Annotated in this window: 59 protein-coding genes and 1 tRNA gene (1 of these 60 cut by a window edge); 36 read left to right on the top strand and 24 right to left on the bottom strand. The window is 63.0% G+C overall.

Translation table 11 applies throughout. The features are described from left to right. The 4 genes in view from IFT87_RS13595 to hisI are tightly spaced (at most 32 nt apart) and all read right to left on the bottom strand, a layout consistent with a single transcriptional unit that may run on beyond the window. Nucleotides 1-1,722, bottom strand: partial view of an acyl-CoA dehydrogenase C-terminal domain-containing protein gene (locus tag IFT87_RS13595; RefSeq protein WP_192008921.1) — the 5' portion only. It extends 81 nt beyond the left edge of the window; the window shows 1,722 of its 1,803 coding nt (coding positions 1-1,722); it begins with the start codon at nt 1,720-1,722; its stop codon lies beyond the left edge, outside the window. A 3-nt stretch (nt 1,723-1,725) separates the two neighbouring features. Beyond that, the gene (locus tag IFT87_RS13590) at nt 1,726-2,178 is read right to left on the bottom strand and encodes a MerR family transcriptional regulator (RefSeq protein WP_031396539.1); all 453 of its coding nucleotides are present in this window, start codon (nt 2,176-2,178) and stop codon (nt 1,726-1,728) included. 32 nt (nt 2,179-2,210) lie between these two features. Further along, nucleotides 2,211-2,714, bottom strand: coding sequence for a hypothetical protein (locus tag IFT87_RS13585; protein WP_236559005.1), 504 nt, complete (start codon nt 2,712-2,714; stop codon nt 2,211-2,213). Beyond that, entirely contained in the window at nt 2,711-3,073 is a 363-nt protein-coding gene (gene hisI / locus IFT87_RS13580) for a phosphoribosyl-AMP cyclohydrolase (protein ID WP_031396541.1), read from the bottom strand. Before hisI ends, IFT87_RS13585 begins: the two co-directional genes overlap by 4 nt. Before the next feature lie 133 nt (nt 3,074-3,206). Here hisI and purF point away from each other — a divergent pair, with 133 nt between their 5' ends. Continuing rightward, nucleotides 3,207-4,664: an amidophosphoribosyltransferase gene (gene purF, locus IFT87_RS13575; protein WP_037527979.1), complete on the top strand. Its 1,458-nt coding sequence runs from the start codon at nt 3,207-3,209 to the stop codon at nt 4,662-4,664. 16 nt (nt 4,665-4,680) lie between these two features. Further along, nucleotides 4,681-5,391, top strand: a complete 711-nt coding sequence (locus IFT87_RS13570; protein WP_192008919.1) for an SDR family NAD(P)-dependent oxidoreductase — start codon at nt 4,681-4,683, stop codon at nt 5,389-5,391. A gap of 25 nt (nt 5,392-5,416) precedes the next feature. Here IFT87_RS13570 and IFT87_RS13565 read toward each other — a convergent pair whose 3' ends face one another. Genes IFT87_RS13565 through IFT87_RS13555 form a run of 3 tightly spaced genes read right to left on the bottom strand, consistent with a single transcriptional unit; the run spans nt 5,417 to nt 9,025 of the window. Beyond that, complete coding sequence (locus IFT87_RS13565) at nt 5,417-6,664, bottom strand: SAM-dependent methyltransferase (RefSeq protein WP_081874338.1); 1,248 nt, start codon at nt 6,662-6,664, stop codon at nt 5,417-5,419. A gap of 57 nt (nt 6,665-6,721) precedes the next feature. Continuing rightward, nucleotides 6,722-8,086 carry a cryptochrome/photolyase family protein gene (locus IFT87_RS13560; protein ID WP_192008917.1) on the bottom strand — a complete coding sequence of 455 codons (1,365 nt, stop codon included), beginning with the start codon at nt 8,084-8,086 and terminating at the stop codon, nt 6,722-6,724. Nucleotides 8,087-8,095: 9 nt separating this feature from the next. Beyond that, nucleotides 8,096-9,025 (bottom strand): histone deacetylase family protein, encoded by a 930-nt coding sequence (locus IFT87_RS13555; RefSeq protein ID WP_192008915.1) that lies wholly within the window; start codon nt 9,023-9,025, stop codon nt 8,096-8,098. Nucleotides 9,026-9,240: 215 nt separating this feature from the next. Between IFT87_RS13555 and IFT87_RS13550 the strand changes: the two genes are divergently transcribed. The 5 genes from IFT87_RS13550 (at nt 9,241) to IFT87_RS13530 (ending at nt 14,293) form a co-directional block, all read left to right on the top strand. Beyond that, nucleotides 9,241-9,735: an RNA pyrophosphohydrolase gene (locus IFT87_RS13550; RefSeq protein ID WP_192008910.1), complete on the top strand. Its 495-nt coding sequence runs from the start codon at nt 9,241-9,243 to the stop codon at nt 9,733-9,735. Between the two features lie 164 nt (nt 9,736-9,899). Further along, nucleotides 9,900-10,733 carry a DUF481 domain-containing protein gene (locus IFT87_RS13545; protein ID WP_031396548.1) on the top strand — a complete coding sequence of 278 codons (834 nt, stop codon included), beginning with the start codon at nt 9,900-9,902 and terminating at the stop codon, nt 10,731-10,733. A 38-nt stretch (nt 10,734-10,771) separates the two neighbouring features. Further along, entirely contained in the window at nt 10,772-11,977 is a 1,206-nt protein-coding gene (locus IFT87_RS13540; protein ID WP_031441204.1) for a hydrolase, read from the top strand. Between the two features lie 10 nt (nt 11,978-11,987). Next, nucleotides 11,988-13,031 (top strand): arginine N-succinyltransferase, encoded by a 1,044-nt coding sequence (locus IFT87_RS13535; RefSeq protein WP_031441203.1) that lies wholly within the window; start codon nt 11,988-11,990, stop codon nt 13,029-13,031. Continuing rightward, nucleotides 13,031-14,293, top strand: a complete 1,263-nt coding sequence (locus IFT87_RS13530; RefSeq protein WP_192008908.1) for an N-succinylarginine dihydrolase — start codon at nt 13,031-13,033, stop codon at nt 14,291-14,293. The genes IFT87_RS13535 and IFT87_RS13530 overlap by 1 nt, the downstream gene beginning before the upstream one ends. Nucleotides 14,294-14,348: 55 nt before the next feature. On the opposite strand, the gene IFT87_RS13525 is transcribed toward IFT87_RS13530, so the two are convergent. Both IFT87_RS13525 and IFT87_RS13520 read right to left on the bottom strand, forming a co-directional pair. Then, complete coding sequence (locus tag IFT87_RS13525) at nt 14,349-15,353, bottom strand: tyrosine-type recombinase/integrase (protein ID WP_192008906.1); 1,005 nt, start codon at nt 15,351-15,353, stop codon at nt 14,349-14,351. Next, on the bottom strand, nt 15,343-15,573 hold the full coding sequence (locus IFT87_RS13520) for a hypothetical protein (protein WP_146163708.1): 231 nt from the start codon (nt 15,571-15,573) through the stop codon (nt 15,343-15,345). The genes IFT87_RS13525 and IFT87_RS13520 overlap by 11 nt, the downstream gene beginning before the upstream one ends. 251 nt (nt 15,574-15,824) lie before the next feature. On the opposite strand from IFT87_RS13520, the gene IFT87_RS13515 reads away from it, so the two are divergent. Continuing rightward, nucleotides 15,825-16,046 (top strand): hypothetical protein, encoded by a 222-nt coding sequence (locus IFT87_RS13515; protein ID WP_146163707.1) that lies wholly within the window; start codon nt 15,825-15,827, stop codon nt 16,044-16,046. Nucleotides 16,047-16,281: 235 nt separating this feature from the next. On the opposite strand, the gene IFT87_RS13510 is transcribed toward IFT87_RS13515, so the two are convergent. The 6 genes from IFT87_RS13510 to IFT87_RS20880 form a co-directional block, all read right to left on the bottom strand. Continuing rightward, nucleotides 16,282-16,539: a hypothetical protein gene (locus tag IFT87_RS13510; RefSeq protein WP_192008905.1), complete on the bottom strand. Its 258-nt coding sequence runs from the start codon at nt 16,537-16,539 to the stop codon at nt 16,282-16,284. Beyond that, nucleotides 16,536-16,670, bottom strand: coding sequence for a hypothetical protein (locus IFT87_RS20735; protein ID WP_274602543.1), 135 nt, complete (start codon nt 16,668-16,670; stop codon nt 16,536-16,538). The genes IFT87_RS13510 and IFT87_RS20735 overlap by 4 nt, the downstream gene beginning before the upstream one ends. Next, nucleotides 16,667-17,092 carry a hypothetical protein gene (locus IFT87_RS13505; RefSeq protein ID WP_192008903.1) on the bottom strand — a complete coding sequence of 142 codons (426 nt, stop codon included), beginning with the start codon at nt 17,090-17,092 and terminating at the stop codon, nt 16,667-16,669. Before IFT87_RS13505 ends, IFT87_RS20735 begins: the two co-directional genes overlap by 4 nt. Continuing rightward, nucleotides 17,089-17,550: a hypothetical protein gene (locus IFT87_RS13500; protein WP_192008901.1), complete on the bottom strand. Its 462-nt coding sequence runs from the start codon at nt 17,548-17,550 to the stop codon at nt 17,089-17,091. Before IFT87_RS13500 ends, IFT87_RS13505 begins: the two co-directional genes overlap by 4 nt. Continuing rightward, nucleotides 17,547-17,915 carry a DUF968 domain-containing protein gene (locus IFT87_RS13495; RefSeq protein WP_249403356.1) on the bottom strand — a complete coding sequence of 123 codons (369 nt, stop codon included), beginning with the start codon at nt 17,913-17,915 and terminating at the stop codon, nt 17,547-17,549. Before IFT87_RS13495 ends, IFT87_RS13500 begins: the two co-directional genes overlap by 4 nt. Nucleotides 17,916-18,499: 584 nt before the next feature. Next, the gene (locus IFT87_RS20880) at nt 18,500-19,303 is read right to left on the bottom strand and encodes a S24 family peptidase (protein ID WP_192008899.1); all 804 of its coding nucleotides are present in this window, start codon (nt 19,301-19,303) and stop codon (nt 18,500-18,502) included. Here IFT87_RS20880 and IFT87_RS21035 point away from each other — a divergent pair. The 6 genes from IFT87_RS21035 (at nt 19,232) to IFT87_RS13465 (ending at nt 21,049) form a co-directional block, all read left to right on the top strand. Next, nucleotides 19,232-19,414, top strand: a complete 183-nt coding sequence (locus IFT87_RS21035) for a hypothetical protein (RefSeq protein ID WP_446740632.1) — start codon at nt 19,232-19,234, stop codon at nt 19,412-19,414. The genes IFT87_RS20880 and IFT87_RS21035 overlap by 72 nt on opposite strands. Then, nucleotides 19,415-19,765 (top strand): hypothetical protein, encoded by a 351-nt coding sequence (locus IFT87_RS13485; RefSeq protein WP_192008898.1) that lies wholly within the window; start codon nt 19,415-19,417, stop codon nt 19,763-19,765. Then, nucleotides 19,762-20,040: a hypothetical protein gene (locus IFT87_RS13480; RefSeq protein WP_192008897.1), complete on the top strand. Its 279-nt coding sequence runs from the start codon at nt 19,762-19,764 to the stop codon at nt 20,038-20,040. Before IFT87_RS13485 ends, IFT87_RS13480 begins: the two co-directional genes overlap by 4 nt. Further along, nucleotides 20,040-20,252, top strand: a complete 213-nt coding sequence (locus IFT87_RS13475; protein WP_206757229.1) for a hypothetical protein — start codon at nt 20,040-20,042, stop codon at nt 20,250-20,252. Before IFT87_RS13480 ends, IFT87_RS13475 begins: the two co-directional genes overlap by 1 nt. 51 nt (nt 20,253-20,303) lie before the next feature. Beyond that, a complete protein-coding gene (locus IFT87_RS13470) occupies nt 20,304-20,876 on the top strand; it encodes a hypothetical protein (RefSeq protein ID WP_192008893.1) in 573 nt (190 codons plus the stop codon). Between the two features lie 100 nt (nt 20,877-20,976). Next, nucleotides 20,977-21,049: transfer RNA gene (locus IFT87_RS13465), tRNA-Gly, on the top strand. A gap of 416 nt (nt 21,050-21,465) precedes the next feature. Here the strand turns inward: IFT87_RS13465 and IFT87_RS13460 are convergent. After that, the gene (locus IFT87_RS13460) at nt 21,466-22,248 is read right to left on the bottom strand and encodes a hypothetical protein (RefSeq protein WP_192008891.1); all 783 of its coding nucleotides are present in this window, start codon (nt 22,246-22,248) and stop codon (nt 21,466-21,468) included. Nucleotides 22,249-23,248: 1,000 nt separating this feature from the next. Between IFT87_RS13460 and IFT87_RS13455 the strand changes: the two genes are divergently transcribed. The 21 genes from IFT87_RS13455 (at nt 23,249) to IFT87_RS13355 (ending at nt 47,732) form a co-directional block, all read left to right on the top strand. Next, nucleotides 23,249-23,569 (top strand): hypothetical protein, encoded by a 321-nt coding sequence (locus tag IFT87_RS13455; RefSeq protein ID WP_128082055.1) that lies wholly within the window; start codon nt 23,249-23,251, stop codon nt 23,567-23,569. Between the two features lie 742 nt (nt 23,570-24,311). Continuing rightward, entirely contained in the window at nt 24,312-24,488 is a 177-nt protein-coding gene (locus IFT87_RS13450) for a hypothetical protein (RefSeq protein WP_167396774.1), read from the top strand. Beyond that, entirely contained in the window at nt 24,488-24,811 is a 324-nt protein-coding gene (locus tag IFT87_RS13445) for an HNH endonuclease (RefSeq protein ID WP_183937567.1), read from the top strand. The genes IFT87_RS13450 and IFT87_RS13445 overlap by 1 nt, the downstream gene beginning before the upstream one ends. 124 nt (nt 24,812-24,935) lie before the next feature. Then, the gene (locus tag IFT87_RS13440) at nt 24,936-25,367 is read left to right on the top strand and encodes a P27 family phage terminase small subunit (RefSeq protein WP_192008890.1); all 432 of its coding nucleotides are present in this window, start codon (nt 24,936-24,938) and stop codon (nt 25,365-25,367) included. Next, nucleotides 25,360-27,186, top strand: a complete 1,827-nt coding sequence (locus tag IFT87_RS13435) for a terminase TerL endonuclease subunit (RefSeq protein WP_192008888.1) — start codon at nt 25,360-25,362, stop codon at nt 27,184-27,186. The genes IFT87_RS13440 and IFT87_RS13435 overlap by 8 nt, the downstream gene beginning before the upstream one ends. A gap of 128 nt (nt 27,187-27,314) precedes the next feature. Then, on the top strand, nt 27,315-28,502 hold the full coding sequence (locus IFT87_RS13430) for a phage portal protein (RefSeq protein ID WP_052149254.1): 1,188 nt from the start codon (nt 27,315-27,317) through the stop codon (nt 28,500-28,502). Nucleotides 28,503-28,510: 8 nt separating this feature from the next. Next, the gene (locus tag IFT87_RS13425) at nt 28,511-29,497 is read left to right on the top strand and encodes a head maturation protease, ClpP-related (RefSeq protein WP_197975281.1); all 987 of its coding nucleotides are present in this window, start codon (nt 28,511-28,513) and stop codon (nt 29,495-29,497) included. 37 nt (nt 29,498-29,534) lie between these two features. Further along, nucleotides 29,535-30,878, top strand: coding sequence for a phage major capsid protein (locus IFT87_RS13420; protein ID WP_342211164.1), 1,344 nt, complete (start codon nt 29,535-29,537; stop codon nt 30,876-30,878). 86 nt (nt 30,879-30,964) lie between these two features. Next, nucleotides 30,965-31,198: a hypothetical protein gene (locus IFT87_RS13415; RefSeq protein WP_056681174.1), complete on the top strand. Its 234-nt coding sequence runs from the start codon at nt 30,965-30,967 to the stop codon at nt 31,196-31,198. A 61-nt stretch (nt 31,199-31,259) separates the two neighbouring features. Further along, entirely contained in the window at nt 31,260-34,550 is a 3,291-nt protein-coding gene (locus IFT87_RS13410) for a hypothetical protein (RefSeq protein ID WP_192008887.1), read from the top strand. Then, nucleotides 34,550-38,767: a hypothetical protein gene (locus IFT87_RS13405; RefSeq protein ID WP_192008885.1), complete on the top strand. Its 4,218-nt coding sequence runs from the start codon at nt 34,550-34,552 to the stop codon at nt 38,765-38,767. The genes IFT87_RS13410 and IFT87_RS13405 overlap by 1 nt, the downstream gene beginning before the upstream one ends. A 15-nt stretch (nt 38,768-38,782) precedes the next feature. Then, complete coding sequence (locus IFT87_RS13400) at nt 38,783-39,295, top strand: hypothetical protein (protein WP_192008883.1); 513 nt, start codon at nt 38,783-38,785, stop codon at nt 39,293-39,295. Beyond that, the gene (locus IFT87_RS13395; protein WP_031441156.1) at nt 39,288-39,572 is read left to right on the top strand and encodes a hypothetical protein; all 285 of its coding nucleotides are present in this window, start codon (nt 39,288-39,290) and stop codon (nt 39,570-39,572) included. The genes IFT87_RS13400 and IFT87_RS13395 overlap by 8 nt, the downstream gene beginning before the upstream one ends. 62 nt (nt 39,573-39,634) lie before the next feature. Further along, on the top strand, nt 39,635-40,174 hold the full coding sequence (locus IFT87_RS13390) for a hypothetical protein (protein ID WP_192008881.1): 540 nt from the start codon (nt 39,635-39,637) through the stop codon (nt 40,172-40,174). A 59-nt stretch (nt 40,175-40,233) separates the two neighbouring features. Beyond that, a complete protein-coding gene (locus IFT87_RS13385) occupies nt 40,234-40,584 on the top strand; it encodes a hypothetical protein (protein WP_206757228.1) in 351 nt (116 codons plus the stop codon). Between the two features lie 393 nt (nt 40,585-40,977). Continuing rightward, nucleotides 40,978-41,490, top strand: coding sequence for a TIGR02594 family protein (locus tag IFT87_RS13380; RefSeq protein WP_192008879.1), 513 nt, complete (start codon nt 40,978-40,980; stop codon nt 41,488-41,490). 50 nt (nt 41,491-41,540) lie between these two features. Further along, entirely contained in the window at nt 41,541-41,936 is a 396-nt protein-coding gene (locus IFT87_RS13375) for a hypothetical protein (protein WP_192008878.1), read from the top strand. A gap of 159 nt (nt 41,937-42,095) precedes the next feature. Next, on the top strand, nt 42,096-44,543 hold the full coding sequence (locus tag IFT87_RS13370) for an SGNH/GDSL hydrolase family protein (protein ID WP_192008877.1): 2,448 nt from the start codon (nt 42,096-42,098) through the stop codon (nt 44,541-44,543). Continuing rightward, complete coding sequence (locus tag IFT87_RS13365; protein ID WP_192008876.1) at nt 44,540-45,862, top strand: cellulase family glycosylhydrolase; 1,323 nt, start codon at nt 44,540-44,542, stop codon at nt 45,860-45,862. The genes IFT87_RS13370 and IFT87_RS13365 overlap by 4 nt, the downstream gene beginning before the upstream one ends. Before the next feature lie 347 nt (nt 45,863-46,209). Beyond that, complete coding sequence (locus IFT87_RS13360) at nt 46,210-46,362, top strand: hypothetical protein (protein WP_156360493.1); 153 nt, start codon at nt 46,210-46,212, stop codon at nt 46,360-46,362. A 308-nt stretch (nt 46,363-46,670) separates the two neighbouring features. Next, the gene (locus IFT87_RS13355) at nt 46,671-47,732 is read left to right on the top strand and encodes an acyltransferase family protein (RefSeq protein WP_192008875.1); all 1,062 of its coding nucleotides are present in this window, start codon (nt 46,671-46,673) and stop codon (nt 47,730-47,732) included. A 497-nt stretch (nt 47,733-48,229) separates the two neighbouring features. On the opposite strand, the gene IFT87_RS13350 is transcribed toward IFT87_RS13355, so the two are convergent. The 5 genes from IFT87_RS13350 to IFT87_RS13330 form a co-directional block, all read right to left on the bottom strand. Further along, complete coding sequence (locus IFT87_RS13350) at nt 48,230-48,538, bottom strand: hypothetical protein (RefSeq protein ID WP_192008874.1); 309 nt, start codon at nt 48,536-48,538, stop codon at nt 48,230-48,232. Nucleotides 48,539-48,944: 406 nt separating this feature from the next. Then, on the bottom strand, nt 48,945-49,364 hold the full coding sequence (locus IFT87_RS13345) for a BLUF domain-containing protein (protein ID WP_274602547.1): 420 nt from the start codon (nt 49,362-49,364) through the stop codon (nt 48,945-48,947). Nucleotides 49,365-50,027: 663 nt separating this feature from the next. Continuing rightward, nucleotides 50,028-50,234 carry a hypothetical protein gene (locus IFT87_RS13340; protein ID WP_192008872.1) on the bottom strand — a complete coding sequence of 69 codons (207 nt, stop codon included), beginning with the start codon at nt 50,232-50,234 and terminating at the stop codon, nt 50,028-50,030. Next, nucleotides 50,234-50,434: a hypothetical protein gene (locus IFT87_RS13335; protein ID WP_192008870.1), complete on the bottom strand. Its 201-nt coding sequence runs from the start codon at nt 50,432-50,434 to the stop codon at nt 50,234-50,236. The genes IFT87_RS13340 and IFT87_RS13335 overlap by 1 nt, the downstream gene beginning before the upstream one ends. Then, the gene (locus IFT87_RS13330) at nt 50,431-50,727 is read right to left on the bottom strand and encodes a hypothetical protein (protein WP_192008869.1); all 297 of its coding nucleotides are present in this window, start codon (nt 50,725-50,727) and stop codon (nt 50,431-50,433) included. Before IFT87_RS13330 ends, IFT87_RS13335 begins: the two co-directional genes overlap by 4 nt. 574 nt (nt 50,728-51,301) lie before the next feature. Between IFT87_RS13330 and IFT87_RS13325 the strand changes: the two genes are divergently transcribed. Beyond that, complete coding sequence (locus IFT87_RS13325; protein ID WP_192008867.1) at nt 51,302-52,774, top strand: lipopolysaccharide biosynthesis protein; 1,473 nt, start codon at nt 51,302-51,304, stop codon at nt 52,772-52,774. Between the two features lie 18 nt (nt 52,775-52,792). On the opposite strand, the gene IFT87_RS13320 is transcribed toward IFT87_RS13325, so the two are convergent. The 3 genes from IFT87_RS13320 to IFT87_RS13310 all read right to left on the bottom strand — a co-directional run bounded on the left by IFT87_RS13320 (nt 52,793) and on the right by IFT87_RS13310 (nt 55,601). Then, a complete protein-coding gene (locus tag IFT87_RS13320) occupies nt 52,793-53,932 on the bottom strand; it encodes a glycosyltransferase family 2 protein (RefSeq protein ID WP_197975279.1) in 1,140 nt (379 codons plus the stop codon). 1,005 nt (nt 53,933-54,937) lie between these two features. Continuing rightward, complete coding sequence (locus IFT87_RS13315) at nt 54,938-55,300, bottom strand: hypothetical protein (RefSeq protein ID WP_192008864.1); 363 nt, start codon at nt 55,298-55,300, stop codon at nt 54,938-54,940. A 154-nt stretch (nt 55,301-55,454) separates the two neighbouring features. Beyond that, entirely contained in the window at nt 55,455-55,601 is a 147-nt protein-coding gene (locus IFT87_RS13310; protein ID WP_192008863.1) for a hypothetical protein, read from the bottom strand. Nucleotides 55,602-55,945 lie beyond the last annotated feature (344 nt).

The following is a 55,945-nucleotide window of genomic DNA, read 5'->3' as shown; positions in this document are numbered from 1 at the left end:
GTCGGGCAGGATCCGCTCGGCATAGAAACGCGCGGTGATCAGCTTGGCGTCGAGGAACGCCGCCTCGCCCTCACCGGCCGCCTTCAGCTTGGTGGCGGCAACCGCCATCCGCAGCCACATCGCGCCGACCGCGACGATCCCCATCAGATGCATGTAGCTGACCGCACCGGCGCCGACATTCTCAGGGTTCTTCATGCCGTTCGCCATGAACCACATTGTCGCCGCCTGAAGCTGGCCGTTCGCCTTTTCCAGCGCCTCGGCAAATGCCGCCGTCGCCGGATCGCTTTTGGCCGGCGCAACGTCGTCCGCGACCAGCTTGAAGAACGCCTGGATCCCGCGACCGCCGTTCTGCGCCAGCTTGCGACCGACCAGATCCATCGCCTGCACGCCGTTGGTGCCTTCGTAGATCATCGCGATCCGCGCATCGCGCACATATTGCTCCATGCCCCATTCTGCGATGTAGCCATGACCGCCATAGACCTGCTGCGCGTTGGTGGCGATCTCATAGCCCTTGTCGGTGCCATAGCCCTTGATGACCGGGGTCAGCAGGCTGATCATGTCGCCCGCCAGCTGACGCTCTTCCTCGGTCGCGGCGTTATGCTCGAGATCGCCCTGCAGCGCGGTCCACAGGATCAACGCGCGCAACCCCTCGGTCATCGCCTTGCCCTCCATCAGCATGCGGCGCACGTCGGGATGGACGAACAGCGAATCCGCCTTTTCCTGCGGCTCCTTCGGCCCGGTCAGCGCGCGTCCCTGGCGACGGTCCTGCGCATATTGCACCGCATTCTGATACGCGACCTCGGCCACGCCCAGCCCCTGAAGGCCGACGCCCAAACGCGCCGCGTTCATCATGATGAACATCGCGGCGAGGCCCTTCATCTCCTCGCCGACGAGCCAGCCGGTCGCCGAGTCATAGTTCATCACGCAGGTCGAGTTGGCGTGGATCCCCATCTTGTGCTCGATCGACCCGCAGGTGACGCCGTTGCGATCGCCGAGCGAACCGTCTTCGTTGACGAGGAACTTCGGCACGACAAACAGCGAGATACCCTTCGAACTGTCGGGCGCGCCCGGCGTCTTGGCGAGGACGAGGTGGATAATGTTCTCCGTCAGGTCATGCTCGCCGCTCGAGATGAAGATCTTCGTGCCGGTGATAGCATAGGAGCCGTCCGCCTGCGGCTCGGCCTTGGTGCGGATCAGGCCCAGATCGGTGCCGCACTGCGGCTCGGTCAGGTTCATCGTCCCGCCCCATTCGCCCGACACCATCTTCGGCACGTACATCGCCTTCTGCGCGTCCGATCCCTTGGCGACCAGCGCGGCGATCGCGCCATGCGTCAGGCCGGGGTACATCGCGAACGCCATGTTCGACGAGATCATGTATTCCTGGAACGCGGTCGAGACGACGTGCGGCATCCCCTGCCCGCCATATTCGGGCTGGTTGCCAAGCGTCGCCCAGCCGCTCTCGACATACTGCTTGTACGCCTCCTTGAAGCCGTCGGGCGTCGTGACCGATCCGTCCTCGTGGCGGGTGCAGCCCTGCTGATCACCCGACAGGTTGAGCGGGAACAGGACTTCTGCGACGAATTTTCCGCCCTCTTCCAGCACCGCGTCGACGACGTCGGGGGAAGCCGCGTCGAAGCCCGGCAGGTTGCTGTAGCGGTCGAGGCCGACGACCTGTTCGAGGACGAAGCGCGTGTCGCGGACGGGGGGCGTATATTGGGGCATGGTCTATCCTTGCTGGTCGTTGGCGCGGCCGACTTCGAGAAGGGCCACGAAATTGGTAAGTTCGTCGATGGCGGCGTCGATATCCCGCTTCTGCGCGGTCAGCAGCGCGATCCGCGACTGGCTGCGCTCGATCACGACCTGACGCTGCGCACGACGCCCGTCGCCGACGTCGTAAAGGTCGATCATCTCGCGGATCTCGCCGAGGCTGAAGCCGACACGCTTGCCGCGCAGGATCCATGCGAGCCGTGCGCGGTCGCGGTGCGAGTAGATACGCTGCGTGCCCCGTCGCTCGGGCGCGATCAGCCCTTCGTCTTCGTAGAAGCGAAGCGCGCGTGCGGTCACGTCGAACTCGCTCGACAGATCCGATATCGTGAAATGGTCGCGATCATGCCGCGGTTCGATCACCGCATAGGATTCGGGAGATGCCCGTTCTGCCGGGGATGCTCTGGTCGCCATGCCGGAACATTTAGCTCTCGTTTACGTCAACGTCAATCTCGGCATAGAAATTTGCCCGCCTTCGAGCGCAGCGTGGCCGCCTCGGACCGCGACTCGCTCAACCGATCGACCGTCACCGCGGCAAGCGAGGCTCGTCCCGCACACAGCGCTTCGCACGCTTCGGGCATGTCGGCGGGGAATGTGATGCGATCCCCGTCGAACCGCGCATCGAATGCGCATTTGCCGAACGTCATCTGCAGCCGCTCGCCGGAGCGCTCGACGGTCCCCGATGCCGCGCAGCTCTGAGCTTCGCCATAATCGACGCTGACGCCGATCCGGCTGACCCGCTCGGTCCCAATGATGCAGATCCGGTCGGTATCGCGCGCCCAGGAGCCCTGAAGCGCGGCACCGGGATCACCAACGATACCCGCGCTCCGCGCCGCCGACTCGAGCCGCGAACCGGGCGTGCTCTCGGTATTGGTGATGCTGGTCGACGCACCGTCGCATCCGGCCAGCAGCGACAGCAGGAGCATGAGCCCGCCACGCCAGTGGCTCATTCGGCGGTCACCAGGCCATCACCCTCTATACGCCGGAAAAAACAGGTACGTTCGCCGGTGTGACAGGCCGGGCCCGCGGCATCGGCGATCACCCATATCGCGTCCTGGTCGCAGTCGATCCGGAGTTCGGCGACGCGCAGCACATTGCCCGACGTCTCCCCCTTGCGCCACAAGGCTTGCCGGCTCCGCGACCAGAAATGCGCCTCTCCGGTCGCCTGGGTCTGCGCCAGCGCGTCGGCATTCATGTGCGCCACCATCAAGACATCGCCCGACACGCGATCGGTGACGACCGCCGTCAGCAGGCCGGAGGAGTCGAACTTCGGATCGAGCGTCAGGCCCGTGTCGCGGCTGTGTGTCATGCCCGGGGACATACCAGAAAGCGGGCGCGAAGCGACGCGAGAGATCAAACCCATTGCGCAATGTTATTACAAGGAGGCGACAAACGTGTGAACCGCGACTATAGGGCATGCTCCGCACGACGTGAGACCCGGCATGCTGACCACAAACCCTTATGATGACGACAAACTCCGTGAAGAATGCGGGGTGTTTGGCGTCTCGGCCACCGACGGCGCGGCGGCGCTTGTCGCCCTGGGCCTCCATGCGCTGCAGCATCGCGGCCAGGAAGCCGCCGGCATAACGACGTTCGACGGCGCCCATTTCCATACGCACCGCGCGATGGGGCATGTCGCCGGGAACTTCGATCGCGACGACGTGATTCGCGCGCTGCCGGGCACGGTGGCCTGCGGGCACGTCCGCTACTCGACGACCGGCGAGACCGCGCTCCGCAACGTGCAGCCGCTGTACGCCGAGCTGTCGACGGGCGGTTTCGCGATCGCGCATAACGGCAATATCTCTAACGCAATGCGGCTGCGTCGCGAGCTCGTGCGTCGTGGCTCGATCTTCCAGTCGACCAGCGATACCGAGACGATCATCCATCTCGTCGCGACGTCGAACTATCGCACGCTGCTCGATCGCTTCATCGATGCGCTAAAGCAGGTCGAGGGTGCCTATTCGCTCATCGTAATGACGCCCGAGGGCATGATCGCCTGCCGCGATCCGCTGGGCATCCGGCCGCTGGTCATGGGCAAGCTTGGCGACGCAGTGATCTTTGCGTCCGAAACCGTCGCGCTCGACGTCGTTGGCGCGACCTTCGTCCGCGCGGTCGAGCCGGGCGAACTCGTGATCGTCCAGGGGTCCGAGATCCGCTCGATCCGCCCGTTCGCGCCGATGGCGGCGCGGCCGTGCATCTTCGAATGGGTCTATTTCTCGCGCCCCGACTCGATCGTCGACGACCATTCGGTCTATTCGGTGCGGAAAGCGATCGGGGCGCAGCTCGCGATCGAATCGCCGGTCGATGCCGATCTCGTCATCCCGGTCCCAGATTCGGGCACCCCCGCGGCGATCGGCTATGCGCAGCAATCGGGGATTCCGTTCGAGCTCGGAATCATTCGCTCGCATTATGTCGGTCGCACCTTCATCTCGCCGGGCGACAAGGTCCGCCATCTCGGCGTGAAGCTGAAGCACAACGCCAACCGTGCGCTGATCAAGGGCAAGCGCGTCATCCTCGTCGACGATTCGATCGTCCGCGGCACGACCTCGCTCAAGATCGTGCAGATGATGCGCGAGGCGGGCGCGGCCGAAGTCCATATGCGCATCGCCAGCCCGCCGACCCGCCACTCCTGCTTCTACGGCGTCGACACGCCGGAGCGCGCCAAGCTGCTCGCGGCCAAGCTCGATCTGGGCGGCATGACCGGCTTCATCCACGCCGACAGCCTCAACTTCATCTCGATCGACGGGCTGTACAAGGCGCTCGGTGAGGCCAAGCGCGCGGATATCCGACCGAAATATTGCGATGCCTGCTTCACCGGCGATTACCCGACCACGCTGACCGATCATGACGAGGGCGCCGAGGTCGATCAGTTCGCGATGCTCGCCGAACGCGTCATCTGAGAGTCTTGGAGCTAGAATGACCGACAAGCCTCTCGAAGGCCGGCTTGCGCTGGTCACCGGTGCAAGCCGCGGCATCGGCGCCGCCACCGCGATCGCGCTCGCTGCAAAGGGCGCGCACGTGGTTTTGACCGCGCGCACGCCGGGCGGCCTCGAAGAGGTCGAGACAGCGATCCATGACGCCGGCGGCTCCGCGACGATCGCGCCGCTCGACCTCGCCGAGAGCGAGGCGATCGGCCGGCTCGCGAGTGCGGTCGGTGATCGCTGGGATGCGCTCGACATCCTCGTGTTGAATGCGGGCATGCTGGGATCGCTGTCGTCGGTCCCGGCGATCGATCCGAAGGAAATGGCGCAGGTCCTCACGCTCAACGTCAGCGCGCAGGCGGCGATGATCGCCGCGTTCGATCCGATGCTGAAGAGGGCGAAGTCGGCGCGCGTGATCGGCGTCACGTCGAGCGTCGGTCGCAAGCCGCGCGCTTATTGGGGGCTCTACGGTGCCTCGAAGGCGGCGTTCGAGACGCTGCTCGGCGCTTATGGGGACGAGATGGCCGAGATCAGCGGCATACGCACCGCGATCGTCGATCCCGGCGCTACCCGCACCAAGATGCGCGCGCGCGCCTATCCGGGCGAGGATCCGAATTCGGTCAAGGATCCGCAGGTCGTTGCGGACCGCATCGTCGCGCTGGCTGTCGAAGGGTTTGAACCCGGCCATTTCGAGCGCGTCGCCTAAATCCTTCCCCTTGCGGGGCGGACGATCAGCGTCGCTTCACCAGCGTTACCTGCGCGACGTCGATCCCGCCACCGCGAAACCCGCCCTCGCAATACATCAGGTAATAGCGCCACAGCGCAATGAACTTCGCGTCGAGCCGTGCCGGCAGGCGCCCCTGCGCAACAGCGGCGTCGAACGCGATCCGCCAACGCCGGCATGTCTCGGCATAGTGCAGCCCGAAGCTTCGTTGATCCTCCCACGTCAACCCGCGCGCCTCCGCCAGAGCGCGGAACCGCGGCTCGGACAGCAGCATGCCGCCGGGAAACACGTAGCGCTGGATGAAGTCGACGCTTGTCGAATAGGCGTCGAAGATCGCATCGTCGATCGTGATATATTGAAGCGCGGCACGGCCGCCGGGTTTCAGCGCCCGTGCGACCGCGTCGAGATAGGCCGGCCAATAGGCCTCACCCACCGCCTCGACCATTTCGATACTGGCCACCGCGTCATAGGTTCCGACGACGTCGCGGTAATCGGTCAGCGAGACGGTCACCCCCGTCAGCCCTGCCTCGGCCATCCGCGCGTCGACCTGTCGCTTCTGCTCGGTCGACAGGGTGAGGCCATGCACGTCGACACCGGACTGCGCGGCGAGGGCTGCGAAGGACCCCCAGCCGCAGCCGATCTCGAGGATGCGATCGCCGGGCTGCGTACCCGTCCTGTCCAGAATCGCCTGGAGCTTCGTCGTCTGGGCATGCTCGAGCGGTTCGGCCTCGCTAATCGGCTCCGCGAACAGCGCGCTCGAATAGGTCAGGCTGGGATCGAGCCACGTCTCGTAGAAGTCGTTGCCGAGATCATAGTGCGCGGCGATGTTGCGCCGTGATCCCGTGCGGTGGTTGCGTCGCATCCAGTGCCAAGCGCGGGCCGAGAGTCGCGCAACCCCGCCCGATCGCGCCGTCCTGCCGAGCGATATCCGGTTGCGCATGAACAGGTCGAACAGCGGGACCGGATCGGGACTGGACCAGTCGCCCGCGGTCCAGCCTTCATACCAGCCGACCGATCCGGCCGTTGCCAGCCTTACCAATGCCCGCCAGCGATGGACGGTGACGATCGGCATCGGCCCGGGTGCACGCCCTCCCAGCAAACGGCGGGTGCCGTCGGGCAAGCTTGCCTCAATACCGCCGCTCTCGAGTCCTGCATCGATCCGGTCGAGCAGGCGGTGGAATATCGGCGCGGTCAGGCGTGCTGCACTGGTTGCGCGCCCTGTAGCGGCATCGTCAAAGGCGTGGGCGGCGGTCATCGCGGCGCTCCATGCAACAGCGTCGCGACCTAGGAAAGAGGCGCGTGCCAAAAGGCGTCAGCGCGCGTGCCGCCCCGCCTCGAGCGCGCGCTCGCGTGCCTCGCGGTGACCGATGATCTTGGCCGGATAGTCGCGCGGCCGACACCCGGACTCGTCCGGGTCGTGGATCGCGTCGCCCGTAACCTTGGCGAGTTCCGGCACCCATTGTCGGATATAGTCGCCCGCATCGAATTTTTCCGATTGCGACAGCGGCGCCATGATCCGGCCGAACATGTTCGAATCGACCCCCGTGCCCGCGACCCATTGCCAGTTGACTGAATTATTGCCGTAGTCCGCATCGACCAGGCAATCCCAGAACCAGCGTTCGCCCTCGCGCCAGTCGAGCAGCAGATGTTTGACGAGGAAGCTCGCGGTGATCATCCGGACGCGATTGTGCATCCAGCCCGTCGCCCAGAGCTGTCGCATCCCTGCATCGACGATCGGATAGCCTGTCCGACCGGTCTGCCACGCTTTCAGATCGGACGCCGCCGCCTTGCCGGTGCGCCATGGCAACGCATCGAACGCCGGCCTTCCGTTGCGGCGGGCATAATCGGGGAGCGCCAGCACCACGCCCTGCGTGAAATCACGCCACGCCACTTCCTTGCGGAACGTCGTGACGCCGTCGCCGTGTCCCGAGACGGCATGCCAGACCTGGCGAGGACTGATCTCGCCGAAATGAAGATGCGGGGACAGCCGGGACGTCCCCTCGGTCGAGGGTATGTTGCGGTCGTGGTCGTAATCGTCGGCGACGTCCGCGAACCGCGCCACCGCCTTCCGCGCGGCGTCCTCACCGGGGCGCCAGTTGGAAAAGCCACCCGACCAGTCGGGCTTGGTCGGCAACAGCTTCCAGCTCTCCACCGCGTCCGATTCCGGCCACGTCTCCGGCGCATCGATCTTGCGCGGCATCGCCACCGGTTCCGGTGGCGGCATCATCTGCGACAATGCTTTCCAGAACGACGAATAGACACGGAACTGCCCGCCTGCTCCGGTCGTGACGCTCTCGACCCGAGCCAGCTGGTTGCCATCATGGAGGCAGATCGCGTCGCCGAGCGCATCCTCGGCCTTGCGCCACCATGGCTCATACTGGCGTGTCGCGAACACCCGCTCCGCGCCCGTCTCCGTCATCAGCGACTGCAGCGTCGCAACCGCATCGCCCCGCCGCAGGATGAGGCGGGAGCCCTTCTTGTCGAGCGACTTGGCGAACGCCTCGAGGCTGTGATGGAGCCACCAGCGCTGGGCACCGCCGATTGCCCAGTCGCCGGGCGCGTCGTCGTCGAGGATATAGACGGGGATCACCGGCCCTTCCTGCGTGGCGGCGACGAGCGCCGGGTGGTCATGCAGGCGAAGGTCCTGGCGAAGCCAGAGAAGTACGGGTGTTGTCATCGCCTGCTGCTACACTTTGGAGGCCATTGCGGTTCCCTTGGCATCCTCGAATGCCGCACCAAGTGTCATGATCGCAGTGACATGGCGCTCGGCAATGGCGAGCGCATCGTCGCCATAGCCGCCGCCGACGGTGCTCGCCAGCGGGATGCCACGCGCGATCGCCAGCCGCGCGATCAGGCGTTCGCGTCGTACCAGTCCGTCGAGCGTCAGCGACAGCCGGCCGAGCCGGTCTCCTGCAAAGGGATCCACCCCCGCCTGATACAGGATCAGGTCGGCGCCAAAGGAATCGAGCAGCGGGACCAGCGTCTCTTCCAGCGTCGCCAGATACTGGTCATCGTCGACGCCGTCAGGCAGCGGTACGTCGAGCGTCGACTGCGCTTTTCGCACCGGAAAGTTCTTGTCCGCATGGATCGAATAGGTGGCGGTTCCCGGCCGGCCCGCGAGCAGCGCGGCGGTGCCATCGCCCTGATGGACGTCGCAATCGACCACCAGGACCCGCTCGACGCTGCCCTCCTCGACCAGCCGGACCGCAGCGACGGCGAGATCGTTGAACACGCAGTAGCCCGCGCCCGTATCGGCGAGCGCATGATGACTGCCGCCCGCGGTATTGGCGGCAAAGCCGTGGCGCAGCGCGAGCACCGCGGCGACCCAGGTGCCGTCGGGAACGATCGCGGCGCGGCGGGCAACGGGGGCGCTGACCGGAAAGCCGATCCTGCGTTCCTTCAAGGGCGGCACGCGGGCTTCGAGAACCTCGGCGACATAGTCCGGCTCATGGACCGCCTCGAGCCATTCACGCGGCGTCGCGCGCGGCTCGTGCCAGGCCACCGCGCTGCCATGCGCGCGCAGCAGATCGCGGATGAGCCCGTTCTTGTTCCAGCGATAGGTCGACCGGGCGGGCGCCGGGGTCACATAATCGGGATGGTGGACAACATGGATCATCGCGACCGACCGCACGATTGATCCGCGCCGATCGTCGACGGCGCGGACAAACCCCGCCACTTCACCAAGGTCCGCCTCATCCCCCTGCTCCTATCATACGCGACCACCATGTCCTTCGCTCAACGCGGAGTCCTTTCGGAGGATGCATGATCGCGTGGCGCGGCTCGACCGCCTTCGGGCTTGCAGACGGTCAGGAAACACCCGAATGGGCAGGGATGACCGATCCGACCACCCTGCCCTATCGTCCCTGCGCGGGCATCATGCTGATCAACGGAGCGGGCCGGGTGTTCGTGGGCCGCCGCAGCGACTCGACGCTCGACGCGTGGCAGATGCCGCAGGGCGGGATCGACCCCCGCGAGGACCCTGAGGCCGCGGCCCTTCGCGAACTGGGCGAGGAAACCGGCGTTTCACCCGACAAGGTCACGCTGATCGCGCAGGCCCCGGGCGAGTTCGTCTACGATCTTCCCCCCGAACTTCTGGGCAAGGTCTGGAAGGGCCGTTGGCGCGGCCAGCGGCAGCGCTGGTTCCTCTACCGCTTCCACGGCGATGACGTGGATATCGCGATCGACACGGAACATGCGGAATTCGATGCCTGGCGCTGGATCGACCCCGCCGAACTCCCCGCAGTGATCGTTCCGTTCAAGAAACGCCTCTACGAGGAGGTGCTGGCCGCCTTCGCGCCACATCTCGGCGCAAGCGGACCGCGCTGAACCGTTCCCAACGCGGCGTGGTGACGCTACGGAACGCTGTGTGCCGATCCAGCCCCTCCTCCTGTCGCGATTTTGACCCGATTATGCGCTGTTTCCGTCTCCCGCTTTTCGCCGGCCTCCTGGTGACGGCATTGGCCCCCGCGGCCGCCATCGCCCAGACCGTGATGATCCCGGAAAATATCCGCGCGATGCTCGATGCTGCACTCGATGCGGGTAACGAGAGCGATGTCTCGACAATCGTCAAATATGCCCGCGCGGCCGACCCGCTCAGCGGCGACGCGGTTCTGGCAATCGCGGAAAAGTGGAAGGCCGATCGCGCCGCCCAACGCACACAGGTCATCCGTCAGGCCAGCTTCCTCGACCTCTGGAGCGGCCGCGCCGAAGTGGGCGGCTATCTCACGACCGGCAATTCGGACACGGCCGGCGGTACTGCGGTTGTCGACCTGACCCGCGAAGGCCTGCGCTGGCGGCAGAAATTCCACGCCCAGGCGGATTACCAGGAAAATCAGAATGTCGCCGTGCGAGAGCATTATCTCGCCTCCTACGAACCCAACTACAAGATCGATGACCGCGCCTATATCTATGGCGCGGCGCAGTATGAAGGGGATCGGTTCCTCGGCTATAATAACCGCTATTCGGTCTCGGTCGGCGGCGGGTACAGCGTGCTCAAATCGGCACGGACCAAGCTCGATCTCGAATTGGGGCCGGCATATCGGAACACCGAGTTCACCGACGACACGAACCAGAGCGCGATCGCCGGACGCGGGACGCTGAACTTCAGCTGGCGGATCACCAACGGCCTGTCGGTCACCCAAGTCGCATCCGCCTATGTCCAGCGGTTCAACAGCACGCTTGGTGGAACCACTTCGCTGACCGCGAAACTGATCGGTCCGCTATCGGCTTCGCTGTCCTATGCCGTTCAATATGAAAGCGAACCGCCGGCGGGATCGATGACGACCGACACGACCAGCCGCGCCGCGCTGGTTTACAGCTTCTGACGGTTCCCCCCCGCGCCGCGCGAGGCTAGGGTCGGGGGATGAGAGGACTTTCGCACGACGAAACAGGCGCGGTCGCCAGGCTTGATGCGGCCGCGATGCTGCAGCAGGTGGAAAGCTGGGCCGCGGTCAACAGCGGCACGCGCAACCTGGAGGGGCTGGCGACGATGGCGGGGCTGCTCGCCGACGCGTTTTCGTGTCTTCCCGGCGATATCACACTTGTCGAGCCCGAACCGGCCGATAGCGTCGCGACCGATGGCACCGTAAACCCGCTGGACCACGGTCGGCATCTCCATCTTCGCGTTCGCCCGGATGCCGCGATGCGGATGCTGTTCACCGGTCACATGGACACGGTCTATCCGCACGACCACATGTTCCAGACATTGCGGAATCTGCCGGATGGCACGATCAACGGACCCGGCGTCGCCGACATGAAGGGCGGGCTGGCCGTGATGCTGGCCGCGCTCAAGACGATCGAGGCCAGCCCGCTGGGTCGGCGGATCGGGTATGACGTGGTGATCAACTCGGACGAGGAGACCGGCTCCTTCTCGTCTGCCGCCCTGCTCGCTCGCGCGGCGCAAGGGAAGATTGCAGCGCTGACCTACGAGCCGGCGCTTGCTGACGGCACGCTGGCCGGCGCACGCGGTGGCACGGGTAATTTCTCGATCACCGTCCGCGGCCGGAGCGCGCACGCCGGCCGCAATCCTGAAGAGGGCCGCAACGCGCTGGTCGCGGCCGCCGATATCGCGGTCCAGCTGTCAAAGGTCCGCAGGCCCGGGCTGTCCGTCAATCCCGCAAGGATCGATGGCGGCGGACCCAACAACGTCGTTCCCGACGTCGCCGTTCTTCGCATCAACTTCCGCCCGGCGACGCGCGAGGACATCACCCAGGCCCGCGCGCATATCGACGCCGTCGTCGCGACGGTGGCGGCCGAGCATGACGTCCAGATTGCGGTCCATGGCGGCTTCAATCGTCCGCCCAAGCCGATCGATACGGGGGCCGCGCACTTGTTCGCGCTGGTCAAGGCGAGCGGCGCGGACCTGGGCCTGGACATCGCCTGGAAAGCGACCGGGGGCGTGTGCGACGGCAACAACATCGCGGCCGCGGGCGTGCCGGTCGTCGACACCATGGGGGTCCGCGGCGGCGCGATCCATTCGCCGGACGAATTCATGATCCCCGAGAGTCTGACCGAGCGGGCGGCGCTGTCCGCGGTCACCATCCTGCGAATCTGCGAGAACGGCTTATGAGGACGCATCTGTGAGTTTCCGGATCCGCGCGGCGGTCGATAGCGACCTCCAGCCCTTGTACGAGATGGCCAAGCTGACCGGTGGGGGCTTTACCAACCTGCCCCCCGATCGCCGCGCGCTGCGCGCCAAGCTCGAACGCAGCCACGCCGCTTTCGCCCGGACCGCGCCCGCCGAAGACGGCGTGGTCAGCGACGAACTGTTCGTCCTTGTCCTCGAGAATTGCGAGACGGGGGAAGTCCGCGGCACGTGTCAGCTGTTCACGCATGTCGGTCAGAGCTGGCCCTTCTACAGCTACCGGATCGGCACGCTGACGCAGCACAGCCGCGAGCTCTCGCGAACCTTCCGCGCCGACATGCTGAGCCTCGCCACCGATCTCGAGGGGTCGAGCGAGGTCGGCGGGCTGTTTCTGCATCCGGGCGAGCGGGCCGGCGGGCTGGGCCTGCTGCTCGCGCGCAGCCGCTATCTCTTCATCAAGGCGCATCGCGCCCGATTCGCCGACCGGATCCTGGCCGAGCTTCGCGGGATCATCGACGAGGCGGGTGGTTCGCCGTTCTGGGACGGTCTGGCGGGGCGGTTCTTCGGGATGAATTTCCAGGACGCCGATCAGTTCAATGCGATCAATGGGCATCAGTTCATCGCCGATCTGATGCCGAAGCATCCGATCTACACCGCGATGCTGTCCGAGACCGCGCGTGCCGCGATCGGCTTGCCACACCCCTCCGGCCGGGCGGCGATGCGGATGCTCGAGAATGAGGGGTTCGCATTCGAGAATTATGTCGACATCTTCGACGGCGGGCCGACGATGACCGCGCGCACCGACAAGGTCCGGTCGATCGCGGATGCGCGCACGGCCCAGGTCGTGACGATCGCGGACACCCTGCCCGCCAGCGACGTCACGACCGAAGCGCTGGTCGCGACGGGTACGCTGGCGGATTTCCGGTGTGCGTTCGGCGATATCCGCCCGGTGGCCGATGGCATCGCCCTCTCGCGAGGCTGCGCAGCGGCGCTGGACGTCAGCGAAGGCGCATCCGTCCTCCACGTGGCGCGCCTCTGATGCGCGGCGCCAACCTGGTCGAGATCAACTTCGACGGCCTGATCGGTCCCAGTCACAATTACGCAGGGCTGAGCCCAGGCAACCTGGCCGCGACCCGTAATGCGGGTGCTGTCGCACGGCCCCGCGCCGCCGCGCTGCAGGGGATCGCGAAGATGCGCGCGAACCTCGACCTCGGGCTGGTGCAGGGGATCCTCCTCCCCCACCCCCGCCCCGATCATCGCTGGCTCGATGCGCTCGCGACCCGGTATGCGGACGCACCCATGCATCTGCAGGCGCAGGCGATGTCGGCCTCGGCGATGTGGGCGGCCAATGCCGCGACCGTATCGCCCGCCCCTGATACCGCGGACGGGCGCTGCCACCTGAGCGTCGCGAACCTCGGCACGATGCCGCACCGCAGCCACGAATGGCCCGCGACGCTCGCACAGCTGCGTATCGCCTTCGCCAACCCGGCCTTCGCGGTACACCCGCCCGTCCCGCTACCGTTCGGCGACGAGGGCGCGGCCAACCACATGCGACTGTGCGAAGCCCACGGCGCACCGGGCGTCGAGATCTTCGTCTATGGCGAAGCCGGCGGCCCATTTCCCGCGCGCCAGCACCGCGAGGCCAGCGAGGCGATCGCGCGCCGGCACGGGCTCGACCCCGCGCGGACCCTTTTCGTGCGCCAGTCGGATGCGGCGATCGCGGCAGGCGCGTTCCACAACGACGTGGTCGCCGTCGCCAACGAAACCGTGCTGTTCACGCATGAGCAGGCCTTTGCCGACGCTGACCGCTTCTATGAGGATTTGCGACGGCTGATGCCCTCGGTCGAGATCGTCGAGGTGCCCAGCGCCCGCGTCAGCCTCGAAGATGCAGTCAGCTCCTATCTGTTCAACGCGCAGCTCGTCTCGCGCGCCGCGGGCATGACGCTGATCCTGCCCGAGGAAGCGCGGAGCAACGCACCGGTCTGGCGCTGGCTGGGCGAGCATGTCGCGGGCAACGGATCGATCCGCGCGCTTGAAATCGTCGACGTCCGCGAATCGATGGCCAATGGCGGCGGCCCCGCCTGCCTGCGCCTGCGCGTCGTCGCCGACCCCCGGACGGTTGATCCCCGCTTCCTCGTCGATCACGCCAGCCTCGACCGTATCGCCGGCCTCATCACCGAGCATTGGCCCGAGACGATCGACGCGAATGCGATCGGCGACGCGGCGCTCGTCGCTCGGATCGAGGCCGCGCATCGTGCCTTGCTCGAGGCCCTCGATCTTGTCGGGTTAATTGACAAATAACCCGAGTTGGCGGAATTGCGCGAGTCGCGAGCAGAGTTTTCCACTGTTTGTACGTTCACGGTTTGCTCTCCCACCGCGCAAGGGCGGCATCGGCGAGCGTCGATTGGTTGCGCTGTCGGGCGTAATGCTCGACCATCTGTAGCGATTGGCCGCTGACCGATGCGGTCTCCGCGGTTGAGCACCCGGCCTCGAGCAGCGCGATCACGGCGTTCTTCCGCAAGCCGTGCGGCACGCTGGGCGCGCCGGCGGCGGCCGAGAAAGCCTTCAGAATCTTGCGGGCATTGTCGTCCCGCAGCGGTGCGCCGCGCGGCGTCCGGCATATCGCGCCCTCAACCCGCTCGTGCTTCGCAAGCTCCGCGCTCAGCGCGCTATGGAGCGGGATGCTCAGCCGCTTCTTCGTCTTGTCTTGGCGGACCTCGACGCGGTCGGTGGCAACATCCGACCAGGTCATTCTGAGCACGTCGCCGAGGCGCTGCGCAGTGTAGTAGAGCAGATGCGCGAGCAGCCGGACGGTGGGATCTTCGGCCGCAAGCACGGCGCGCAGCACATGCTGCGGCCAAGGCTCGTGCTCGCCCCCCTCCATCATCACGATTCCATCGCACGGGTTCTTTGCTATGTGTTCGCGATCGACAGCCCAGGCGAACAGCGCGCCGCTCGTCCTCAGAAATGCGTTTGCCGCGCCCGGCGTTGCGGCCATCTTGTCCAGCACCGTCCGCATGTCGCCGCGGGTGATCCCGTTGACCGGGGCGGTCGGCAGCGCGCGTTCGAGGCGGCGAAGGTAGATGTCGTACAGCTTGCGCGACGACGGTGCCAACGCGCCGTAGGCGGCCCCGCGCTGGTACATGTCGACGAGAACCGGGACCGTGACGAGGATCGCCATCGTCTTCCGGTTGCGGTGGCCCATCAGCGCCGCGTAGCTGCCCCCGAACTCCATTGACCGCAGCGGCGGCAGGCGCGTCATCAGCCGCTTGCCATCGACCACTTTGCCGGTGTCGAAATACAGGTACTCGCGGCCCTTCGACCGAACCCGCTTCACATATTTGGGCAGGTCATGCGGCAAGGCCCGGCTGATCCTTCCGCCAGTCGTTAACCCCACCCGACATCTCGTCGAGGCTCGCGTCGAGTGCGGCGCGATCCCAACGCGGCCCGCCCGACATCGCGACCGACCCCGGTAGCCGGCCGGCGAACACCTCCGCGTCGAACTGCTGCGGCGTGAGCTCGCAGTATTTCGCGGCGTTCGCCCGCTTGAGCATTCGCGGCCAATATGGTGCTGCGCTCATCGGTTCTGTCCTTCCTGATCTGTGCGGTGGGCTTTCACGGCGAGACCAGCGGTTGCGGGACCCAGTTGCGAGGGTTTGAGGACGACATCGACGAGACCCGCCCTCCAAGGCGATAAGCGCGCCTTGTCAGCTGCGCGAGACGTGGCGGCGCTTCGCAAACGACCGCGGCCATAGCGTGACGCTCGACGGACACTGACGCGGCGGTTCAGCTGCGCTAGGGCCGCTCCTTGGACGACCAGAGAGGCACTACCATGGCAGCGACGATCATCACTCCCAGCGGCACTGGTGCGATGGAGGCCGGACTCGTACTTGACGAGGAAGGCAGCCGGTTTGTCGTCCTGACGTTCAAGGAGCCGCAGGGCGAACCGACGCTCGTCACGTTTACAGTTCCGGTTTTCCAAAATTACGTCGAGCATCTGGTTCGAACAGCTAAGGCCGCTAACGAGGACGCCAACTGGGGCATTCCGGGCTGAGTATCTCCGCCGCAGTATCATGCCGCGATTTTGTCGAAACGGCGTGACGGTACGGCGGCCTGCAACAGACTTCGCGGTACGTTCGTCGTGATTCGGGCCCCCGCTGCCAGTGTGTGCTGCCCGCTCGCCACATTCTTGGCTCCGACCGGCGACGCCGATCGGGATCGGGAAGCGCGCGGCGCGGATGCTGCGGTCGAACGCGGCTTGGGCCACGCCGTTCGCCATGTCGGCTTCATCAGCCATGGTGGGCGGCCAGATTGGTTGGCTGCGCGCCAGCCTCGACAGCGCGTAACAAGGGAACGGACGTCTGGAGGGGACGGACCGAGGCAGTCGGGGAGAGGGGCACGAAGCCGGGCCGATCGTTGCCGCGCAGGACGGTCATGATTTGGGGCCAGCGACGGTAGACGTCTTCGAAGAAGATGACGCCTGCGATGATGGCGATGGCCAAGAGGCTCATCCAGCCGGCACCGTGCATGATGTTGGTCCAGTTCACGGGCGATCTCCGAGGGTGAGGATGGCGATCATCAGGTCGATCAGGGTCGCCGCGGAGACGACGCCCATCAGATCGGGGATTGGGGGAAGAGGTGCGCGCGTGGCCGCGCCAGCCGGGTCGAGGTAGCTCACGACGTGATCCTGCGGCGCGAGCGGCGCGGACTGGTCCAGCCGTCGCCCTCGACGAGCTTCTCGGCACCGCTGGGGGCGATGACGCGGACCCGGCCATCGGCGCGGCGCGACAGCACCGGGCACTCGAACTGGTAGACCCCGGGGAGCCCGGTGCCGTTGCAGATCTCATGGTCGCCCGCGTTGCGCTGCACCGTCATAGCTTCCGCGGTAAGGATATCCATGCCGCGGCTGATCAGGGCCTCGTTCTGCTGTGCGGTGAACCGCGCGCCTCCGGTGATGCTGTGATCACCGAAGCCGGTCTTCACCGCGCCGCGGATCGCACCATACCAGGCGCTGGGCGTCTTCGACGGGGTGACGAGGATCCGCGCCGGCTGGCGGCCGAGGATCTCACCCATGGGGCGCGGGCGTGGGGCATAGGTCATGCTGCGCTCAATTCGATGTAGCGGGTGACGGCCTCGGCGGCCGAGACGCGGACAGCGAGAGTCCGCATTCGAAATTCCGTCTCGACCTTGTCGGCCTCGGCTTCGACGCGTTCGCGCTCTGCGAGCTCGCCCATGTCGCGCACCATCGCCTTGATCATCGCCGGGGTTGGCTTGCGGCGCGTGCGGGCATGAAGGATCCACACAACCTCGGTGACCAGCAGCAGCGCGCGGGCGCCAAGGTGGTGGTCCTCGGGCACAAGCTGCAGCTTCTCAGCCTTGCCCCGCAGGTTTGCCCACAGCTCGGCCCGCTCGTGCTTGATCGCGGCAAAGTGCTTGTAGCGGTCGACCGCGGCGGTCAGCATCTGCTGGTCGAGCGTGCGCAGGCGCTGCGCGACATAGCGAAACTCGGTGATCGCGGAATCGAGATCGGGATCGCAGGTCATGGTCGGGCCGGTCATGCTGCGACGCCCAGCGCACGCTCGGCCTGCGCGGTCAGGATCTCACGGCGCAGCGGGCTCGCCTGAACAAACTCGGCGATAAGGCGCTCGTAATCGATGCCAGCCCAGAACGACCGCTCGCCCATGGTGTGCTGCGCGTCAGCGCGCGGCCCCCTGTGACAGGCGAAGCAGAGGCTTACAGTGCGCCAGTCATCCGGCTTCTGACCACCGCCCGCGCCCGACCCGATGCGGACGTGGGCTGCTTCGACGGACTTCATCGAGCCGCACTTGCAGCACGCATACGAGGCCACGAATGTCCGATGGCGCAGCGAGACCCAGCGACTGGCGCGCTTAGCCTTCTTCGGGATCTTGCGGGGCAGCGCCATTACGCGACCACCCGGCAAGCCACGATGTCAGACTTGGCCCCCTGATGGATCCAGCAGTCACTGTAGACATGCGCCGGAACGCCGATGGCGGGGTTCGTTAGCTCCGCTGTGTGGCGGTCGCGATCGAACCGGAACTGCACGTGGACGCGCGCAAGATCCGAGACAGGGCACCCTGCCCCATCGCACTCGATCCAATCTGTGGAAGCCTGATCGGCCACGTCGATCTCCCATAGGCGGGCTCAATGCCTGCTGACGGAATAAACATGCGACTGTCGCAATTCTAAGTCAACGCATAAATTGCGATCATCGCAATTATGCACGAAGCGGGATTGCCCATGTTCCCGTTACGTTCCAGTATTTTCGGAAGGAGAAAGCGAATCGTGGGCGATCGGCGTATGATGCATTGGTACCGAGCGACGTCATTCAACAAGCCGTGTGGACCATGGCGGGAAACGCTCCGGCACGTCCGAGAGGATCTCGTTGAAATGGGCCTCGGGACATTCGAGGATGATCGGTGCTTCTATCTCGTGGTGCCGGGCGGGATCGATCGGCGAAGTGACTGGGCTGATTATGACGACGCATAATCACATACGGGCGGCACGCCAGATCACCCTGCCGACAATGAGAAACGTCTCGGAGCCGCCAAGCGTAATTTCCTTGTGCGCGGCATTGTCCGAGCATGGCACCAGGCGGGACGGGTTTTCACGATATTGCTTGAACGTCGTCTCGCCCATCGCATTGAGCACGACATAGAAACGGCCGGGAAAGAGCGCCTTGTCGTCAGGATTGACCAGGACGGTGGCACCCTCCTCGGCATATTGGTCCATCGAGTCTCCCACGACTTCGAGGCCGAACACGCGCATAGGCATGTTGGTTTCGGGGCTGGGCAGCGTGCCGATCGGCCGCTGGACTGCCTCGCTCCAGTTTCCTGCCTGGACTTGGCCTATGATCGGGATCGGCCGAAAGTCCGTTATGGTCGGCAGGTCACCATCCTGCTTCAGCAACTGGCGGATAATCACCATCTCGTCAGGCGTGAACGTCCGAACGCCGTTACGCGCTAGCGACTTTGACACCTTGTCGGGATCGAGGCCTAGCGCATTTGCGAGGTCGACCTGACGCATCTTGCGCACCTTCATGCGCGCTTTGATCTCTTCTCTATCCACCCTCTCGTCATGCGATAGCTTGCGACGAACGCAAATGCGGTCATCGCAATTTAGCACTTGCAGTTTTCTTGCGACTGTCGCATGTTTCTGGTCATGGATACTCCCGCTTCTAAGCTGATCGATGCTTTCGGTGGCACGAGCGCGACCGCTCGTATCGCTGGGCTTCCGATCTCGACCGTCCATAGCTGGCGTCGCAACGGCATCCCGCAATCGCGCCTGTCTCACTTAGGGCTCGTAGCGCGGAGTGAGAAGCTGGCGTTCGACTTTGACGCATTCTCAATCGGTGTGACGCCTGCGGAGCACCCGCGGAAGGCGTCTATGCAGGCGGCGGCGTAGGTGCTGCTCATGGTTTCGCTCACTGCGACGAAGCGCGCGATCCACCGTCCATTCCGGTTCATTGGCGAGATCGAGACCGAGGTGCGCGCCATCGCCGCCGAGATCCTTGCCGAGCGCCACGCGGCACTCGCTGCCTTCCGTCGCCATGCTGCCGACATCGATCGGGCGCTGAACCCGCCTGCCCCAGCACTATCCGGGGCAGGCGCAGACGAACCATTCACCGCCGAGCAGATCCGCAAGATGTCGCCGGACATCCGAAACATGGGCCTCAAGGCTGGCTTCATGACGCAGGCCGAGGTCGACGACGCGCTCGGAATCAGCCGGCAGCCTGACGAGCAGCTGGCAGCATGATCGAAGCCGAGCGCAATCGTCGGACAATGACCGACCCCGGCCGCATGCTGTGGAAGGATGACGTCGAGGGCATCTGTCCCTCGCCGGATATGTGCTTCGACTATGGCGAGCATGTCCGGTGCGGTCCCTGCGCGATCGACCAGGCGACCCGCGCTGGCGTCACCAGCGACCTGAGTGTCCCGCGCCTTCCCGAGGTCTCGCGCTTGCGCAGGATGCTCGTCGAGCACGGCATCGATCCATCGCGCGGCCTGCGCGCACCTTCAGGAGAACGATGATGAAAGAGATAATGGGTAGCGCCGGACGGATAGCTTGGGGCGTGGTGAAGTTCGCGTTCTCGCCCTTCATCGTTGCGATCGTCTCTTACGGCGTTGGTTCTGAGTACGGATACCACCGCGGTTCCGAGGCCATGAAGACCGCGATCTTCGGCGTGCTGGATAAGATGGCTGACATGCCCGAGCCCGCCGCCACTCCCGGCACCTCCGCATGAAGACCAAGTGCGAAGGCATGACACATAACTATAAGAGCGAGGGTTGAGACGATGGGGCGGGCAACGAAGACCAGCACAAAGATCAAGCGGCAGTTCAAGACGGCGGAACAGCGCATGGCTGAGGCGGTGACGGCTAAGGGCGAGGCGATCGGCGCGCCTGCAATTCAAGTGGCGCGTGGGATGCACCGAATTGTTGACGTGCCATTACGCGACGCGGGACGGGTTGTGACCGAGCGTACGTTGATCAATCGAGGCGGAACGCCCGTCGCACGGTGGAAAGCTGCCAATCTGCTTTCTGACAGCCAGATCGCGGCGATCGATCATTGCGAAACGCTGTGGGCGCGGCTGGGGGGCAAGGCCCTTGTCATGGACCTGACGCGCATCCCCGGCGCTGGACAGGGTAACGGATGGGCGGAGCATGAAGCCCTAGACGACTTGAAGCGCATCAAAAGCTATATCCCGGCCAAGTATTGGGCCGTTTTCGAAAACGTCTGCCGCTTTGATGAGACTGCTGGCTTCGCCGGGTCAGCTTTAACCGATTGTCGCAATGACCAAGTGGCAACGGCGCGTGTCACCGTTCAGTTCGTTGCCGACATCATATCAATGAAAGAGCGGCTTTGTTGAACAATGCCTTTACGGCTAAGGGTCATATACACGAGCCTGATCCTCTTGACCTCTAGTGGAAATCCGTCGAGGTTGGCGCATACCCGGAAGGGTAGGCGACCGCTGGTAGCTCAGCTGGATAGAGCGCCCGATTACCATTCGGGGGGTCGCGGGTTCGAGTCCCGCCCGGCGCCGTCGCAGTAGAGGGCTTACCGCAATGATACAAAAGACGTTCGAAGCCAAGGTCACGGTAGCAGGTAGCGTTTTCCCGATCATTGTGTCGGTGCCGGCTAGCGACATACACCAAGCTAAGAAGATGATTGAGACGCAGTACAAGCCTAAGCAGTGGTTTTCAGCGGTTCGAGAAAAGAGATAGGGAATAAATATGGTCTCGACATGGAAGACTGAAGACCAAGGTCTGGTCAGCTGCGAAAAATGCGGATCCCGCTACCGGCGAACGGTCACGCGTGTTCCCATGCGAGATTCAGACTATTTTGATTGCGATGTATGCGGCTACAGAATGGATACTTGGAACAGCACTACTTTCCCGACTTACGAATATGTGGGTCCCAAAGAAGAAAGCCCGGCCTGTTAGGCCGGGCTTTCTTCTTTAGTCAGGCACCTGCGCCGTTTTATGAGGCGTATCGGGAAGCATGCCTTTCAGTTGCGTCAGCATCGCAATGACTTCTTCGGCATGACCCTTCGTTGCGACGGAACCCCCAAGATAAATGACGTACCCTTCGTCCGTCCGGTTAAGATTAAACGAAGGACCCGGTGAGGTCGGTGCCGCGCTGGCTACCGGTGCGCTCTGCGCGATCGGCGATGACTGATTGGGAAATGTCGATGCTTGCACTGTAGCGACCTGTTCCTGCTCGCCCGATCCACCCTGATCTGGCTGTTCGTCAGGGACCTTAGCGGATCCCTTAGGAAAAAGGAATCTCAGGTTGTCCTTATATATGCCCAGCGCGGCTCGCGCTGACTGTTCGTTCAACCCGATCTCGGTTTTTAGATAGGTACGCGCCACAGGGTCTGCGACCTCGTCGCCGTCCCAATGATCGAGCAGATGGCAGAACAATGGAGGGCTTTTGGCAAAATCTGCGGCGAGGCCGGCCTTTTGCTCATCCAACTCGCTCTGGAAATACGTCCTAGCTTTAGGGGTAAGTTTGATAGAACGGTCATCGTTGGCCCCTTCATCGTTCAACAAACCGTAGCCTTTGAGAGCAGCGATGGTTTGGAAGCCTCCGCTGCTTTTTTCGGAATATTCCCAAGCGCTGAAAGCCACTGGGATCTTAAGACCTTTACCCGCCTTATCATTCTCGAAGATCGCTTGCGCGCGATCCAACGACTTCGACAAACTGATGAATGGAAATCGGCCCGTAGGTAGCTTTGCCATCGCAAGTATCCTCCTGTCTCAGCATTGCTAGCATGCCCCATATCTCATTTCAAAGAAATTCAGCTGAATTTCAAAAAAGGCTTGCAGCTGGCATGGTGAACGCATAGGTAGGTGAAACCAGCCGCGCAGCTGGCTCGTATGGAGCAACGCCAATGTGATGCGGGAACGACAACTGCGACCAACGAAAGGCCGCTAGAACGGAAAAAGGCCCGACCTGAGGGTCGAGCCTTCCGAGGATCACCAAGGCGCTGAGCGCCGCGTTTCACCGATGTGGTAAGTTAGTGAATCGCACATTCAGCGTTCAAATTCAAGGACAGACCGCATGGTCTATGTCACTGGGTATCTGCGCATTCGGCACCGTCGTGTCGAACGTGTACGGCCCCACGTTCGCAGCCGCTAGCGCAAGCGGTTAGGCCGGGGCCTCCGGGTCCTTTTCATCAGCAACTATGGGAGGCGGCTTCGGTCGCCTCTTTTTTTGTACTCCGTCCGGACATTCGGCGGGTTCGGCGCCGATGTTCGGCCTCCCCAAGCCGAGGCGCAGAGACTGTCGTGAATCCTGAGCGAGGTCGACTCGATAGAAGAACGACAATGAACAGTTCGCAAAAGCAGTTGACGGCATCACCCCCGCATCGTACGCAGATGACCAGGTGTTATAGCCGCGCCCGCAAGGGTTGCGGCTCTTGCTGTATGTGGAGGTCTAGATGGCCGCACCGCAATTGCGGCTCACCACAGCTGACCATGTCGAGGCGATCGACCCCCGGCTATTTCGGTTTCCAGAAATGTGCGCAGCCCATCGCGTCATCTTGGTCGCAGCGATCCGCTTATCGAGGATGTCGAGCAACTGGCGCATAATCTTCGAGAGCGCGTTGGCTAGCCACCCTCATCCCCTCACGCAGGGGCCATGCTCCGAGCGATTGTCCTACGGTATGGTCAGATGCGACGTTACTTTGTGCGTTGATGTGGCCTAAGCTTGTCGGCCCACTACGCTCAGGAACTTTGTATGAAGAACGTCGTCAGTCTGGTTCTAGCATCCATCTTAGTTGCCGCTCCGGCGCACGCGCAGACGGTGAACGACGATGTCCGGTGCCTGGTTGTAACCAGTGCCGTCGGCGAGCAGGCCGAGAACGAGCCAACGCGGAAGGTCGCGAATTTGACGGCGGCGTTCTATATGGGGCGGCTGGATGGACGAGTTCCCGCAACTGTTGCTGCAGCCCTCAAGTCTCAGCCGGCTGTCGCTGGAACCGCCGCGCTAGGAATTTTTAAAGCCTGCGCTGCGAGGGCACAGGGCGCACAGGCACGCTTGCGCGCAGAATCTCGGTGATTTGACGGCGCCAAGTAATTGAGCGGGAGATGAGGTGCGGAATGGGAGGAGCGGCCCGAGGCGCCTTCAGCTTCACCACCGCTGACCATGTAGAGGCTATCGGCATGCCCGTGCTGCGGATCGCCGAGGAGATGTCGAGCGGGTCGCGCCATCAGGGCGCAGCGATCGGCTTATCGAGGATGTAGAGCAACTGGCGCAGGATCTTCGAAAGCGCGTTGGCTAGCCACCTTCATCCCCTCACGCAGAAGCCATGCTCCGAGCGATTGTCCTGCGGTATGGCGGCAGTCGCATGTTCTCGTCGCGAATATTGATACTCAGGGGACTGGCCTTCCAACCCCCTGAGTGGCGGGCTTATCAAGACCCTGTATTGGTACCGTGGTCTAAATAGGCGGCTGTCTTATCACTGACGATGTTGAACAAACCGTGGTCATTATCGGCGACATGATCGTCAGGCCACGGCGATTGATCCGAGCCGTGATCGCTGTTACATTCGCTTCGGCAACGCTCAGATGGCCTATCCTTTTTAAAGTCATTGGCGCCTGGCATCTCAACTCTCCAAAGTTCGACCTCGAGTCGGGTCGCTCTTCGATTGAGAGCCTTCCTTAAAGCGTCGTCAAGTCCTCTGCAGCAACACCTTATAGATTAACTTAGGCGCTTCATCTTGCGGCGGAGCCGAAAGCCTCGCCTTGTGTTGAGATTAATCTGAATAAAGTTGCTGAAGGTCTCGGCGACGGGAGATGGTATGGCGACAACGTTCCGACCCGCTACCGCCGACCGTGTCGAGGCTATCGGCATGCGGGTGCTGCGCATCGCTGAAGATATGGCGAGTGGATCACGCCACCAGGGCCGCAGCGAGCGCTTGATTGAGCAGGCTGAGCAAGCGGCGATCGATCTCCGTGCCGCCGTTCGAGGGCGCTGATGAGCTGGTCTAAGGTCAGCCGCCATCAGCGCGGCTATGGCACTGCGCACGACAAGATGCGCGCTCACCTGCTCGCCACCGTTATCACCTGCGAGGGTGAGTGCAAAGCAAAGGGCATCGAGACGCTGGGCACGATCGCCGACCATATCGTCCCGCTGTCGCGTGGCGGCAGCGGCGAACGCAGCAATTATCAGCTGCTCTGCAGGCCATGCTCTGACGCTAAGACGCTTGCTGACAAGGGCGCCGCGGCGCGGCCTATCGGTGGCGTGGATCGTTCGGGACGGCCGACTAGCGCGTCGCACCCGTGGAACCGCGCCGGCTGAGGCGCCCACCCCCGGGGTCAAAAGTCTGAGGGCCGGCGCCGCCCGTACCGACCACGTGGGGCGTGCGCACTGCGAGTAATTTTTGAGGGGGGAGGGTTTCGACCGGTCCGCCGCGGGAGGCCATATGGCCGAGGTCATCGAAATTGCTGGAGGCGACGGCGTTCCGCCAGAGCCGAACTGGCGCAGCATCTTCGGCCGGGCCGCAGACCGCGAGGCAGCATCGTCCTACTGGAAGAGCATTATCAGCGAGATGCGCGGCGCCGAGAAACTGGCAGTCGCCAACTCGCACGCGGTCATCCGCCTGGTCGTCGCATACGTCACGTTCGATCAATCCGCGAAGGAGGTGATCAAATCTGGCCCGGTGATCAAGGCCAAGAAGACTGGCGTCCCGACTTACAATCCATGGTGGACGACGATGTCGAACGCCGCGAGCCAGGCGCAAGCGCTGGAGAAGGAGCTTTGCATCTCGCCGCGTGAGCGCGGCGCGGGCGCCAAGGTGGTCAAGAAGCAAGCGCGCACGACTGGCTCCGCACGGTTCCTAAAACAGCGTGGCTAACCGGTTCCTTTCCGATCCTGATCCGACGACGGCATGGGCGAAGGCCGCGGTCGACGGGAAGCTGTTTACGGCTGGAGAGCTTGTCCGACACGCAGCCGAGCGTCACCTGCGCGACATGCGCGACGGCGAGCGGCGCGGCATATACTGGCGACCGGACGCTGCGGGTCACGCTCTCGACTTCCTGCCGTCGGTTTTTCAGGTCACCGACGGGCCATCTGCGGGCCAGCCGTTCTACCCGCTCGAGTGGCACACGTTCGTCATGGGCTCGCTGTTCGGCTGGCGCACTGCAACCGACCGCTGGCGGTTTCGATCAGGCTGGCTGGAAACCGGCAAAGGCCAGGCCAAGTCGCCACTGATGGGTGCGATCGGCGTCTACATCATGGGCTGGTGCGATATTCAGCGCGCCCAGTGCTATGCCATCGGCGAGGACAAGAAGACCGCCAACGTCCTGTTCCGCGACGCCGCGGCCATGTGCCGCGCGACGATACCGGAGCATGACGAAGGCGAGAGCCTGGAAGGCCTCGGCGAGGTCGTCATCCGCGGCGAATTAGAGAACGCCTGGAAGATCGAGCATCCCGACAGCGGGTCGTTCTTTCAGCCGATCGCCAGCGGTGAAAGCCTTTCCGGTCCGCGACCGAACTATGTCGCGGGCGACGAGATCCATGAGCTTACCGACGAAAACGTGTTGCAGACGTGGAAGCGCGGCATCGACAAGGTCGCCGGTCACGCGCTGATGCTGATGGGCACGAACACGCCCGCCACGTCGCAGCATGTCGGCACGTCCTACTCGGAGATGTACCAGCAGATCGCGAAGGGCGAGGCGCGCGACGACACAGCGTTCGCTTTCGTGGCACGGATCGACAAGGCCGGTCGCGAGACGGTGTTTGAGAACGAGAAGGTCTGGCAGAAGTCGCTGCCGGCGCTGGGCGAGACCTTCCCTATCGAAAATATTCGCGAGACGGTCGCCTCCGCACTGCTGCGGCCATCCACGAAGTCGAGCGTCCTACGCCTTTATTTCGGCGTCGATACTGCGTCTGCCGACTTCTGGATCGACGAGGAAAAGTGGGCCGCGGTCCAGGGGCCGGTCGATGACACGATGATGCGCAACCGGTTCTGCCGGCTGGCGCTCGATCTCTCGCAGAAGAACGATCTGACGGCCGTCAGCGCAGCTTGGGAGCCAATCGGCGACGAGCCCCTGGCGGTGAAGAGCTGGTATTGGACAGCGGCGGGCACCACCGCAGGCCACCTCAAAGAGAAGGGTGAGCGCGATCACGCCCCTTACGTCGAGTGGGTCGAAGATGGGTTCCTGGTCGCCACGCCGGGTGCGACGATCGATTACACTTTCGTCGCGATGCAGGTGTCCAAGCTCTACGCCGAGCACAAGGTGCTCGAGATGGTTGCCGACCCGGCCTTCATTTCGAGCTTCATGGACGCATGTGCAGAGGTCGGGCTTGAAGTCTGGTTGTACGGCGGCCCGGATAAACCGACGGGACGCGGGCTTAAGATCGTGGCGCATGCCCAGGGCACGCGCGTCATGTTCGAAGACCGGCAGCTTTGCATGCCGCACTCGATCACAAAGACCGAAGACGCGATTCTCGCGCAGCGGGTCATCATCGATAACTCGCCGGTCACATACAGTTGCGCGGCAAACGCCGCGATCGACCCCGACGGTCAAGGCAACCGCATGTTCAACAAGAAGAAATCACGCGGGCGTATCGACGGCATGGTCACGACCACGATGGCGATCGGCGCTGCCGTCTCCAGCCTGAAGACGAAGAAGAAGTCGGTGTACGCCTCGCGCGGCATCATCCGCGTCTAACAGGAGGGTGTACGTCTATGTCGCCTGATGATTATCGACGCCAGGCTGGCGGGCGAAGGTCCTTATCGCCTTCGCGCGCGATTGCCACAGCCAAGGCGGCAACTGGGCAGAGCCATGGCGGGCCGATCATGGCCTACCAAGCCTACGATTTTGCAGACCCGACCCTTCATGAGATGATGCGCGGCGACGGCGGTCGAACCGGGGTTGCAGGGATCGCGGTCAATGAACGTGCCGCGCTGCGCAACAGCACCTTCTTTCGGGCCATGTCGCTAATCTCCGGCTCGATAGGCATGCTGCCGCTTCACCTCATGCGCAGAGCTGCGGACGGGAAGATTGAAAAGGCGCGGGACCACCCCTTGTTCAGGGTATTGCATCGCAAGCCAAACGACTTTCAATCCGCCACTCAGTTCAAGAGCTACATGCAGCTTTGCGCCTTGCTCGACGGCAATGCATTCGCGCTGATCGTCCGATCGAGGGGCGCGGTACGTCAAATTGTCCCCCTCCCCCGGCGATCAGTAAAGCCGCAGCTTTCAGCGACCTTTGAGCTGAGCTTTCGGTACCAGCCCAAATCGGGTGGCGCCGTGACGCTTGCCAAGGAAGACGTCTTTCACTTCCGCGGCCCTATTTCTCTGGATGGCCTGACTGGCGTTTCCCTGCTGGACGTCGCTGCCGACACGCTAGGCCTGTCGCATCGCGCGCTTCAGGCTGCTGGTCGATTGCTTGACAAGGGCACGATGGCGCGCGGCGCGCTTGAGACCGATCAGACGCTCGGAGCCGAAGCGATCGACAATCTGCGCGACAGCCTTCGCGAGAACTTCTCAGGAGCAGACGCCGAAGAGGATTGGCTGATACTCGAGGAGGGCCTGAAGGCAAAGGTGCTGTCCGGCACGGCGAAGGACAACGAGCTCGTTGCGCTTCGCCAGCAGGAGGCGGAAGAGATATCGCGGTTTACCGGCACGCCGCGCCCGCTGCTGATGTTCGATGAGACCAGCTGGGGCAGCGGCATCGAACAGCTGGGGCTGTTTTTCGTGACGTACTGCCTCCTCCAATGGTTCGTCATTTGGGAGGAGGCCGTGTGGTTCTGCCTGCTCACGCCGGCCGAACAGGACACGATGTACGCCAAGTACAATGACGGGGCGCTTTTACGAGGCTCGCTCAAAGACCAGGCCGAGTTTTTTAAGGCGGCGCTCGGTCCGAATGCGGCTTTCCTTACCCCCAATGAGGCTCGCGACAACTTCGACCGCAACCCGATCGCAGGGGGCGACGAGCTGCCTCGCAACGGCACTACTGCCGCAGCAACTTTAGCAGACGCTTAGGAGCAACCATGACCGACGAGCATAAAGCGCCGGGCAAGCCGCGTGCGGTACTGACCCTCAATGGCCGCCCTCTGCCGGGCAAGCCGGTGATCGCCACCCCAGGCACACCGATGCCGCGTGCCATATCGAGCGTGAACGGCAAGGATCGCCCTAGCGCCCTCCCCATGCCTGCCGATCGATCGGTATCAGCATTGGCGCGACCAAACATTTTGGAAAAGTGGTCTGCCGATGCAGCAGGCATTCGCGCGGTCGAGAGCGGTGACAATGTCATCACCATGTTCGGCGCCATCGGCGAAGATTATTGGTCTGGCGGGGGCATCACCGCAAAAACGGTGACGGCTCAGTTGCGTGCAATCGGTGACCGCCCCGTTGAGATTCAGATCAATTCGCCAGGCGGTGACATGTTCGAGGGGATCGCGATCTACAACGTCCTGCGCGAACATGACCAGCCGGTGACGATCAAGATCATGGGCATGGCCGCGTCGGCTGCGTCGGTCATCGCAATGGCAGGTGACACGGTCGAAATCGGTGCGGCGTCGTTCCTCATGATCCACAATTGCTGGGTCGTAGCTGTCGGCAATCGCCATGACATGGCCGAGACCGCGACGTATCTGGCACCATTCGATCAAGCGATGGCCGACGTTTACGCGCAGCGCAGCGGGCGGACCGCGGCCGAATGCGCGAAGTGGATGGACGATGAGACGTACATGTCTGGGTCCGTCGCGATCGAGCGGGGCTTCGCGGATACGCTTCTAACGGCCGACAAGACGACGCGAGACGAGCAGGCGAAGGCCTCCGACCGCGAGCGTACCGCGATCACCGCGCTTGAACTGAAGCTCGTCGCCGGCGGCGATACGAGATCTCAAGCGCGCGATCACATCACCAAGATCAAGGGCACGCCAGGCGCTGCCCCTGTAGCCGACACGCCAGGCGCTGGCGGCGAGACCGAGTTGACCGGCCTGCTGGCGGGTCTGCTCACCACCATCAAGAGCTAGGAGCTCCACCATGAAGAGAATGAACATGGCCGCCCTCGTGGCGGTGGCGACGGTGCTCGCCCACCCGTTCCGCACCCTCGCGGCGGCAGCAAGCACCAAGCCGGAACCGAAGCTGCGGCTTACGGCTCCTACCCTGCCCGCTATGCCGCGCGCGATCGCGGGCACGGTTCGCGCTGACGGGTCCGATCCCGCCACGCTCATCCGTGCGCTGAATGGCGCATTCGACGAGTTCAAGACGACGCATGCTCGCGAGATCGAAGAGATCAAGGCCGGCAAGACGGACGTCCTGACCAAGGACAAGCTCGACGCCATCAACGCCACCCTCACGGAGCTGCAGACTGCTGTCGATGATCAGGCAAGGATCAACGCGGCCGCGAAGCTGGGTGACGGCGCGATCATCGGCGATATCAAGGCCGATCCGGACTATACCAAGGCGTTCAAGGCGCACATGCGCCGGGGCGATAACGCCTCGGCCGAGGTGCGGGCGGCAATGCAGAAGGGCACCGACACCGACGGCGGCTATCTGGCGCCGATCGAATGGGATCGCACGATCGGCGAAAAGTTGAAGAAGATCAGCCCGATGCGTGCGGAAAGCCGTGTCATCACGATCAGCGTCGCCGGGTTCAAGAAGTACTTCTCTGACCGCAACGTCGGATCGGGTTGGGTCGGTGAAACGGCAAGCCGCCCTGCGACCACGACCCCGCAGATCGGCGTGCTCGACTTCGTGCCGGGCGAACTCTACGCCAATCCGGCAATTTCCCAGCAGCTGCTGGACGACGCCGCGATCGACCTTGAGGAGTGGCTGGGTCAGGAAGTCGATACCGAATTCTCCCGCCAGGAGGGCATCGGGTTCCTGTCCGGCGACGGGGCGAACAAGCCCTACGGCATCCTCACCTACGTCACGGGTGCCGCAAATGCGGCTCGTCATCCATACGGTGCGATCAAGGCCGTCAACAGCGGCGACGCAGGAAAGCTGACCGGCGATGGCTTTGTCGATCTGATGTACGACCTCCCCAGCGAGTTCGCCGGGAACGCCAAGCTGTACATCAATCGCCAGAGCCTCGGCGCTGCGCGTAAGCTGAAGGACGGTCAGGGCAACTTCCTGTGGCAGCCGTCATATGCTCTCGGCCAGCCGCAGACGCTGAACGGTGCGCCGATCGTCGAAATGCCAGACATGCCGACCGCGGGCGCCGGGAATGTTGCCGCACTCTACGGCGACATGGAGGCCACCTACCTGGTCGTCGATCGGATCGGCATCCGCGTGTTGCGCGATCCGTATTCGAACAAGCCGTTCGTGCACTTCTACACGACCAAGCGCGTGGGCGGCGGGGTGCACAACCCTGAGCCGATGCGGGCGCTCAAGATCGCTGTGAACGCATAACTACCCGCCGGGCCGGCCTAGCGCTGGCCCGGTTCTTCGAAGCCGCGCGGCAAGACCCACGGTTTCGGCGAACCAGGAGAAGACCTATGGACACGAAGACCGCCAAGAACGCCAGCAACGGCATTGCCCCGGCAACCGATATCGACACCGCTGGCGCACCGCAGCAGATCGTACCCGACGTTGATATGGACCATCCGGCCGTCGACAACGATCCCCGTGCCGGCACCACGGTCGAGCAGAACCGCATCGACTTCAACGACCCAACGCTCGAAGGTCACGAGGCCGTCGAGCGCAATCTCCAGGTCGCTGCAAAGGCCTGATTTAGGGTGGCGCTGGACTCCTTTGTCCGGCGCCACGCTTTCCAGTGAATCGAGGTGCCTCATGGCTATTCCCGTGACCTTGCAGGACGCCCGCCGCCAGATCCAACTGGATGAGAACGACGAATCCCAGGATGCTGACCTCGTCCAGTTCATCGACGACGCCGCAGCGTGGGTTGAGGAATATATGCGCGACCAGATCACCGCGCAGCAGCAGGTCAACGCGGCCGTTGCGGCTGGTCTCGTGCCGGCCGAACGCGCCAATGACCTCATCGCCGCCCAGATCGCCGACTTGCCGCTGCTCGCCGCGGTTCAGGCCGCGCAGCAGCTTGGGCTTACCGATGCAGCCGCACGCGCAACGAAGGCGCTCGAGGATCAGCAGGCCGCACGAAAGGCGCTTAAGGACACGGAAGAGGTCGGCCGGTTCAACACCGACATGACCGATGGCCGGAAGCAGCTTGCCACGCTGGCCGAAGAGCTTCGACTGGTCGGTGCGACCAATAACGAGCGCGAGATCGGCCTGGCGACGCTCAAGGCGACGCAGGAAGCCGAGGCCCGGTTTACCGACCCCACTCGCCGCGCCGCGTACATCGCCCAGCAGGTCGAGATCGCAAAGGGGCATCAGGCCGTCACTAACGCCAGTGACGCGCTTAACGCGTCGCTCAGCGCCACTGCCGACCTGTTCGACACGATCGACCAGACCGCTCAGCGCGCGGCGCAGGGCATGGCCGATGCGTTCGGCAGCGTCGGTACGGCGATCGGCGATGCAGCAACGATCATGACCTCCTACTATGCGGACCAGGCGAGTCTGCAGCAGGCGCACGATGCTGCCATCAAGGAAGCGGGCACCGATCAAAACCGCATCGCCCGCGAGAACCAGCTATTCGCGATGCGTACCGCCTCGGCGCAGACCGCCGCCTATGGTGACATGGCAGCCGCGGCGAAGGGCTTTTTCAAGGAAGGTACCGCTGGCTACAAGGCCATGGCTACCGCCGAGAAGGTCTTCCGCGCGATAGAGTTCGCCATGGCGGTAAAGAATGCTGCGGTGCAGCTCGGCCTCATCGGCGGCGTTACAACGGCGCGCACGGTCGCTGCGGCAACCGGCGTCGCGACCGACACCGCGTTCACCGCGACCAGCGTCGTGAATGCCGGGATGCGCGCCGCAGCGGACGGTACCGCTGCGATGGCGAAGACTGCGTCATCCTCGCCATTCCCGTTCAACCTCGCAGGCATGGCTGTGATGGCCGCTGCGCTTGCGTCGCTCGGCATCTTCACCGGCTTTTTCGGTGGCGGCGGCGGCAAGAACACGCTCGCCAAGGCAAACGACGGCACCGGTACCGTGCTCGGGGATACCAGCGCGCAGTCGGAAAGCCTCAAGCGATCGATGGATGCGTTGAAGGAGGTCGATACCTTGACCAACACCTACGCGCGCCAGATGGCGGCATCCCTCAAGTCGATCGACAGCCAGATCGGCAACGTCGCGGCGCTGGTCGTTCGTGCTGGCGACGTCAACGCTTCGGCTGGCGTGAAGGAAGGCTTCGCCTCCGACAGCACTGGCAAGCTGTTGTCCGGCATCGTGACCGGCGGTGGGCTGTTCAGCAAGATCCCGGTGGTCGGCAGCATCATCGGCGCCGTCGGCAGCCTGATCGGTTCGCTGTTCGGGTCGAAGACGACGGTCGTGGGCAGCGGCCTCTACGGCAAGGATCAGCAGCTCGGCAGCGTCTTGGGCGGCGGCTTCGATGCGTCCTATTATTCGGACGTCGAGAAGAAGAAGAAGTTCCTCGGGATCAACACCGGCACGTCCTACTCGACGAAATATACCGGCGCGGACGCTGGCCTCGAAAACCAGTTCACGCTGATCCTCAAGCAGTTCAACGACGCGATCGCCGCGTCCGCGGGACCGCTCGGCATCGCCACCGGTGACGTGCAGGCCCGCCTCAACAGCTTCGTCGTCAGCATCGGGAAGATCGATCTCAAGGACCTCACCGGCGAGCAGATCCAGGAGAAGCTGACCGCGGTGTTTGGCGCTGCCGCTGACAAGATGGCGGCGACTGCAATCCCGGGTCTCGAGCGCTTTCAGAAAGTAGGGGAAGGCGCTTTCGAGACACTCGTCCGCGTCGCGTCGACGGTCGAAGCGGTCGGCACTGCGCTGGATCTGCTCGGCACTGCCACTCGCGGTTTCAGCATCGACGCCAAGCTTGCACTGGCCGACCAATTCGACAGCGTCAGCGACCTGACCAGCGCCGCGAGCGCTTATTTCGAGGCGTTCTACAGCAAGGAAGAGCAGGCCGCCGCCAAGACGGCGCAGTTCGCCAAGGTGTTCGACAGCCTCGGCATGGCGATGCCGGCAAGCCTCGCCGGTTTCCGCGAGCTCGTCGAGGCGCAGGATCTTAACACCGCCGCGGGGCAGTCGGCTTATGGCATGCTGCTCAAGCTGGCGCCGGCATTCGCCGACCTACAGTCCGCGATGGAGGGCGCCCGGAGCGCGGCAGATATTGCAGCCGAACGTCAGGACCTCGAGCGCAAGCTGCTCGAATTGAAGGGCGACACCGCGACGCTCCGTGCCCTCGACCTTGCCAAGCTCGACGTCAGCAACCGCGCCTTGCAGCAGCAGATCTGGGCGATCCAGGATGCCCAGGAAGCGGCCAAGGCTGCCGAGGCGCTACGGGACGCTTGGAAGTCGGTCGGTGACGGCCTCATGGACGAGGTGAAGCGCATTCGCGGGTTGACCGACGCGGGCAATGGCAATGGCTTTGCCGCCCTGCAGGGGCAGTTCAACACGGCGACCAGCGCCGCGCGCAGCGGTGATCAGGATGCGGCGAAGGGTTTGCCAGCGCTCAGCCAGGCGCTGCTCGCCGCGGCAGCGGAACAGGCGACCAGCCGGCAGGAACTGGAACGCGTGCGCGCCATGACCGCCGCCAGCCTCGAGGCGACCTATGGCGTGATCAGCGCGCTCGGCAACGGCACCACCGCGCCGACCGCCGAGCAGATGACCAGCCGACAGGAACTCGACCGGGTGCAGGCCATGAACAACGCCAGCCGCCAGGCCGCCTATGGCGTTGTCAGCGCGCTGGCTGGCGGGACCGCCGCGTCGGGCGCGACCGCCACGCCGATCGATACGATGATCACGGCAGCCGGCGCCGCGACCGGTAAGGCGCCCGCCCCGGCCAACGACGATCCGATCGTCAGCGCCATCGAGGCGTTGCAGGAAGAGGTCGCCGGCCTGCGCCGTGAAAATGGTTCTGCGCAGTCCGAGATCGCTCGCAACACCAAGGGGATCGATCGCAAGCTCGACGATGTCACAGCAGATCATAACGGCATGGCGTTCAGCGTCGGCAATGCGAGCGCCGCCTGATGAAGGTCGTCACCTCCGCAGGCGCGATCGAGCTCGGCACCGTCGAGACGGCGCCAACGATCGGCGTCATAGACTACAGCCGGCGGGTCACCGACGAATTCGGGGTGACCACGGTTGTGCAGCGCGGTTTCGCGCGTCGCATGACGGTGCGCCTCGCTGTGCCGTTCGACGACGTCGACGCGATCCAGCGCCAGCTCGCCCAGCTTCGTGCCACCTCGGCGACGTGGATCGCCGACGATCGCTTCGGCAGCCTATCCGTTCACGGGTTCTACAAAGAGTTCGAGGTCGACCATGCGACCGTGCCGCTCAGCTATTGCACGCTGACGGTCGAGGGTATGACCGGAGAGGAGGCGTTCACAGACGACGGCTCCGATCCGGCTCCGGCCGGGCAGGCGTCCAGCCTTCAGCTGCTACAGCCGATCGCGATCACAGACGCCGTCCTGACGTCGAGCAGCGTCGCCGAGGATGACGCCATCGAATGGACGGCAGCTGGCGGCTACGCCTTGGGGCAGCGCGTCATCCGGCGTTCGACGCACCGCGTCTGGGAAAGCCTGCTAGAGCGGAACGTCGGCCATGACCCGGCGACGACGACGGGGGCATGGCTCGACGTCGGACCGACGAACCGCTGGGCGATGTTTGATCAGGCGCTCGGATCCGTCACCACCGACGAAGCACCGATCGTGGTTACGCTGCGCCCCGGCCCCGCGGCGTCTGGCCTTGCGATCCTCGATTGCAACGCTGCGACCGTCCGCGTCCAGGCGCCCGGATATGACCGCACCGTTGCGCCGACGGGCGGATCCGGCGCTGCGCTGTTCCTCGATCTGTCGCTGGCGGCCGGGGCCAGCATCACGGTAACGCTGACACCGTTCGGCAAGGCCGCGACGCGCGTGGTCTGGGACGATGGGTTCGCGTGGGACGATTCGGTAACTTGGCAGGACACGGTTGCTGGCACCGCCACGGCGGAACCGCCAAGCTGGGCCGATGCCGAGGCCGTGAGCGACACCACCGAGTGGCAGGACAGCCGCGGTGGCGATGGCACCGTATTCGTCGGCACCTTGCTGCTCGGCATATTGCGGCCGCTCGGCATCACCGAGGGTTCGGCGACGTCGGGCATCACCGACTATAGCCGGCGCGAGACGGACGAGTTCGGCGAGACCATGATCGTCCCGCGCGCCTGGGCGAAGCGGATGGCGGGCAAGGCGCTGATCCGGACCGATGCGGTCGACCAGGTCGTCGGGCGGATCGCAGCCGTTCGCGCGGTGCCGTCGCTGTGGCTCGGCGACGCCGGTGTCGACAGCCTTATCGTCTACGGCTTCTTCAAGGACTTCAGCGTCGAGGTTGGCGAGACGCTGAGCAAGCTGACGCTTTCGATTGAGGGCTTCAGCGAAGCGAAGACCCCGGCACCACTAACGATCCCTTGGGAGAATGTCAGCGGCACGAAGCCGACCGAGAACGCTGACAACACCGGTGAGAACACGTCGAAGGACACTGGCGCCGTTGCTGGGGTGCCGGCGACGCAGGTCATTGCTGACGCGGCCTCGGTAAAGCAGCGCTCGGATATTCTCGAGAACATCACGATCCCCGCGATCAACAGCGCGGTCGCGGCGGCCAATGCCCTGATCAAGACAGCCGGGGCGAAGGCAGATGCGGCGCTCGCCGACCTGAATGCCAAGCTGCTCTCCGCCGGGATCGCTCTCGATGGGTCATTGGCGAGCGCCGATAGCAAACTCGGAGCGGCACGCGTCGCGGCCGATCTGGCTGTCAGCCGGGCAAATACCCGGATCGATGCGGCAATGACCGACCTCAACGCCGAAGCGAACCGGGCGCAGGGCAAGGACGAGCTGCTCGAACGCCGCATCGACAGCCTGACCGTCGTCACCAACAAGAACGACGGTGAGGTCCGCGCGCTGATCGAGACGGAGCGGCTAGTCCGCACCGACGATGTCCGTGCAATCGCGCGGACCATCGAAAGCGTCATCACCGATTATACCAGCCGGGACAGCACCACCAACACGCGGATTACGACCACGATCACCGCCTTGTCCGCTGCTGACAGGGCGTTGGGTGAGCGGATTGACACCGTCACCACAGAATTCAAAGAAGCAGACTCGGCGACCAGCACGCGGATCACAGACTCAGTCTCTGCGCTGTCCGCTGCTGACGAGGCTATCGGCAAGCGTGTCGATTCCATCGTGGCGGACGTGATCACCAACGACGCTGCTGCCCGCACCGAGATCAGCCGCGTCGAGCTGGCATCGTCAGCCCGCGACACCGCGCTTGGGCAGAGCATCGAAATCGTCGTGACCGATTATACTGGCCGCGACAGCGCAACCAACACGCGCATTACGACTCAGGTCACCGCCTTATCCGCTGCGGACAAGGCCCTTGGTGAGCGGATCGACACGGTCACCGCTGACTACCGGTCTGTTAATACAGCCACCAACACCCGGATCACCGACACGGCGCGCGCCTTTGCGGATGCCGACCAAGCGATCGGGCAGCGCATCTCAGAGGTGCAGAGCAGCTTCGCCCCCGGTGGCGGAAACCTGATCAGCAACACCGACTTCGTCACCACAGACGGGTGGGGCGAAAACCTGGGCATGCCTCGGCCAAATTACGGCGTAAACGCCGCTGGCCCTTCGTACCATCCAGTCGGCGAGAACGTACTTTCGATCTATCAGGCGGGGCGGGCTGGCGGTGCCGACGCGTATGCTGATTGGATATCCGATCCGGTAGCGATCGTCGGCGGATCGTTCGTTCAATTCTCTGCCATGTTCGCCTCACACCGTGCTGACACCCAAGCTTTTCTCGGCTGGGTCGGATCGGACGGTGTCATTTTCGAGTTCGTCAACGGCAACCGCAATACCTCCACCGAGAGGTTCGCAAACGATCCAAACCTGTTCAAGCGGTCAGGCGTGATCGCTGTTCAGGCGCCTTTGCGTGCAGTGGCAGCGCGGTTGCTAATGCGGAAGAATGATACCTATGAGGGTCAGGGCGACAGCTACGCTTGGTTCTGGCGACCGTACATCGGTGGCGCTCGTCAGGGACAAAATGCGTGGAATGATTGGTCGGCAGGTAGCGCGCGGGCGGTACAGACCGCCACGGCTGCTCGCGTTGCAACGAGCATCACAACTCTGACCGACGCCGACAGCGCGATCGGGCGGCGGATCGATACGGTTACCGCCGACTATGTCAGCCGGGACGCCACGACAAACGCTCGCGTCGATCAAACGGTCAGCGCAATTAGTGAGGGTGATCGCGCGCTCGGCATCCGGGTCGACAGTGTCGGGGCCAGCCTAGTGGCCACCGACAGCGCAGTGCGCGCCGAGATCGGTCGGGTCGAGCGTACATCGGTCGATCGAGACACGGCGCTAGGACAGCGCAGCGACACGATTACGGCATCGCTTAACGAAGCCAGCGGCCGGCTTTCGACCGTCGAAACCGCGGTCACCGACGGCAGGTTCGCCACGGCGCAGCGTGTCAGCAACCTCGAAGCGCAGGTGTCCGGTTCCGGTGGCGATCTGACGGCAAAGATCGACGAGCGAGTGACGGCGGTCGTCGATCCCAAGATTGGCGCCGTGACGCAGAGCGTGACGAACCTGCGCAGCGATTACAACGGCACAGCTGCCACGGTGCAGCAGCAAGCCGGCACGCTGGTTGACCTTGCGGGCAAGGCGCGAGCCTATGTCAGGCTAAACGCCGATGCCGGCAATGGATATGCCCAGCTCAGCCTGTTTGCCGACCAATACGGGGGTGCATGGGAGCTCGTCGGCAACGGCCGGATTGCCGGCAATCTTTTCGTCGATGGTACGATCACCACGAGCAAGGTCGCGCCGAACAATATCACCAACACAGTCGCGATCGCCGGCATGAGCGGCGGCGTAAGCCCTGAAGACACGGGTGAAACTGGGCGGGTTTATATCACCAGCACCGGCGGCACGATGAAGGTCGACGTACAGGCCGACGGCACTCGGACTGCTGGCTCCGGCAACATGCGAGCGCAGCTATTTGCGGCATACAACGGAACTGAGCTGGCTCTCTCCCGCGAAGTGGCATTCTCGCCATCAAATACAGCGGTTCCTGTCGGCTTCTTCCAGATCATCCAATTTCCGGCGGGGACAGCCGTGCAGTTTTTCCTTCGCTTCTTCGTCACCACCACAAACACGACGTGGACCTATACCAGTGCCGCAATCGCGGTGACTGAGTTCAAGCGCTAGTCCCGGAGGTTCATCATGGAACATTGGATCATCTATGACCTTGCGTCAGGCGAGGAGCTTTGGCGTGGCGGCGGGTCAGTGGGATCTGCCGCGCAGCAGCAATTCTCTGAAGGCATGGGCATGGTCATGGTGCCGGCACAAGTCGTGCGTGCGCCCACCCTCGATCTCGACGCTCTACGTGAAGCAAGCGCCGTAAAGATCGACGCCGAAGCCGAACTCATCCGCCAGCGCATTCTAACGCCAGGCGCCGGGCAGGCCATGACGTATCAGCGCAAGGAAGCCGAAGCGCGCGCATGGTCCCTCGACAACGACACCACCACGCCGTTCCTGTCTGCCGAGGCGGCCGCGCGCGGAGTGACGATCGCCGACCTCGCGGCCGAGGTCATCCATCTTGCCGACGCATGGGTGGCAATTGGTGCCGCGATCGAGGGGCTGCGCATGGGAGCCAAGGTCGCGGTAGGCCGCGCTGCGAACCTCGGCGCCATCGTTGCTGCCGGCAAGGTCGATTGGTCCGTCCTCAATGGCTGAGCGCTTCTGGCTCGGGCTGCGCCAGCTGCTCGTTGCGGTTGATCAACTCGTCTACATCCTGATCGCCGTGCCGATCTATGTTGTCGCGGGCGGGCCAACCCCTTCGGCTGACGAGACGATTTCCAGTCGCGTCGGCCGCGCTGCAATCAAGGGGCATCGCTGGGGGCTTATCCTCGAAGCGATCATCGACCGCCTCTTCGTCCTCATCGGCGCGGCGCCAGAACACTGCCGGCGCAATGTCGAAACCGCCTTCCTGGGCTGCGCGCCCAAACCCTGAGGGATCCTACCATGGAAGAACGCGAGCAACGCGACCGTCCCGGTCGCGGGAAGGGATGACGCATGAGCGTGACAGCCACGAGCAACTACATTGGCGAGGCGATGCGGTCGACGGCCGCGCTGGCGCCTCCCTCCCTCGCGAACAACCCAGGCCTGCTGGCGTGGAACCTGTTCGTCATGACCGCGGCCATGTGCCTCGGGCTGATGATGGCGGGCAAGCAGGCGCGGAGGATCTGGGCAGCGCGCGCGTTCGACCACCCGACCGATCCCGTCTCGATCTATCGGTTCGTCATTTTCCTTGCCGGGTGCGCGGTCGCCAGCCGGGGCGGCGCCGAGGCGATCAGTCTCTGGTCGTGGAGCTCGGGCGATGCCCGCACCATCGAACGGGTGGCGGAACTCAAACGCTGGCTCGATCCCGTCTCGGTCGGCTGCGGTTTCCTATGGATGGCCTTGCATATCCTCGCTGAACCGATGCTCGAGTTCCAGCTGCGCAAAGCCCCCCTGCCCGTCGACATGTGGTCGCGATGGCCGCAGCTGCGCCGTCCGATCGCTATCCTCATCGTGAGCCTTGCAATGGCAACCGCTGCCGTCGGGCTGCGGTAATGCGGGAGGGGGCTATCGCAGCGGTACCGGGCGTATCGGTACCGGTCATCTGGTCATTCATGGGATACAGCTTCCCGGCCGGTTCGATGATCGTCGGGCTTCTCGCCTGCCTCATGATCCGGCTGTTCATCACGCTCGACACGCCGGGTCCAAAGCGCTGGCTGCTCGATATGATCATCACCGGGATCGCGATGTTGGTCACCGCAGTCTGGATCGCGGAGCAACAGGTCGATCTATTCGCTGCGCTTGGCACGGGCGGCGCGCTGGGCGCCATCGGCACCGGCATCATCACCTTCTTCAAGCGTCGCGGGCAGAACGCGATCGATGCGCTCGACGCCGCTCTCCCGGGCAAGCCGGTAATACCGGCGGACATGACCGCCACCCTGCGCGAACTCGACAAGCAGGGATAACGGCCCGCCCCCAGGGTCAGCCAAGGACGGGCCGGCCAGGGCACGGTGGGTGTGGACCCTGGCGCTGCACGAACGATCACCTCGACTGATCGCCTCACATCAAAGAAAATAAGCATCAGTGGATGTAAGAGGCCTGAAGTGGCGGACAGCCATATCAGGCCGTTCTCCCTGCCCGTCGTAGCTGGGGCGGCATCGTGACGAGCAGGGAACCCTTCACGGGGAGGCAAAGCCTCGTCTGCAAAATGCCTAATTGCAGTTAATATTTTGTTAACGGCCCGCCTCAGCGACAAGGGGAAAAGCGCGAGGCGGGCCGGCCGGAGCTTTGAAGAACCCTCTGGCGCAATCTGAACAGCGCCAAAGTCGAAAACGCCTCACCATTGTAAGGAATTAAGCATGACGACGGCATTAGAGCCGGCGTGGCTTTGCCATGCCCGGTCGCTTCTTGGCACCCACGAAATAGTCGGTCGCACGCACAACAATGCCCTGATCGCGTTTCTCAACTCGGCGCGCAAATGGAACGGCGTGATCTGGAAAGACGACGAGATGCCGTGGTGCGGCGGCTTCGTCGCAGCATGCCTCGTCGCCGTCGGCGTGGAGCCGGTCAAGATCGCGGCGCGAGCGAAGAGCTGGGCGACTTGGGGTAGCCGACTGCGGCCCGACCGGCTCGCTCCCGGCGCGGTCCTCGTCTTCGATCGTCCAGGCGGGGGGCATGTCGGCTTTTATGTCGGCGAAGACGAGTCCGCATATCATGTGCTCGGTGGAAATCAGGGCAATGCGGTCTCGGTCACGCGCATTGCAAAGTCGCGTCTGACCGCCTCGCGCTGGCCTGCCGGCGTGCCCGTTATCGGTGGCGCTGTGAAAATGAAGACGATCGCGGGCGTGCCCTTTTCGTCGAACGAAGCATGACTTGGGCGGCGGGCTTTGCCCTGCTGCGACGTTTCCGGTGGGCCCTACCAATGCTCGGTCTGCTCGCCGCGCTGCACTTCACCCGCGAGACGCTCGCCGATCGCACGGCAACTCTGAAGGCCGAGCGGGCGGCGTGGAGCGCGGAGATCGCGAAGGCCGAGCAGCTGCGCGCCGCGGAGGAAACGCGGTTCGCCGTCCAGCAAACCACGGCGCTCACGACCTTCGCCGACCGCCTCGCGAATCGCGAACCCATCATCCTTCGATCCACTGACACCGTGAGGACCTATGCGCAAACTGCTGCTGGCCGTGCTGCCTGCCTTCCTGCTGACCGCGTGCGCGGCATCGACGCGCTCGACGCTGAGCTATTCGCCGGTGATCCCCCCAGTACCGGCCGAGGCGAAGAAGCCCTGCACGGCAACGCCGATGCGCCGGCAGCCGGACGGTAGCGCCAACAGCGCGGACGCCGAGGGCTCGCTGCGCGATGGGCGCGCCGACCTCGCGCTCTGTGACGCGCGCCGCGGCCTCGCTGTCGACGCTTGGCCGCACTGACACGTCGCCTCCCTGATTAATGCCCAACCCGCTTTCCTGAATAGGAGTGTCCACGCATGGCCGTGCTGACGAATATCCCAAACAACACGTCCGCGCGTGACTGGCGCGACACGGTCAACTCGCTACTCAAGCGTATTGCAGCGCTTGAGGCGGCGGGGGTACCGGTCGTAACTCCTGCGCCTGCATTCACGACGCAGCCTAGCATCACTCCGACCAGCGGCACTGCAGGCTCAACGCTGTACGCCGCGACGCCGGGCACCGTCAGCAACGGCTCTGTAGTGTCCCGTGTCTGGCTGCTGAACGGTACCGCCATCAGCAGCGGCGTGACAGCCCTGCCCGCGTCGTCTGGTACGCTCGCCTATCAAGAGACGGCATCAGGCCCGGGCGGTACGACGACGTCGACGGTTCAAGTGGCGGCAGTAACCGCGGCGACCGTCACCCCGACGCCGGCGCCGTCCTTCACTTCGCAGCCGAGCATCAGCCCGAACACCGGCACCGCAGGCACCACGACCTTCACGGCGACCGCGGGCAACGTCAGTAATGGGTCGATCACGGCGCGGTCGTGGACCATCAACGGAACGGTGATCAGTACCGGCATCACCGCGGCCCCGGCATCGTCTGGCACCCTGACCTATCAGGAGACGGCAACCGGATCGGGTGGCACCACGCAGTCCACGGTGCAGCAGGTGACCGTCGCGACCGCAGTGGCGGCAGCACCAGCCTTCACCTCGCAGCCGACGGTCAGTCCTTCGACTGGCACGGCGGGGAATACGACCTACACCGCAACGCCAGGCGCCGTGTCCAACGGCACGATCACGTTCCGTGCCTGGGCGCTCAACGGTTCAACCATCAGCACCGGGCTGACCGCAGCCCCCGCTTCCGCTGGCACGCTGACGTATCAGGAGTTCGCGACAGGCTCGGGCGGCACCGCTTCGTCGTCCGTTCTGACACGCCCGGTGTCCGCCGCAGCTCCTGCTCCGTCACCGGCCCTCTCGCTCTCGTCCGCAGTAGCGAAGGCCGAAGGCAACAGCGGAACCACCCTGTTCTCCTGGACCCTCACGCTTAACCGCGACGGAAGCACGGCTGCCTATCCGTTCACTTGGTCCATGGCGGGAAGCGGCGCGAACCCGGCCGATGCTGCAGACTTCGGCGGTGCGTTCCCAGCCGGCAGCGGCACGTTCGCAGGCGGCGAGACGAGCAAGACCATTTCGGCGCTGGTTGCGGGCGATACGGCAGTCGAGCCCGACGACACGTTCACCCTCACTGTGGTTGCGACCGGCCTGAACACCGTGACGTCAACCGGTACGATCAGCAATGACGATACGGCTGCAGCTGTGAGCAAGGTTCAAGTCGGTCGTCGCACCTTTGTGGCAAACGGGATGAACGCTGCCTACACCCGGCAGAATATCCGCCATTATGAGCCGTCTTCCTCAAGTGCCCTTGTGTCCGGCAAATGGCGGATCGTCGTTCCCAATTTCTACACCAACCAAGGTGGCGGTGGGATCGATCAAGGCATAGGTGCTGCTGTTGTAACCGCCTCGATCGAACACCCATCGGGCACGTTTACACAAATCACGTTCAGCGGCGGTACGGTCCTGAACCAAGCCTCAGGCGACGCAGGCACCGAAAGCGATCCTATTGGCCTGAATATTCCGCAGGGAACGGCCTATTACGTTCGTATTTATCGGCAGTGTGCCGGCGGCATTCTTATTTCAAATTATGCAGCTGGCCCGGTGGCAGGCAACACCGAGCTTGGCGACGACACCCTCGCAGACAAGACGATGAGCGGCACGATCGCACAGACGTTCAGCAATCAGTACTGGGCTCCGATCGCTATCGTGCAAGACGTCGATGCAACCACCAATCCCCGAACTGTGGCGATCTTCGGCGACAGCAAGGCATGGGGCGCTAACATCCTTGGCGTGAACCCGGGCGGCGGTGAAATTTACCCCATCTTGGTCAAGAGCGGTGCTCCGCTGACCGGCATCCTCCACCTCGCCATTTCAGGCTCCCAGATGCAGGATTTTGTAGCGGGCAACGGTGTCAAGCGCCTAGAAATCGCGAAGCGTTATGCGAGAAACCACATCATTCAGTGGGGCATCAACGATAAAAATTCGGGCGCGCGCACTGGCGATCAGATGATCGCTGACCGGCAAACGGTTATGGCAATGTTCCCCGACCCGACGCGCGTATGGAACTCGACAGTTGGCGTCGGCAATGTCAGCGGTACATATGGCTCATACGCAACACAGAATGTCCCCGCCAATGACGTTCATCGCGTTACTCTGAACAACTGGGTTCGATCGCTTCCGCGCTTCATTGAAGTGGCGAAGTGGTATGAGGACGGCGACAACACGGGGCGGTGGCTTTCGCCGTCTCCGCAGTTTGGTGTAGCGACCACCGGCAATCTTACGACTGACGGCACGCATCAAGCCAATACGCTTTCGCAGCAGTTGGTCGTAGCGAATGGCACGTTCGACCTCGATGCGATCACCAAGGCATGATCCGCAACCTCGTCAGCGCCGCCCTTGTGCTGCTTGTCGCTCCGGCGGCAGCGCAGACCGTGCACACCGTCACCGGTGCTAACCCGCCCGCGCAGTATAAGGTCTGCGCGGGCGACACCCTCGTCCTCAAGAAGCAGATGGGCCGCGAGCTGCTGCGCGATGGCTCGCGCGAAAAGGGCTGGCTGGGCTGGAACGATCGCAACCGCTCGAACGCGGCCGGCAACTGGTTTGAGACGATCGGCGCCACCCGGCTCCGGTTCGTCGAGAACGTTCAGGGCAAGGGTTGGGTCTATGCCCCGGTCGACGCGCGACCTTGCGCGGCACCTGCGGCACCGGTGGCAGTTGCGGCCGCCGCAGCACCCGCTCGGCCAGCAACGCCTCCGACACAGACTGCACACGCCGACCCGCTGTTCGGCGCAAACCTGTCGGGCGCTGAGGCCAGCGGCGGCGACGCGGTCCGCCCATCGGCGGAAGACTGGCGCGGCTACATCGAGAAGCACGGTTTCGGCCTGATCCGCTACCCGTTCAAGGATGACCGGATGACCCCGGCGCGCATCGCCGAGCTGAAGGTCCACGTGGCCTATGCGCGCAGCAAGGCAGTGCCGGTTATCCTCGACAACCACACCTATCGCTGGGACGCGCCATCCAAGTCGATCGCGTTCTGGACCAGCTTCGCGCGCAACTTCCCCGACGACGGCTCGGTGATGCTCGACCTGGTCAATGAGCCGAAAGGCTTCAACGACCCGGTGCTGATGAACGACTGGGACCAGTGGCTGCGTGACAGCAACCTGATCATCGCTGGCCTGCGCGCGAACGGAATCCGTCACCCGATCCTGCTCGAATATCCGCAATGGTCGGCGACCTTCCGCTTCGACAAGAAAGAGGGGCCGAAGAAGGCATGCGAGAGCGCGGGCTGCGCGATCGTCCGCGGGGGTGGCCTAAAGGATCCGCTGGGGCTCACGTTCATCAACGGGCACCGCTATTTCGACAGGGGTTCAAGCGGCACGAGCAACGAGTGCGTCGATAATACCAGCGGCTTCGTCGAGTTCGCAGAGCAGTTGCGCCGGCGTGGTCTGAAGGCCTACATCACCGAGAGCGCGTTCGCATCGCACTACGGCATGAAGGCCTCGTGCATAGCCGTCGGTGCCGAGGCGACCGCGGCCCTACGCGCGAACAGCGACGTCCTGCTCGGCATTACCTGGTGGGGTGGCGGCCGCATCTGGCCCGAGAGCTACATCTTCAAGATCGACCCGCCCAAGGCCGCGCGCTTCACGGCTCCCACCTCGGGTTATGTCGAGCGGCTGACGGGTCGCCGATAGTCCAGCATGAAAGGAGGTGATGCCCATGACCGGGTGCGCCGAGTTTCGCCAGTCCGGCTCCTGCCTGATAGCATGGCAGGGGCCAACGCCCGTCGCGCAGATCGCGTGGGACGCCGCTGAGAGCGGCTGGTACATCAACTTCCTATCCGTCGAGCAACCCCGTCTGCTCGCCCCGCTTCTGTCGAAATTCCGGAAGCTATGGCGCCGCAGCGGCAGGCCGACCCTCTCGTTTCACGCATCCCCCGATAATCAAGTCATCGGGAGGCTTATAGGGATCCTCGGAGCCGACTGCTTCGCGGGCCTCTATACCATTGTCGACTTGAACCATCACAGTAGGAAGAAGCACCATGAGCAAGACCGAGAACGCACGCTATAAGAAGCTCTCCGCCAAGGGTAAGACCGAGTACGGCCGCGATCGTGCGAAGGATGCTGACGCCAATGGCGGCACGTTCAACGCCACCCTGGCGAAGCTGCACGCGGGCTATTACGACGCGATGTGACTGAGGCGCCCGGTTCGAAAGGGCCGGGCGTTTCCCCTCTGGGACTTCAGGTCCCCGCCTACGCCGAAAGGGTGGCGGGCCTGCAACCAGATAGCACCTACACCTCCCGGCCATCATGCTGGTGTTTTTCATCGGTACACAGTTAACATGCTGCAAATAAACGAAAGAAAAGTGTGTTAACCTTAAACTAAAAAACTTGAGACTGCCGCTGCACGGCTATAGCTCTTTGGCGGCAGATCGTCCCAAGTCAGGAAATTGTAAAAATACTTCACTCGACACGGGTTTTCGCCTGAGGCAGGCATTCCGTCATGATTGGCAAACACATACCCGCCCTTGATGGAATTCGCGGCTGCGCAGCAGTCCTGGTTGTCCTATCCCATCTTGCACGGGTCGGTTTGACCGATACGACTCCACAGTTTTCAGGACCCGCTGGGGTTCTCTTATTTTTCGTTCTTAGTGGCTTTCTGATGGGCCATCTTTACCTGTGGAAACCAATGGATAGGCCTGCGATCGTGCGATACCTTATCGCCCGTATCGCTCGCGTTGTGCCGATCTACTATATCGTCGTCATAGCAGCGTTTTTCATCTCCCAGTTCTCGGGCCCTGATTTCATTTACTACATGTCGGCAATGGCGACCGTTAAGCAATTGCTATTTGTCGGTAGCTCGCATGTCTTTTGGTCTATCCCGCCAGAGTTTCAGTTCTACTTTGTCTTCGTGGGAATATGGGGGCTGGTTGCGAGCGGCAAAGCAGTGAAATACCTGCCCGCCGTTCTGTTCGTTTCCGCTCTGATATTTTTGGCCCGGCCGGTGTTCCCAGGCATAACGGTTTTTAGCCATTTGCATATTTTCCTGACTGGGATTGCTGTCGCACTTATTAGGCGGCGCATGGTCGAAGGGGCCGTGAGTCAGGCTGTGGTGTCCTTCGTTCAAATCGCGTCGACATTGGCCGTGGTTTTCCTGCTACTATCGCCAGTGAATTTTCGTGAGATGCTTTCGGAAAGCTGGCAGCACGACGGCGCGGTTTACGGGCATATTCCTATTGCGCTGGTAGTAGGATGTTCGATCTTGTCGTTCTCTATCGACACCGTATTTGCACGTTTCGTTTTCGGCAACTGGGCAGTTCGGCAACTCGGGGCGATTAGCTTTTCGCTATACCTGCTGCATGAGCCCGTTATGGACTCTGCTCGCCGGGTTGCTGACGCTGCGGGCATATCGTGGCCGGGACAAATGGTCATCGCCTTCGCGAGCGCCTTGGCGGCCGCAATGATCTCCTATCGTTTCCTAGAGATGCCGCTCCAAAATATCATCCGAGGCGCCGCGACGAAATTTCTAGCACGCAAGATGCCCGCACCTGTCGCGGTGATGTGACTTCGGCCTAGCCGACCCGCGAATACGCATATTCGGCGCGCAAACATCACGCCCGCCAGATGACGCAATTATTTAATCGACGCGGCGTGGCGCGCTGACCTGTTCGAGCTGATCCGCGCACCGTCCGACCCCGGCTGGTTGCTGCTGACCAAGCGGATCGGGGATGCCGCAGCTATGCTGGAAGCCGCGGGCGGGCTGCCCGCGAACGTCGCAGCATTTAGTCGGCCCTAATAATCCAGCAACGCCTCGTCCCCTGGGGGGTAGCGCTTTTCAGTCGGGTTCAGTGATCGAATTGCCGTCCGTTCGGGCTCCGGTAAAGCTGCCGAGGCCCGCCTGTTTCTGCCGCCAATCGCACTGTTTTTCCGGAAGCCCCGCATTTTCGTCGGAATGGCCTATCCATCCGCCAAGTTCACCAAGCTTTACACTCATCACAAAGCAGTTCGCCCGCATCCTTGGCATTACCGCATCGGCATTGATGTGACAGCGTGGCGGTTCGACTATTCAACATCGCTCTGCTGAGCCACCTTGCGGGCCAAAAATACACCCTCACTAGTAATGCCCAGATCGGCACGACGCCCTCGCTCCATCAAAATTCGCGTGCCTTTACAGACATTTGCCATGTGTGACGAGTGATGCAGGTTGCGCAAATAATTTCTTAGTGCCTCATCCCCGGGAAGGTAGCGCTCTTCGGGCAGGTTAATTGATCGGATCGTCGTCGTCGAGCCGGCCGCGCCGCGATGCAGCCGCCCAGGCCGCGCCGTCTTCGGGCGCTTGCCGCACTCCCCGCACCGGAAGAACCGGGTCATCGCTGGCCTCACCAGACGCTTTTTCCGAAGCAATCCTCGCACGCCTTCTGGTCGCTGTCGCAGTCTGCTCCGCAGTTGTGGCATCTACCGCCGGCGGGGTGGGTCGATTTCGCGCGCACCGCTTCGGGGCTTTCACGGAACCACCATTCCACCGCTCGCCGCGGTGCATGAAAAAGCCAAGAGAGCATTGCGTTTCCTTGCTGTAGTGGAAGTTCATAGCACTACGCCCAGCGTTAAGCAGCAGGCGGTTACGTAGATGTTGCTCACCCTCCCCACCATGGAACTGTCCCGCGTCGCTGGCGCCAACCTCGGTCCCCGGGTAGGCGTCGACGTCGACCTCCTTATGCCGTCCACAGCCACAGATCAGATCTATGGTCCGGATACCGAGGGACCGCATGGTTCGATTTTAAGTTGTTAAACGTCGACGGAGCGACAGGGCGGCAAATCCAATAAAAGCCGCCTTTATCGAGTCACATTTAACGTCGGCAACGTGTTTCATCACGCGATCGAGGAACCCCCCTCCGTCACAAAGGTCGTTTTCGTCTCGATATTCCGTTGACCACCAATTAAATTGGCGATGATCCGTCTCGATCGGTTTGAAGTAGCTGATATTGTCATGACGTGAATCGTTGGCAATCCGGTCCATTACGAGCTGCACAGCGGCAGCGTCTCCCTCCAACGCCTGTACAAAGCGGGTGCCGTCAAATAGTAGAAGACCGGTGATATTTAGAGAACGGTTTCTGGCGGCAGCAAGGTCACGAAGGTCGGCCAAGTCTCGCGCCGTGAATCTGTGTTTGGCTCTGCTAATGTAAATAACAATCCGCATTAGGTCCCTCGAACCGAATTGCAGGAGAAACATGTCGATCGACGGGACTCCGGCCGAGAGCAAATTTTCACATTGTTTTGGTTAAAAAGTATTTAACGGCCCCTGATTGAGCTTCGGCAGGGATGACTTACGTCGGTCAGATTGCGTGATCGAGCTCCGATCGTTCCGGTAGCGTGAGTGCCTGTCGGGCAGCGACAGCCATCTCACGAAACGCCGTTTGCCAGGTAGCGCCAGCCTGTCCCCACGGTGTCCGGTCCTCGACCCGCTCCATGCGGCTCTCCCACATGTACGCCGCGACGTGCTCTATAATCGCATCTTCATCGTTGCTAGTGCAGAGCCGGCACCGTCCCGTCATATCAAATCCTTGCAACTTTGTTCCCTATACGTTCCATAGGCGAATGCATCGCCAAACGCGAATCACAGTTGATCTGGCGGTCCAGGTTCTGAGGGGCACCCTCAGCGATACCGCTAATGGCCGCGTCGACACGCCAGCGGTGCGCTTAGCCCTGCGATGCCTCTGGCATCACTGCCCGGAGCGCTGGCCACTCGTCATGTTCTGGGAAGGTGCGCAGCAAGATAACGAGATCGGCCGCAGCCAGAGCGTGACGGCCTCATTCAACGGGATAGTGCGCCAGTTGCGCCGATCCGGCGCATATTCCGAGATCAGCAATTCGCAGTAGGTCCGTAAGTGCCTTTGATAACGTCGACTGCAGCGGCGATACGGTGCCAATCCTTTACGGCGACAGGGTCGCCGATAGCAGCGACCATCTGATCGACGATATAATCTGGGGTATGTTCGCCGTGTTCGGCAAGGATCACGCCAGCCTGTATCCAGATCTCTCGATCTTCCATCGGCCAAGCGCGCGCCATCAGCCAATTATGACCACGCTCAGTGGCTCCGTCGTGCCGTCCTTAAAGTGGACCACCACCCGGTCGGGAAGCACGTCGGCTCGCATCTCCAGTACGCGGCCACGCTCGCTGCGGACCTGGACGATCACGTCAGGTCCGAGGTCATGCTCGAACACGGCGACGTCCTTCGTCTTATCCGCGACGATCTTGCGTACGGTCACTTGTCGAGGTTACGTCGCTCGATCTCAGCGAGCAGTGCTTCAGCATCCAGGCATTCTCGTTCGCCGTCGGTTTCCCTATAGGCCTTGATCAGGTCCTCATCCGTTGCACCGCCGACCAGCTCGACAATCTGCTGCTGCATGTCGACGATCGCGACTGCCGACATTGGGTCCGCCCACATCGATCCGACCGACGTGTCGATCCCCGGGGTCGGCATGAGCGCGATCACATCCTGCGCAGCCAGAAGCCGCTGCAGTTCGGCTAGGAGGGGTGAAGCAATCAGGGGCTCGGACATATCTCCAACCTAGGCGTGGCCAATCGATTCGGGCAAACTATCTTCGTGAACGGACTGACCGCCTCCATCGTTGGCATCGACGTCCCGAATGAGGACAAGAGCAAGAGCAACCGGCACGCCTGCACGCCGCCCCGGCTGATTCCGCCAGGGTGACAGCAATAGATCAAAAACTTCCGCCAACGCGGTGATGCCGGACGTTTTTCTTGGCGGCGGTGCCGGAACGAAGCTATTGGGACGCGTGGCCCTCGGTCAGTCCAGTGATCCCAATGTTTGTCAGCACCGAAGGGCTTGATCCCATCTCGTATCTGTCCGGCCTAACCATGAATGTCCCCACCGCGTTTGCGCAACCGCCTATCTGGCGACCGCGCGGCCTGCCCCGATGGTCGCCGCACTTGAATTCTTGCGAGCCTGCGACCATCGATTACGCGTAGAGCCGCCGGCAGAGCGCCGATCAATCACTACCGATATAGCCGAGCTTCAAGCCTGATGGGCTTTCAGGGCGTCGGCACCCCCCAAACCATGGATACCGGGCCCTATTCGCTGCCGGATAGGGCTTGCTTAAGGGCCTTGAATTATGGACGTCGCATCTGATCACAAGGGGCAGGCGCCCGGCTCCATTCGCCGTTCATTCCTGTGGGCGGCAATCGGTCAGACGGGGATGCTCGTCATACAGTTTGGCAGCTCGGTCGTGCTGGCGCGGATCCTGACGCCGTACGAGCTTGGCGTGTTCGCGATTGCGCTGGCAACGGTCGGCATGATCACCGCGTTTCAGTCGCTTGGCCTTGGCAACTATCTGATCCGTGCCGACGTCGTGGATCGCGATGTCCTGTCGTCGGTCTTTAGTGTCAACATTCTGCTGTCTATCGCTATCAGCGCGATCATTGTCACATTCGGCCTGCTAGGCCAGGCGCTGTTCAAAGATCCCGGGGTTCAGACGGTGCTGTTCTGGATCGCCTGGACGCCGCTGATCAATGCTCTGTCGCTGGTCCCAACCGGACTGCTCCAGCGAGAGGGAAACTTTAAATCGATCTCAACGATCCGCCTGATAAGTTCTCTGACGGGGACGATCTGCACAGTCCTATTCGCGATCGCGGGCTTTAGTTACATGAGCCTCGCCTATGGCAGCGTCATAACGGCCGTCATGGGTTCAGTTGCGACCTGCCTCGTTGCCCCGCGCCACGTCCAGTTCCGCCTGGGCACCCGTCACTGGCGCGACATCTACAAGTTCGGCTCACGGATGCTGATGATCAATGGCGTCGTACAGATGCAAAACCAAGTATCGAATTTTGCGCTGGGCAATCTTAGCGGGCTGTCGGCCCTCGGTCTCTATTCCCGCGCGAACAACCTTTTCAGCATCCTGTCGGATAACGTGCATACCGTTCTCGCGCGGGTTCTAATCGCCGACTTTGCCCAGATCGCACGCGACGGCGCACCGTTGCGGTTACGCTACCTTCGGGTGCTCGAATTCATGACCGCGATTCTATGGCCGGCCTTCGCCGGCATGGCCGTTCTGGCGGGACCAATGGTTTACATCCTCTACGGCGCGAAGTGGACCGCGCTTGCGCTTCCGCTGGCGGTGCTGTGCTTCAACGGAATCCTGTGGGTTTCGGTTACGATGGCGTGGGAGCTCTTTGTGGTCGCGAAGGAGACCTCGAAACAGGCACGGTTCGAAATTATCCGGGCGACTGTTGGGGTTGCGCTGTTCGTGACCGGCGCACTGTTCAGCCTCACCGGCGCAATGGTGGGCCGCGTCGCCGAAGGCATGTTCGCCGTATTCCTCTATCTGCCGCACATCAAGAGAATGACAGGAAGCCACGACGGAGACTTTCTCCCTATCTATAGACGCAGCGCGGTGGTCACCATCGCAGCGATCTGCCCGCCGCTCCTGCTGATGGTGTGGCACGGATGGGATGCCCGGACCCCGTTCGTGCAAGTCGCGATGTCGGTCGTGGCCGGTGGTCTGCTCTGGGCGCTCGCGCTTCTCTACTACCGTCACCCGATCATCACCGAGCTGCGCGGCCTAGCGGCTCGACGCCGGTCCGCCTAGCCAGCCTATCGTCCCGGGTCACCGCCCGACGAGCGTCTTAACCCGGGTCCGCAGCGTGCTCGGGAGCGCGACGCGGAACAGGATTCGTGCCATCACGGTCGGCAGGCGCTTCGCCGGCGCCAGCACCAGCGCCTCTGCAATCAGCCCCTTGATGGCGAGGCGCACGGCGGTTCCAATTATCAATTCCTGCAGCGCTATGCGGTTGTCCGGCGTCATGATGTCGCCATGCGCGTTCAGTGCATCACGGATAAAGCGGCAATCCTCGACCGATGGCTCGAACGGTCTGTAAAAGCACAGCTCGACGAGTTTTGCGGACAGTGCAACTGCAAGCCAGTCCTGCTCCGCCGCGGATAGCTGCGCGCATCCCACCGTGTAGAGGTCCGTCATCGTCGTCGCCTGCTTGATTGCGTCGTACAGCGCGAGATCGAACACCAGATCCGGCACGGTTCGCGTGCGACGCTGCGCCGAGATTGCGACGAGCTGCGCGCACAAGGCCCCCCGGCGCCCGGCAACGACCGACTGGCTCGTAATGCTGCCGTCATGCATTCGGTAACTGCCCAGCGGTTCGGTAAGATTGTGCAGCCGACCGAAGCCCTGAAGCCGCCAATACAGATCAGAATCCTCCGCGATCAGTAGAGGGCGATAGCCACCGGCCGCGTGAAAGCTTTCGGCACGCACCATCAACATCGGCTGAAGCAGGTAGGGCTCGGTTGCAGGGATGCTGAACGGATCAGCGCGCGCGAGATCGCGAAGCCGCGTCAGCGTGCCGAGCCAGCGCCCGTCCGCGTCGATTTGCCGTGCCGCGCCCGCGACCGCAACACAGTCGGGGTTTGCCTCGAGATAGCGGATCTGCCGCTCTAACCGGTCTGGGTTCGACAGGTCGTCGGCATCATGCCGGGCGATAAAAGGGGCGGTGCAGGCCGCAAGCCCCGCATTGAGTGCCGCGACGATCCCACCATTGGCCTGCGTGATGACGTGGATGCGCGGATCCTGTCGCGCGGCTTGTGCGAGCAGTTCCGGTGAATTGTCAGTCGAGCCGTCATCGACGATGATGATCCGGATGTCCCGGATCGTCTGTGCTTGAATGCTAGCCAGGGTCTCGGGCAGGAACCGGCCGGCATTATAGGTTGACATGAGCACGTCGATTTGGGCGGTCAAGGGGGCGTCCTTCATGCGAGTTGCTGGCGGTCGTTGCTCTCGCGGCACGGTCCGGGTCAATGCATAACGGCAAATTATCTTGTTAAGAACTCAGACGGCGAAATCGACCGTCGCTGGCGCGTCAGCCTGAACAAATCCCGTCTTAGTCTCGAGCTATGTAGAACGGCTGTCGGGGCGCTAATAGTCTAGCAGCGCCTCGTCCCCGGGCAGGTAGCGCGCTTCGGTCAGGTTCATTGATCCGACTGTTGACGCGCCGGCCGGGCCACTGTGTAGCCGCCCAGGCCGCGCCGTCTCCGGGCGCTTGCCGCACTCCCGCACCGAACGTGGCCGGCATCTGCCGCAGCGCAAACGCACGAACAATGCTTTTGTAAACAACTCACCCTGCCTCTTGAGGACACCGGATCGTCGTAAGGTCGTCAATACACTGCTAGCAATTAGTATTAATGAAATATTAACCATTTAACGTTGGTTACGCCGAGAGGGTCGGCGTTTTCTATCAGCCCAGAAGGGGACCGGAAATGCGTTATTGGATCGTCGACAAGCCGATTAAGTGATCAGGGCGCCCGGTTCGAAAGAGCCGGGCGTTTCACCGAAGGCGCAGCGACTTGTCTGCGGGCAGGTAGAGCGCTTCGGTCGGTTCAACGACTGGACGATTAAGGCGCCGGTTGCGAACTAGTGCGGTTGTGCTGCCTGCAGGCTTCCCGACACTAACCCGCGCACGACGTTACGATGTAGTAGGCATTGGTTTGGTTTCGCGACGCCCTCGCCCCCTAAAATGAAATTGTAACTAGTCGCGATCAGTATTTCTGCCATCATTCTCGCATGATGATTCTGTATGGCGTACTCGCGATCGTTTGGGGCCTCCCAATCGCTATTATCCTGGCGACCTCGGTTGGCTATGGTGTCTCTACTCGGTTCGCCCGTTTTATGCGGATACACCTTGGGCTCTGACGCCACCGATTAGAGGCGGTCGCATTCATCGCTGCGGCGACGCCCGTTCGATCATCAGGTAAAGCCTGGGGCTGGACCTTCGCCTGCCTGTACGGCCATCGCGATGATGTGTTTGATAACTGGCTCCGGAATGGCGTTGGCCACGTCAAGCCCGAATTGATCGCGATAAGACCAAGCTACCCAACCCGAGTACGTGGCGAGCCCCGGTATATCGATTGAGAGAAACCGTCCGACAGTGACCCCGTATTCTGAGCGAATCTTGAAGCCCAGGGTAGACACGTTTTGAATGATTGCCGAATGCTTATCTCCGAGAGACGTTATAACTACGGCCGGATGATTCATAGCCGTTCGGTTTGAGCACCGCCGATCAAGCGGATTGTTGCCGGCATTGGCCATCGAGCGGCGATAGGTGTTCATGGGGCTATCGTCCGTCAGGGTCGCTAAGATCTGGTTATGTCTGGATTTAACCGCGTCCCGTGGCGCATTGCAAAGGCCCACCGCCCCTGGCAAGTTCTCGTTATGACACACTTGTCACAGCAGCGTTATATGAACGATCATTCCGCGGGTCGGGTTAATGCATCCGCCCGTTCTTGATCGTGTCGACAGCGGCAGCAACACGCGCCCAATCGCCGATCTCGGCGTCGGGGCCCACGATGTGCAGCAAGGTATCGACCATCGGCTCTGATACAAATAGTCTGCGTGCCTCGACGATCGTCATCGCCTTAAGCCAAACTTCTCGAGTGCTCATCATAGCCCGAGCTTACGCCGCCTAATCTCGATCGTCAGCGCGTCCGCTATCGGATCGCCGTCATTCTTATCGGTTCGCTCGTATGCCTGTAGCGAACTACGGTCATCGCGGAACTTGATGACATCGGGATGCACTGACGGTGTAGTCATATCCTAGGACTATGCGCGGTTGCCCACGCCAGGCAAGGCATCACGCCCCGCGAGCCAAGACACGTTCTGCATAGCGTCCAGCACAGCAGCGGAGCGCCCAGTTGTTGTTGCCCCCTAAAGGCCTGACAGAGCCTCGCAGGTTTGCGCGATGAACTCGCGTGGGGA

The sequence above is a fragment of the Sphingomonas sp. CFBP 8765 genome, assembly GCF_014841445.1.
Classification (GTDB): Bacteria; Pseudomonadota; Alphaproteobacteria; order Sphingomonadales; family Sphingomonadaceae; genus Sphingomonas; species Sphingomonas aerolata.
Note: the sequence above shows the minus strand (reverse complement) of the source record. Positions and strands in the feature narration are given on the sequence as shown.

Bases quoted from the DNA above. Each gene is read 5' to 3' on its own strand.
- IFT87_RS13475 (WP_206757229.1), top strand. From the start codon at position 20,040: ATGAAAGAGATAATGGGTAGCGCCGGACGGATAGCTTGGGGCGTGGTG.
- IFT87_RS13455 (WP_128082055.1), top strand. From the start codon at position 23,249: ATGAAGAACGTCGTCAGTCTGGTTCTAGCATCCATCTTAGTTGCCGCT.
- IFT87_RS13360 (WP_156360493.1), top strand. From the start codon at position 46,210: ATGAGCAAGACCGAGAACGCACGCTATAAGAAGCTCTCCGCCAAGGGT.
- IFT87_RS13470 (WP_192008893.1), top strand. From the start codon at position 20,304: ATGGGGCGGGCAACGAAGACCAGCACAAAGATCAAGCGGCAGTTCAAG.
- IFT87_RS13365 (WP_192008876.1), top strand. From the start codon at position 44,540: ATGATCCGCAACCTCGTCAGCGCCGCCCTTGTGCTGCTTGTCGCTCCG.
- purF (WP_037527979.1), top strand. From the start codon at position 3,207: ATGCTGACCACAAACCCTTATGATGACGACAAACTCCGTGAAGAATGC.
- IFT87_RS13440 (WP_192008890.1), top strand. From the start codon at position 24,936: ATGGCCGAGGTCATCGAAATTGCTGGAGGCGACGGCGTTCCGCCAGAG.
- IFT87_RS13415 (WP_056681174.1), top strand. From the start codon at position 30,965: ATGGACACGAAGACCGCCAAGAACGCCAGCAACGGCATTGCCCCGGCA.
- IFT87_RS13450 (WP_167396774.1), top strand. From the start codon at position 24,312: ATGGCGACAACGTTCCGACCCGCTACCGCCGACCGTGTCGAGGCTATC.
- IFT87_RS13405 (WP_192008885.1), top strand. From the start codon at position 34,550: ATGAAGGTCGTCACCTCCGCAGGCGCGATCGAGCTCGGCACCGTCGAG.
- hisI (WP_031396541.1), bottom strand. From the start codon at position 3,073: ATGACACACAGCCGCGACACGGGCCTGACGCTCGATCCGAAGTTCGAC.
- IFT87_RS13495 (WP_249403356.1), bottom strand. From the start codon at position 17,915: ATGGCGCTGCCCCGCAAGATCCCGAAGAAGGCTAAGCGCGCCAGTCGC.
- IFT87_RS13350 (WP_192008874.1), bottom strand. From the start codon at position 48,538: ATGACCCGGTTCTTCCGGTGCGGGGAGTGCGGCAAGCGCCCGAAGACG.
- IFT87_RS13315 (WP_192008864.1), bottom strand. From the start codon at position 55,300: ATGAACACCTATCGCCGCTCGATGGCCAATGCCGGCAACAATCCGCTT.
- IFT87_RS13380 (WP_192008879.1), top strand. From the start codon at position 40,978: ATGACGACGGCATTAGAGCCGGCGTGGCTTTGCCATGCCCGGTCGCTT.
- IFT87_RS13540 (WP_031441204.1), top strand. From the start codon at position 10,772: ATGAGAGGACTTTCGCACGACGAAACAGGCGCGGTCGCCAGGCTTGAT.
- IFT87_RS13340 (WP_192008872.1), bottom strand. From the start codon at position 50,234: ATGGCGCGCGCTTGGCCGATGGAAGATCGAGAGATCTGGATACAGGCT.
- IFT87_RS13480 (WP_192008897.1), top strand. From the start codon at position 19,762: ATGATCGAAGCCGAGCGCAATCGTCGGACAATGACCGACCCCGGCCGC.
- IFT87_RS13395 (WP_031441156.1), top strand. From the start codon at position 39,288: ATGGCTGAGCGCTTCTGGCTCGGGCTGCGCCAGCTGCTCGTTGCGGTT.
- IFT87_RS13445 (WP_183937567.1), top strand. From the start codon at position 24,488: ATGAGCTGGTCTAAGGTCAGCCGCCATCAGCGCGGCTATGGCACTGCG.
- IFT87_RS13425 (WP_197975281.1), top strand. From the start codon at position 28,511: ATGACCGACGAGCATAAAGCGCCGGGCAAGCCGCGTGCGGTACTGACC.
- IFT87_RS13325 (WP_192008867.1), top strand. From the start codon at position 51,302: ATGGACGTCGCATCTGATCACAAGGGGCAGGCGCCCGGCTCCATTCGC.
- IFT87_RS13310 (WP_192008863.1), bottom strand. From the start codon at position 55,601: ATGACGATCGTCGAGGCACGCAGACTATTTGTATCAGAGCCGATGGTC.
- IFT87_RS13500 (WP_192008901.1), bottom strand. From the start codon at position 17,550: ATGACCGGCCCGACCATGACCTGCGATCCCGATCTCGATTCCGCGATC.
- IFT87_RS13345 (WP_274602547.1), bottom strand. From the start codon at position 49,364: ATGCGGATTGTTATTTACATTAGCAGAGCCAAACACAGATTCACGGCG.
- IFT87_RS13550 (WP_192008910.1), top strand. From the start codon at position 9,241: ATGACCGATCCGACCACCCTGCCCTATCGTCCCTGCGCGGGCATCATG.
- IFT87_RS13565 (WP_081874338.1), bottom strand. From the start codon at position 6,664: ATGACCGCCGCCCACGCCTTTGACGATGCCGCTACAGGGCGCGCAACC.
- IFT87_RS13560 (WP_192008917.1), bottom strand. From the start codon at position 8,086: ATGACAACACCCGTACTTCTCTGGCTTCGCCAGGACCTTCGCCTGCAT.
- IFT87_RS13390 (WP_192008881.1), top strand. From the start codon at position 39,635: ATGAGCGTGACAGCCACGAGCAACTACATTGGCGAGGCGATGCGGTCG.
- IFT87_RS13385 (WP_206757228.1), top strand. From the start codon at position 40,234: ATGGGATACAGCTTCCCGGCCGGTTCGATGATCGTCGGGCTTCTCGCC.
- IFT87_RS13545 (WP_031396548.1), top strand. From the start codon at position 9,900: ATGATCCCGGAAAATATCCGCGCGATGCTCGATGCTGCACTCGATGCG.
- IFT87_RS13375 (WP_192008878.1), top strand. From the start codon at position 41,541: ATGCTCGGTCTGCTCGCCGCGCTGCACTTCACCCGCGAGACGCTCGCC.
- IFT87_RS13400 (WP_192008883.1), top strand. From the start codon at position 38,783: ATGGAACATTGGATCATCTATGACCTTGCGTCAGGCGAGGAGCTTTGG.
- IFT87_RS13330 (WP_192008869.1), bottom strand. From the start codon at position 50,727: ATGTCCGAGCCCCTGATTGCTTCACCCCTCCTAGCCGAACTGCAGCGG.
- IFT87_RS13590 (WP_031396539.1), bottom strand. From the start codon at position 2,178: ATGGCGACCAGAGCATCCCCGGCAGAACGGGCATCTCCCGAATCCTAT.
- IFT87_RS13585 (WP_236559005.1), bottom strand. From the start codon at position 2,714: ATGAGCCACTGGCGTGGCGGGCTCATGCTCCTGCTGTCGCTGCTGGCC.
- IFT87_RS13505 (WP_192008903.1), bottom strand. From the start codon at position 17,092: ATGACCTATGCCCCACGCCCGCGCCCCATGGGTGAGATCCTCGGCCGC.
- IFT87_RS13370 (WP_192008877.1), top strand. From the start codon at position 42,096: ATGGCCGTGCTGACGAATATCCCAAACAACACGTCCGCGCGTGACTGG.
- IFT87_RS13430 (WP_052149254.1), top strand. From the start codon at position 27,315: ATGGCCTACCAAGCCTACGATTTTGCAGACCCGACCCTTCATGAGATG.
- IFT87_RS13515 (WP_146163707.1), top strand. From the start codon at position 15,825: ATGGCAGCGACGATCATCACTCCCAGCGGCACTGGTGCGATGGAGGCC.
- IFT87_RS13530 (WP_192008908.1), top strand. From the start codon at position 13,031: ATGCGCGGCGCCAACCTGGTCGAGATCAACTTCGACGGCCTGATCGGT.
- IFT87_RS13520 (WP_146163708.1), bottom strand. From the start codon at position 15,573: ATGAGCGCAGCACCATATTGGCCGCGAATGCTCAAGCGGGCGAACGCC.
- IFT87_RS13570 (WP_192008919.1), top strand. From the start codon at position 4,681: ATGACCGACAAGCCTCTCGAAGGCCGGCTTGCGCTGGTCACCGGTGCA.
- IFT87_RS13355 (WP_192008875.1), top strand. From the start codon at position 46,671: ATGATTGGCAAACACATACCCGCCCTTGATGGAATTCGCGGCTGCGCA.
- IFT87_RS13460 (WP_192008891.1), bottom strand. From the start codon at position 22,248: ATGGCAAAGCTACCTACGGGCCGATTTCCATTCATCAGTTTGTCGAAG.
- IFT87_RS13555 (WP_192008915.1), bottom strand. From the start codon at position 9,025: ATGATCCATGTTGTCCACCATCCCGATTATGTGACCCCGGCGCCCGCC.
- IFT87_RS13410 (WP_192008887.1), top strand. From the start codon at position 31,260: ATGGCTATTCCCGTGACCTTGCAGGACGCCCGCCGCCAGATCCAACTG.